We start from the raw sequence: 57671 nt of genomic DNA, 5'->3' as shown, positions 1-57671 counted from the left end.
GCTCCAGGCCGATCTCGCGCGCCTCGCCGGGCTCGCCGAGCAGCGCGAACCCGGGCGCCTTGCGCTTGGAGGAGGCCAGCGCCGCGTTGCCGAGACCACCGCGGCCGCCTTCGGCGACGACCAGCTCGGAGCCGGGGCCGACCAGGTCGGCGAGCACGCGGCCCTGCATGTCGGTCACCACGGTCCCGTCCGGCACCGCGAGGATCAGGTCCTCGCCGTGAGCGCCGTTGCGGTGACCGCCAGCGCCCTGGCCGCCATTCTCCGCCTTGCGCTTGGGACTGTGGTGGTAGTCGATCAGCGTGGTCACGTCGGGGTCGACGCGCAGGATGATCGACCCGCCGGGGCCGCCGTTGCCGCCGTCGGGACCGCCGAGCGGCTTGAACTTCTCGCGGTGGACGGACGCCACCCCGTGTCCGCCGCGGCCGGCCTCGACGTGGAGGGTGACGCGGTCGACGAAGGTGGGTACAGCCATGCGCTCACCTTAAGGCCGACCCCGCGGGTCTGCCGACTCGGCACTAGGTTGAGTCCATGCGAGTAGGAACAGTGATGTGGCCGATCGAGGACTGGCCGGCGATGGGCGAACGCTGGGTCCAGGCCGAGCAGCTCGGCTTCGAGACGGCGTGGGTCTACGACCACCTGGCCTGGCGCGGGCACAGTCCCTGGGACGAGGCGTTCACGTCGATGGCCGCCGCTGCGGCGCTCACCTCGAAGATCCGCCTCGGCACCCTGGTCACCACCCCCAACTTCCGTACGCCGATCCCGACCGCCGCGGCGATCCGCAGCCTCGACCGCATCTCCGGCGGACGCATCACCATCGGCGTCGGCGCCGGCGGCGACGACCACACCTCCGACGGCGACGTGCTCGGCCGCGAGTTCACCCCGCGCGAGCGCGCCGACCGGTTCGCGGAGTGGACCCGCACCGTCGACCGGCTGCTGCGCGAGTCTCCGGTCACCATCGACGGCGAGCACTGGCAGACCCGCGAGGTGAGCGTCTCCCCCGGCCAGGTGCAGCAGCCGCGAACGCCGCTGTGGCTGGCCGCCAACGGACCGCGCGGGATCAGGCTCACCGCCGAGGTCGGTGACGGCTGGATCGCCAACCCGCACGGCGAGGACCCGAAGGCGTACGTCGCCCAGCGGGTCGAGATGCTCCGGGAGGCCTGCGAGAAGACCGGGCGTGACTACGAGACGCTGCCGAAGCTGTTCATGTCCGGGTTCACCGACGAGCCGTGGACCGAGTCGCCCGACGCATTCGAGGACATGGCCGGCTCCTATGCCGAGATCGGCATCACCGACGTCGCGCTCCACTGGCCGCGAGAGGGCAGTCGCTGGGAGCTCTCGCAGGAGGTCTTCGAGGCGATCGCCGAGCGCGCCGCCCAGCTCTGACCGGCTCGGACACAGGCCGAAATAGCCGAAAGGGCGCTCCCCCTCGGGGGAGCGCCCTTTCGAGCAAGAGCTATCGAATCAGGCGTCGCCCGGAACAATGTTGATCACCCGGCGGCCGCGGCGCTTGGCGAACTCGACCGCGCCCGGCTGCAGGGCGAACAGGGTGTCGTCGCCACCACGGCCGACGTTGGTGCCGGGGTGGAAGTGGGTGCCACGCTGGCGGACGATGATCTCGCCGGCGCCGACGACCTGGCCGCCGAAGCGCTTCACTCCGAGGCGCTGGGCGTTGGAGTCGCGACCGTTCTTGGTGCTTGCCGCACCCTTCTTGTGTGCCATCTCTTCAGTCCTTTAGGAGTCTCGACGCCGATCAGGCGTTGATCGCGGTGACCTTGACCTGGGTGTACTTCTGACGGTGACCCTGGCGCTTCTTGTAGCCGGTCTTGTTCTTGTACTTCTGGATGATGATCTTCGGGCCCTTGGAGGCACCGACGATCTCGCCAGCGACCGAAGCCTTGTCGAGGCCGGTCGTGGTGACGTTCTCACCGTCGACGAGCATGACGACGGGCAGCGTGACCGCAGCACCGGCCTCGCCGTCGAGTCGGTCGATCTCGATGACGTCGCCGACAACGACCTTCTGCTGCTTGCTGCCAGCCTTCACGATCGCGTACACCGCGGTCTCCTTCATGCTCCGAACTCAAAGTCTTGTGTCTACCCGCGGCAGCTCGCACATAAGTGATCACTGGACCCCGAAGCGATAGGTGCCAGCGGTTGCCTGCAGGAACGGCGCACTGCGCACGCCGAGGGTCAATAGTACGTACGCGGCCAGGTAGCCGCAAAACGCCGCGACACCACTCGCCCGGACGCTGTCAGGACGCCGTCATGCCGCTTACCCCCGCCAGCATGCCCGAACCCACCCCCGACCACAATCGGGCGCCCGGTTCGGCCACCGGCGGTGCGAACCGGGCACGGTTCCGGGCATGATGGCGGTCATGACGACGACCGAACCGTCGCCCGCGAGCCCGGGAACAGCCGAGCGGAGCGCGGAGGCCAGGCAGGAGGAGATCCTCGCGCGCGCCCGCACGACGGGCCGGGTCATGGTCACCGAGCTCGCGCCCGAGCTCGGGGTGAGCGTCGAGACGGTCCGGCGCGACCTCAAGGTGCTCGCCGACCGCGGCGTCGTCGAGCGCGTCTACGGCGGCGCGGTCGCGCTGGAGAGCGGCAGCTTCGAGACCTCGCTGGAGTTCCGGGCCGGGCGCGACATCGACGAGAAGCACCGGATCGCCCGGGCGGCGCTGCAGCACCGCCACGGCGCCGAGACGATCTACATCGACGAGGGCACCATGCCGCAGTTCCTCGCCGAGGAGCTCCTCGGCCAGGGGCCTGCGACGATCATCACCCCCTCGCTCCCGGTGGCCACCCGCCTCTCCGGCGACCCCGACCTCACCGTGATCGTCCTCGGCGGCCGCGTACGCACCATCACCCGCGGTGTCGTCGACCAGTGGGCCACCCGGATGCTGAGCGACCTGGTGATCGACCTGGCCTACATCGGCGCCAACGGCATCTCCCGCGAGCAGGGCCTGACCACCCAGGACCCGTCGGTGGCCGCCGTCAAGCGCACCGCGATCGAGCGCTCCCGACGGCGGATCTTCTTCGGCGCCCACACCAAGTTCGGCGCCTCCAGCCTCTGCCGCTTCGCGGGCGTACGCGACTTCGAGGCCCTCATCACCGGCACCGAGCTGCCCTCGAGCGAGGCCCGCCGGTTCGCCGCGCTCGGGCCGCGCGTGATCCGCGCCTGACGGCCTCTCGGAAGGCTCCGAGACCGGGCAGAACCGGGCAGGAACCGGGCAGTGCCGCGGCCTTGACCGGGCTAGGGGGTCAGCCCGAAATTACGCCATCGTGGTTCGTGACCACAGTCACACTGCGAGGAGGCAGATCGATGCGGGTACGGAGACGGACCTCCGCAGCGCTGACGGCGCTCTCGATGGCCACGGTCCTGGTGACCGGGTGCGGGACGACCGGCGGGTTCGGGGCCGGCGGGACGAGCGCGGGCGAGCACAGCATCACGGTGCTGATGGTGAACAACCCGCAGATGCTCGAGCTCCAGGAGCTCACCAAGGAGCACTTCACCGAGAAGACCGGGATCGAGGTGAACTTCGTGGTCAAGGTGGAGCAGGACATGCGCGACACCGCGAGCACCGAGTTCGCCAACCAGTCCGGCATCTACGACGTGGCGACGCTGTCCAACTTCGAGATCCCCTACTACGCCGAAGCCGGCTGGATCTCGGACATGGAGAGCATCGCGAACGATCCCGAGTTCGACCAGGACGACATCCTGCCGCCCATGACGGAGGCGCTCTCGGCGAACGGCAAGGTCTACGGCCAGCCGTTCTACGGCGAGTCGTCGTTCCTGATGTACCGCAAGGACCTCTTCGAGAAGCACGGCCTCGAGATGCCGCCCAACCCGACCTGGGAGCAGGTCGCCGGGTACGCCGCGAAGATCAACGAGGCCGAGCCCGACATGCGCGGCATCTGCCTGCGCGGCCTGGCCGGCTGGGGCGACAACCTCGCCTCGATCACCACGGTGGTCAACACGATGGGCGGCACCTGGTTCGACGAGGACTGGAACGCCCAGGTCAACACGGGCGGCTTCAAGAAGGCCGCCAACTTCTACGTCGACCTCGTCCGCGAGCACGGCGAGGCCGGGGCCGCCACCTTCAGCTTCCCGCAGTGTCTCAACGCCATGCAGCAGGGCAAGGTCGCGATGTGGTACGACGCGACCTCCGGCGCCGGCCCCATGGAGGCAGCTGACTCGCCGGTCAAGGGCAAGGTCGGCTACGTCGCCGCCCCGCACGACCAGACCGAGAACGCGGGCTGGCTCTACACCTGGGCGTGGGCGATCCAGAAGGCCTCGCTCCACCAGGAGGACGCCAAGGAGTTCGTCGCCTGGGCCTCCAGCAAGGAGTACGAGGAGCTGGTGATGGCCGACACCGAGCACGACACCGGCGGCCCGGCCAACGTCCCCGCGGGCAAGCGCGCCTCGACGTACGAGAACCCCGAGTACCTCGAGGTCGCCGGTACCTTCGCGACCCCGACCATGAACGCGATCAAGAACGCCAGGGCGGACGACCCCGGGGTCCAGAAGCGGCCCTACAACGGCATCCAGTTCGTCGGCGTCCCCAGCTTCACCGACTTCGGCACCGAGTGCGCCAAGCAGCTCTCCAGCGCGATCTCGGGGTCGAAGACGACCGACGCGGCACTCGACCGATGCCAGGCTCTCGCCCAGGCGTACGGCGACATCCAGAAGGAGAAGCAGTGATGGCCTCCGTGACCGCACCAGCTCCGACGACCGTGGAACCGGTGGCGACCCGGCCGCCGGAGGAGTACAAGAAGTGGGGCCGGGAGTCGTGGAAGCTGCGCGCTCCGCTGATGCCGGCGCTGGTCTTCCTGATCGTGGTGACCCAGCTGCCGTTCGTGGCGACGCTCGTGATGTCGTTCATGGACTGGAGCGCCCAGCCTGACGCCGAGGGCCGCAGCTTCGCGGGCTTCGACAACTTCAAGACGGTCTTCACCACGCCCGCCTACCGCTCCGCGGTCCTGAACACGATCGAGATGACCGTGGTCATCGTCGGGGTGAGCGCGCTGCTCGCCCTCGGCATCGCGCTGCTGCTCAACCACGCCTTCATCGGCCGTGGTGTGGTGCGCACCATGATGATCGCGCCGTTCCTGATCGTGCCGATCGCGGCCGCGGTCTTCTGGGGCAACGGCATCCTGATGACCGGCTTCGGCCTCGTCGACGGCGTGCTCGGTCAGCTCGGGGTGCCGGGGGCGCAGGACATCGCGTTCCTCACCGACCATCCCAAGCTCGCCATCGAGATCGAGCTGATCTGGCAGTGGACGCCGTTCATGATGCTGATCCTGCTCGCCGGGCTGCAGTCGCAGGACCCCGAGGTCCTGGAGGCGGCCAGCATCGACGGCTGCAACTCGTGGCAGACGTTCGTGCACATGACGCTCCCCCACGTACGCCGTTATCTCGAGCTCTCCATCGTGCTCGGCACGATCTTCATCGTCCAGAACTTCGACACCGTCCTGGGCATGACCGGCGGGCTCAACTCCACCAACATCCCCTACGCCGTCTACGAGACGTTCTACTCGGCCAAGGACTACGGCGTCGCCTCCGCACTCGGCGTCGTCGTGGTGATCGGCTCGCTGATCGTCGCCACCTTCGCCCTGCGCGTGGTGTCTTCCCTGCTGACCGACGAGGAGGCAGCCCGATGAGCACGAACACCTGGAACCGGCAGCGGGTGGCGAAGATCGCCATCCCGATCGCAGCATGGCTGGTCGGCATCATCTTCGTGATCCCGATCCTCTACATGGTGCTGACCTCGCTGCACGCACCGCACGACGCCCAGACCTACCCGCCCAGCTGGGGCGCGCCGCTGACGCTCGACAACTACAGCGGCCTGTTCACCTCGGCCAACCCGATCACCCCGGCCCTGATCAACTCGGTGATCACCAGCGTGATCTCGACGCTGCTGGTCCTCGCGCTGGCCATCCCTGCTGCGTACGCCCTGGCGATCAGGCCGGTGAAGCGGTGGTCGGACGCGATGTTCTTCTTCCTGTCGACGAAGATGCTGCCGATGGTCGCGGGGATCCTGCCGATCTACCTGTTCACCACGCAGGTCATCAAGATGCCCGACAACGTGATCGTCCTGATCCTGCTCTACACCGCGATGAACCTGCCGATAGCGGTCTGGATGATGCGCTCGTTCCTGGCCGAGGTGCCGCCCGCGATCATCGAGGCGGCCTCGATCGACGGCGCCAGCACGATGCGCATCCTGACCCGGATCGTGGCGCCCATCTCGATGCCGGGGGTCGCGGCCACCTCGCTGATCTGCTTCATCTTCGCGTGGAACGAGCAGCTCTACGCCAAGGTGCTGACGTCGGTCGCCGCGCAGACCGGTCCGGTCTTCGTGAACACGCTGATCCAGACCGAGCACGCCTACCTCGCCGAGCTGGCGGCCGGGGCGACGCTGATCTCGCTGCCCGTGCTGATCGCCGGCTTCGCGGCTCAGGACAAGCTGGTCCAGGGTCTCTCGCTGGGGGCGGTCAAGTGACTGACGCCCGACGACTCACGACGGCCCGGCTCGGCGAGCTCTCCGCATCGGTGTCCGTCCCCGCCTACGACCGCTCCGCCGTCACCCCCGGGATCGTGCATCTCGGGGTGGGTGGCTTCCACCGCGCCCACCAGGCGCGCTACGTCGACGACCTGCTCGCCTCCGGCGTCACCGACTGGGGCATCGTGGGCGTGGGGCTGATGTCCCAGGACGTACGCATGCGGAACGCGCTCGCCGCCCAGGACCACCTCTACACGCTCGTCGAGCGGGCTCCGGACGGTGGCGTGCAGGGGCGGGTGATCGGCTCGATCATCGACTACCTGTTCGCGCCCGACTCCCCCGAGGACGTGCTGGCGCTGCTCACCGACCCGCAGATCCGCATCGTCTCGCTGACCATCACCGAGGGTGGCTACCACGTCAACCAGGCCACCGGCGGCTTCGACGCCTCCGACCCCGCCATCCAGGCGGACCTGCAGCCGGGTGCGGTCCCGTCGACCGCGTTCGGCTACGTGGTGGAGGCGCTGGCCCGGCGGCGTACAGCCGGGGTGGCTCCGTTCACCGTGATGTCGTGCGACAACATCGCCGGCAACGGCGAGGTCGCCCGGGGCATGATGTCGGCCTTCGCCTCGCTGCGCGACCCCGAGCTGGGCGAGTGGATCGGCTCCGAGGTGGCCTTCCCGAGCTCGATGGTCGACCGGATCACCCCCGCCACCACCGACGCCGACATCGACGAGGTCGGCTGGCGGTTCGGCATCGAGGACGCCTGGCCCGTGGTCAGCGAGCCGTTCACCCAGTGGGTGCTGGAGGACCGCTTCCCGCAGGGACGGCCGCCGTTCGAGCAGGCCGGGGTCGAGATGGTGCCCGACGTCGAGCCGTACGAGCTGATGAAGCTGCGGCTGCTCAACGCCAGCCACCAGGCGCTGTGCTACCTCGGCTACCTCTCCGGCTACCGCTACGCCCACGAGGTCTGCACCGACCCGCTCTTCGTCGACTTCCTGCTGGGCTACATGTCGCAGGAGGGCGAGCCGACCCTGCCGGAGGTGCCGGGAGTGGACCTGGCGGGATACCAGCGCGAGCTGATCTCCCGCTTCGCCAACCCCCACATCCGCGACACCCTGGCGCGGCTGTGCGCGGAGAGCTCCGACCGCATCCCGAAGTGGCTCGTGCCGGTGATCTCCGACCAGCTCGCCGCCGGCGGCTCGGTGCGGCGCTCGGCGCTCGTCGTCGCCTCCTGGGCGCGCTATGCCGAGGGCACCGACGAGCAGGGCGCCCCGATCGACATCGTCGACCGGCGCCGCGCCGAGGTGATGGCCCGCGCGAACGCGCAGCGCGAGGACCCCCTCGCCTTCCTCCGCGACCGCGACCTCTTCGGCGACCTGGCCGACCAGCCCGGTTTCACCGAGCCGTACGCCGAGGCGCTGGCCTCCCTGCACGAGGTGGGCGCCCGGAAGACGCTGGAGACGTGGGAGCAGTGACCGGCCCGTCCGTAGGTCGCAGCTCGGGTCCGGCCAGCTCCTCGCCCAGCGCCGTACGCCAGTAGAGCACCTCGCGTCCGGCGCGGCGTCGCATCACCGCGCCGGCGTCGAGGAGGACGCGCAGGTGGTTGCCGACGGCACCCACCGGCAGCCGGGTGAGTGCCGCGAGCTGGGTGGTGGACCGGGGCGCGTCGAGGAGAGCGAGCACCGTGGCGCGGTTGGGGCCGATGAGCCGGGCGAGCGCCCGGCCGGGGTCGACGCCGTCGCCGCCGGTCCTGGCGAGGGCTCCGGCGACCGGGTAGACGATCGCGTAGCGCTTCGGCAGGTCCCAGGCCAGCCACGAGCCGTCGCTGTGGACCGGCACGAAGGAGATCTCGTGGGCCTCGGAGAGGTCGCGAGAGGGGAGGTCGTGCCCTACAGCCCGGGTGCGCTCGCGGGCCGCCGAGAAGTCGAAAATCGACGCCGAGAGGTCGATTTCTGACGCTGAGTGGGTCCACTCGTTGTCAGAAATCGACCTCTCGGGCTCAGAAATCGACCTTTCGGGGGTCAGTCGCGGCTGGCGCCGCCGCGGGTGCGGGTGACGACCTTCGGCGGCGGGGTCGACGCGGTGCCGTTGCTCGGAGCGGGAGCCTCCGACTTGGCCGCGGTCATCACCGCGCCCTCGCCGGTGCTGACCACCTCGCGGCGGGCGCCGCGACGCTGGCGGGTGACCACCTTGGGCTTGGAGTCGACCGGCTCGGCCGCAGTCGCCTCGGCGGTCTCGGGCTCGGGCTTCGTCGGCTCCTGCTCGGGGGCCTTGGGCGCGGCCTCGGGCTCGGGCGTGGGCTCGGGCTTCGGCTCGGTCTTGGCGGCAGGCTTCTCTGCGGCAGCCTTCTCGGTGACCGGCTTCTCCGCAACCGGCTTCTCGGCGGTCTTGTCCTCGGCGGGCTTCTCCTGGTCGGAGGAGCTGCCGACGACAGCGGCGAGGACCGGGCGGCCGGTGTTGGCCGTGCGGCGGGTGCGGGTGCGCGTGGTGACCTTCGGGGCCTCCGGCTCGGCCGGGGTGTCGGTGCCGGTCTCGACCGAAGCCTCGCTCGCGGCCCCAGCAGCCTTGGGCTCGGCCTTGGGCTCGGCCTTCGTCTCCACCGCGGTCTCGGCGGGCTCGGCCTGGATCGCCTTGGACCGGCGCGAACGCTTGCGCGTGGTGGTCTTCGGCGCCTCGACCTCCGCAGAAGCGGTCTCGGCAGGCTGGGCAGCCTCGGCCGCCGGAGCTTCCTCCGCCTTCTGCGAGGCCGCGGCCTCGTTGGCCTCGCCCTGCTTGGCCATGGCGGCGAACTCGGCAGGCGTCGGCGTCTTGGCGGACTCCTCGGCAGCGGGCTCGTTGCGGTGCTCGGCGCCGGACTCGTCCTTGCCCTTGCCCTTGCCGCGGCCGCCACGACGGCGCGAGCGCGGCTCGTCGGGAGCGACGCCGGAGGACTTGCCGGGCTCGACCGGGTGGTCGTGGATGACGAGACCGCGACCGCTGCAGGCCTCGCAGTTCTCGGAGAAGGCCTCGAGCAGACCGGTGCCGATCCGCTTGCGGGTCATCTGCACCAGACCCAGCGAGGTGACCTCGGCGACCTGGTGGCGGGTGCGGTCACGGCCCAGGCACTCGACCAGGCGCCGCAGCACCAGGTCGCGGTTGGACTCGAGGACCATGTCGATGAAGTCGACGACGATGATGCCGCCGATGTCGCGCAGCCGGAGCTGGCGCACGATCTCCTCGGCCGCCTCGAGGTTGTTCTTGGTGACCGTCTCCTCCAGGTTGCCGCCCGAGCCGGTGAACTTGCCGGTGTTGACGTCGACGACGGTCATCGCCTCGGTGCGGTCGATGATCAGCGACCCGCCGGAGGGCAGCCAGACCTTGCGGTCGAGACCCTTGGCGATCTGCTCGTCGATGCGGTACGCGGCGAAGGCGTCGGCCTCGCCGTCGTACTTCTCCACGCGCTCCTCGAGGTCGGGGGCGACGGACTGGACGTAGTCCTTGACGGTCTCCCAGGACTTCTCACCCGAGATGACCAGCTTGGCGAAGTCCTCGGTGAACAGGTCGCGGACGACCTTCAGGGTCAGGTCGGGCTCACCGTAGAGCAGCTGCGGCGCGTTGCCGTTGGCCTTCTTCTCGATGTCCTCCCAGCGGGCCTTGAGACGCTCGACGTCGCGGGTCAGCTCCTCCTCGGCGGCGCCCTCCGCGGCGGTGCGTACGATCACGCCGGCCGTGTCGGGGACGATCTCCTTCAGGAGGGACTTGAGGCGGTTGCGTTCGGTGTCGGGCAGCTTGCGGGAGATGCCGGAGGTGGTGCCGTCGGGGACGTAGACCAGGAAGCGGCCGGCCAGCGAGATCTGCGAGGTCAGGCGGGCGCCCTTGTGGCCGATCGGGTCCTTCGTCACCTGGACGAGCACCTTCTGGCCGGAGGTCAGCACCGACTCGATCTTGCGCGGCTGACCCTCCTTCCAACCGAGCGAGGCCCAGTTGACCTCACCGGCGTAGAGGACCGCGTTGCGGCCCTTGCCGATGTCGATGAAGGCGGCCTCCATGCTGGGCAGCACGTTCTGGACGCGGCCCAGGTAGACGTTGCCGATCAGGCTGGTCTGCGACTCGCGGGCGACGTAGTGCTCCACGAGCACCTTGTCCTCGAGCACGGCGATCTGGGTGAGGTCCTCGCGCTCGCGGATGACCATGACCCGCTCGACCGACTCGCGGCGGGCCAGGAACTCGGCCTCGCTCACGATCGGGGCGCGACGGCGACCGGCCTCGCGGCCCTCGCGGCGGCGCTGCTTCTTGGCCTCGAGGCGGGTCGAGCCCGACAGCGCGGTGATCTGGTCCTCGCCGGTGCGGCTCTGGCGGACCTTGGTGACGGTGTTCTCCGGGTCGTCCCCGGCATCGCCCGAAGCCTCGCCCGCGCGGCGGCGGCGACGACGGCGGCGCGAGGAGCTGCCGCCCTCGCCCTGCTGGTCGGCGTCGGCGTCCTTGCCGGAGTCGTCGCTCTCGGCCTCTGCACCCTCCGAGCTGTCGTCGTTGTCGTTGGAGTCGGAGCCCTCGGCGTCGCCGTTGGAGCCCTTGCGCCGGCGGCGACCACCACGACGGCGGCGACGACGGCCGTTGCCGCCACCCTCACCGTCGTCGGAGGAGCTGTCGTCGGAGCCGTTCTCGCCGTTCTCGGTGGCGGTGTCGGAGCCCCGGTCGGCGGACTCGGTCTCGGTCGCCTCCTCGGCGGCCTTCTCCTCGGCGGGCTTCTCCTCGGCGGGCTTCTCCTCGGCGGGCTTCTCCTCGGCGGGGGCGGCGTTGCGTACGTTGCGCTTGCGGCTCCGGGTCGGAGCCTCCTCCGTCGGCGCCTCGGCGACGGGCTCAGGGGCGGCCTCGGCGGCGGGCTCGGTGGCCTGCGGCTCCTCGGCGGGCTTCTCGGGCTCCGCGGCAGGCTTGGGCTCGGCCGTCTTGCGCGTGCGGCGGCGGGTGGTGGTCTTCGGCGGCGCCTGGAAGAGCACCGCGGGAGCCGCGGGACCGGACTGCTCGGCCTCGGTCTGCTCGGTCTGCTCGGTCTCCGGGGCGGTCTCGGCCGGGACCTCCGCAGCGGGGGTCTCGACGGGCTCGGCGACCGGAGCGGCGGTCTTCTTGGCAGCCGCCTTCTTGGTGGTCCGCTTGGCGGCGGTCTTCTTCGCCGCGGTCTTCTTGGCGGGAGCCTCGACGGCCTCGGCCGGAGCCTCGGTCACGGCCTCCGCCGGAGTCTCAGCCGGAGTCTCGCTCGCTTCGGTGATCTCGACCTCGGCCGCCGCAGGAGCCGTCTTCTTGGTCGTACGCTTCCGGGTGGTCTTCTTCGCCGCGGTCTTCTTCGCGGGAGCCTCAGCAGTCTCCTCAGCAGGAGCCTCGGTGGTCTCCGCCGGGGCGGCAGCGGCCTTCTTCGTGGTGCGCTTGCGCGTGGTCTTCTTCGCGGTGGTCTTCTTCGCCGGGGTGGTCTCGGCGGTCGCTTCCGCGTCGGTGGTGGGGGTGTTCGGGGTGTCGGTCACCGGAGTCTGCGGCTGTTCAGCGCCGGGCTCGGTGTTCTCGACAGTGGTCTCGTCGGCCATGCCGTTCTCCTCATCCAGGACCTTCACAGGTGCCGGATAGTCAGGTGCCGGGAAACGGGCGCTGCGCAGTATCGAACTTTTTCCACGTAGCAGCCGCGTCCGCGGCGCAAAGCTTGTCAGGGCGGCGGCATCCTCCGCAGCGGTGCGTCACAAGCGGCGGTTCATCACCTGCCGCGGTCGCTCGGCCGTCCGGGACCTTCCCGGGCGAGTCGCTCTCACTGACCTGCTAGGCCTGCGTCGCGGTCTGGTGACGACCTACCTCCTGCGTGCCGGAGCGGGGCCCCGGAGGGTCCACGCCGGCGAGGCGTCGTCGGACTGCACCTTCCTCGGGTCGGGCCCGAATGTTTGAGCAGTCGTCTCGGAGTATCGCATACACCCTGTCAACAGACCGATATCCGGACGTCAACGATGCTCAGGGAAGCGGTGCTTCCTTCATCTGCCGCGACTTGTAGACGTTCACGATCTGGACACCGTCGAGCCACTCGGTGAGGCGCTCGGCCTCGGTGGCCAGCGCCTTCGTCCCGGCGTCGCCGATGTCGTGACGGACGATCGGGTGGACACGGCCGTCGTCGTCCTGTGCCCAGGCCCCGACGATCCGCCCGTCCCACCAGGCGGTGTTGCCGGCGTTGCCGTTGGAGTCGAAGAGGTACGCCACGTCCTCGGCGTCCAGGTAGAAGCCGCGTTCCCGCCAGCCCATGACGGTGGGGTCGAGCGTCGGCGCCAGCGCCGCCCACGGCTCGACGTCAGGCTCCGGCGTGTCGACGATCGGGTCGTCGGGGAGCACCCACCCGGCGGCCCCGCTCTCCAGCCCGACCTGCACGGCACCGACCGCGGCGAGGGCGGCTCGCACGGCCGTCTTGGTCGACCCGAGCCACCAGACCAGATCGGCCTCGGTGCCCGGCCCGAAGGTGCCCAGCCAGCGCCGGACGAGCTCCGCGTAGCCCTCGGCAGGCGTGAGCGGTGTCGGCGTCTCGCCGAGCCAGGTCTCGGCGAGCGTCCAGCTGGGCTTGTTGAGCCGCCAGTGGCCGAGGTTGGTCGCCCGCATCAGCCGCCCCTGGGCGGCGAGGGTACCGATCACCCAGCGCCCGATCACGAACTCCCCGCCCCACTTCTTCTCCGGCGTCCCCATCCGGAAGCGGGTGTCGAGCTGAGGCACCAGCTCGCGCAATTGGGTCGTGGTGCGCGGCTCGCCGTCGGCCAGTGCGGCCAGCGTCGCCGCGTACGCCTTCTCGATCCACGCGTCCTGGTCGTCCTCGACGCCGCCCGCGGTCAGCCACTTGTGGAGGTTCTTCTCCTCCCCTGCCGCGGCCCGCGCCGACGCGCTCCCGAGGGCGGCGGGCAGCAGGTCTCGCGGGAAGGCGAAGAGCGTGCGCCGCATCGCCACCTGCTTGACCAGCGACCGCTCCTCGTAGAGCGCCCGGTCGACGTCCTCGACGCTCAGGTCGTGGACGCGTGCGTGCAGCGCGAGGTGGACTGTCGCCGCCTCGGTCGCGTGCCACACGGTCATCGCCTCGGTCGCGGCCGCGACGTCGGCATGTCTGTGCTCGGGGGCCAGACCGTGCCGGCGAGCCAGCCGCGCCCGGCGCTCACGATCGGTGACCGTTCTCATCGGCAGTCTCGTCGGCAGTCTCGTCGGCAGTGCTTCACCGACCGCAGATTAGTGCAGCGGGTCGGCGATCGTGCCGGATTCCTCGTCGAAGGTGCCCTGAGTGAGCCGGGTCAGCAGCGGCAGACCACCGTGCTCGGGCCCGACCTTCAGCCCGCCGACGCGCTGCAGCCCGGTGACGACGTCGTCGGGACGTACGGACGGGGTGCCGTGCTTGAGGAGCAGCTCGATCCGCGAGCCGCCCTCCCGCGGCGCGGAGGCGAGACGTACGACCGCGCTCCTGGCGTCGAACTCGCGCAGCCCCTTCTTGGTCATCCGCTCGACGATGACCTCTTCCGCACCGAGGAAGGCCGCCACCGCGGCCTCCGTCTCCTCCGGGCTCCCGGGGAGGTCGATGATCCACTCGCTGCCGGTGAGCAGGTCGGCCAGCGCGCCCTTCGGCGAGGTGGCGGTGTCGACGACGTCGAGCAGGTCGAGGCCGTCGGGCATGACCTCGACGAGGGCCTCCTTGGTCGAGGCCGGGTCGACGACCTCGCGCAGGGCCAGCTCGACGTACTCCGCCTCGCTCGCCGCTCCGGTCGGAGCCGCACCCGCGTAGGAGATCCGCGGGTGGGGGTTGAAGCCGGAGGAGTAGGCGACCGGGATCCGGGCCCGCGCGACCGCGCGCTCGAAGGCGCGGCTGAAGTCGCGGTGGCTGGTGAAGCGGAGCCGGCCGCGCTTGGCATAGCGGATGCGGAGACGCTGGACCGGCGGGGCCTGCTGTTCGGGCTGTTGACGCACGGAGCCGATTATGGCGTTCCGAGTGCGTGATGACCCATCCGAGGATGCGTGACCGACGGAATGTAACGGTTTGCATACGAAAAATGGGAGACTCGCGCGGTGACCCACCACAGAAGCAGGAAGTTCTCGGTACGCATCAAGCAGCTGCTGCCGATCCTCGCGGTGGCTCTCACTGTCGGCGCCATCGCCGGCCTGACCCTCGTCGCGCCGCGGCTGAACGACTCCGAGCAGGCCTCCGCAGACGCCTCCACCACCCCCAGCGCGTCACCCTCCGAGAGCCCCTCGGCCGGGGCCTCTCGCCGAGCGGAGCCGCTGCCGAAGTTCGATCCGCTCGACGCTCCTCCGGTGATCGCCAAGGCCCCCAAGAAGCCGAAGAAACCGAAGATCGACCCGTGCAAGGTCCCGCGCAACCTGACCGTGATGACCTTCAACATCAAGGGCGGCAAGGTCTCCCCCGGTGAGCTCGGCGGCATCGCCGGCGTGATCCGTGCGGCCGGCGCCGACGTCGTACTCCTCCAGGAGGTCGACCAGAACCGTCGCCGCTCGGGCAACGTCGACCAGCCCGGGATCATCGCCTCGCACCTCGGGATGCAGTCGGTCTTCGGCGCCAACGACTACATCACCGACCGCGGCGGCTACGGCAACGCCATCCTGTCCCGCTTCCCCATCGACGGCTCCTCCAACACCCACCTGCCCAACCGCGGCGGAAAGGAGCAGCGTGGGGTGCTGCGGGCCAACATCATCGTCGAGGGCCAGCGTCTGGTCGTCTTCAACACCCACCTCGACCACACCTCCGACTCGCTGCGGCGCACGCAGATCGGAGCGGTCATGTCCAAGGTCAACGCCTACGACGGTGCCAAGATCCTCGGCGGCGATCTCAACGCCGGCTCCGGATCCGGCGTCCTCGGCACCGCGCTGTCGTCACTCTCCGACGCAGGCGCGTCTCTCGGCGCCAGCCACGACGGCGGCGGGCGCGTCGACTACCTTCTTCGCAACTCCTGGCTCTCCACCGGCAAGGGGCGCGTCTCCCCCACCCGTCTCTCCGACCACCACGCCGTCAGCATCGACTTCGCGATGCGCGGCGCCGGCCACTGCGGTCAGTAGCGCTCGACCGGCACGGCTCGCTCCGGCGGCTCGTACGCCTCCGGCCAGAAGTCCGTCACGCGGGTGATGCGGCCGTCGCTGACCTCGAGGAACGTCTGCGACTCCCCCGATTCCTCGCCCATGCTCCAGTCGAACCACACCACGACTCGCTCCTCGTCGGCGATCACGGTCTTCGCGGTCAGGTGCCACTCGCCCGGATAGGTCTGGTTGAACTCGAGGAACCGCTCGCGTCCCGTGATCAGCTCGCGGGTCTGCGGCATGTCGTAGACGACGTCCTCGTCGAGCAGGGCCGTCCAGGCGTCCCAGTCGCGGCCTTCGAGGAGCTGCAGATACGTACGTCCGAGGGTGGCGTTGTCGGTCATGGCGGGAATCTAGCGGTGGTGGGCGGGGTACGACGGGGAGTTCGACAGGGGTTACTGCTTGGTATCCCCTGCCGAACTCCCCGTCGTACCCCGCCGATCCCGTGAGAGACTCCCGCCGTGATCGAACTTCGGGCCGCCACTCCTCTCGACGTCCCCGCGCTCATGGAGCTGTGGGAGGTGGCTGCGGAGAACGACGCGCGGCCGACCGACTCCGGCGACAAGATCGAGACACTGATCGCCCGGGACCCCGACGCGTGTACGGTCGCGGTGACCGCCGACGGCCGGATCGTCGGCTCGCTGATCTCGGGCTGGGACGGCTGGCGCGCCCACCTCTACCGGTTGGCGGTCCACCCCGACGTACGCCGCCAGGGGCTCGCCCGGCGTCTCCTCGCCGACGCCGAGACCCGCCTCGTCGCGCTGGGTGCCGGCCGGATCGACGCGATGGTGCTCGAGGGCAACGAGCTCGGCCAGTCCCTGTGGAAGAGCTCGGGCTACCGGGCTCAGTCGGAGTGGCGACGCTGGGTGCGGCCGGTCGACTGAGGCCGGATCATCAGGTCGTACGCCGCCCGGAACCCGCCGCGCTCGTAGAACGGCACCGACCTGTCGCTGGGGCTGAGGACGACGCGTGCGAAGTCCTCGCGGTCGGCGTGCGCGGTCAACTCGGCCAGCATCGCGGCCCCGAGCCCGCCGTTGCGGTGCTCGCGGCGGACGTAGAAGTTGGCCAGGTAGCCCCATCGCGAGGAGCCACGGCCCGGCTTCGGCATCCGGGTGAAGACGAGCATGTTGACCATGCCCGCAGGTTCACCGTCGACGCACCCCAGCCAGGTCACCCGCTGCTCGTGCTCCCTGCGCATCCACTCGTCGAACCGCTCCTCGAACCCGGGATCGTCGACCTCCTGCCTCGCCATCTCCTCCACCCAGGCCCGGCGCAGGCCGGCCAGGACGGGCGCATCCTCCGGTCCGGCCCGACGTATCTCGAACGTGTCGCTCACGGGGGTCACCCTATGGCCGCCCGAACTATTCGTTCGCGCGTCGGCACGGTCGGGCCTATCGTCGGCGAGTGGATTTCGTGACCCCCGAGGACCTGCCCACCCCCGCCGGCTACAGCCATGCCGTGATCACCGACCCCGGCGCTCGCCTCGTGGTGACCTCCGGCCAGGTCGGCATCACCGCCGACGGCACCGTCGCCGAGGGCTGGGAGGCACAGACCCGCCAGACCTTCGTCAACCTCGGCATCGCCCTCACCGCCGCCGGTGCCACCTGGGCCGACGTGGTCAAGCTGACCTACTTCGTCACCGCCACCGACGAGCTCCCGCTGATCCGGTCGATGCGCGACGAGTTCGTCGACACCACCCGCCCACCGGCCAGCTCCCTGATCCAGGTCGCCGGCCTCTTCCGCCCCGACGTGCTCATCGAGATCGAGGCGACCGCAGCGATCGGCTGACGGCAGATCCGAGGTCCCGCTTCTCAGGCCGGCAGCATTCCTGTCGATACGCTCGGCGCATGGACAAGGATCAGGCTGAGACGGCGACTCGCACGGCCGTCCGCGTCCTCCTGCTGGACGAGCGGTCCCGGGTGCTGCTGTTCCAGGGACGAGATCCGTCCGGCCGAGCGGTATCACTGAGTGGTGGTTCACCGCGGGCGGCGGAGTCGACGGCGACGAGTCGCTCATCGAAACAGCACACCGCGAGGTGGAGGAGGAGACCGGTCTGCGCGTGCTGCACATCGTCGACGTGCATCATCGCCGCGAGGTCGACTTCTGGAGCCATGGTGTCGAGTTTCGCCAGGTCGAGCACTTCGTCGCCGCGCGCACGACCCGAACGGCTCTCGTCACCGACGGATGGACCGATCTCGAGCGGCGCACCGTGATCGCGTGGCGCTGGTGGTCCGTCGACGATCTCGAGACGACCAAGGCCGTCTATTTCCCGGAGAACCTTCCCGAACTGGTTCGCCGCGCGGCCACCCTCGTCTGAGTCGCTCGGCCCTCAGGCAGGCTCGGTGCGTCGCCAGAATCCCGCATCTGCAGGATTCTGGCGGGGCCGAGTCCGCATTCGGGTGTCACTTCCCCACACCTGTTCGAAAGTTGCGGTCACCGGGTGACGCACCGCGGCTCCCCGAGCAGAGGATCAGACGACCGAGAGCGGCAGCAGCTTCTGCCCCGTGGGGCCGATCTGGATCTCGGTGTTCATCTCCGGGCAGACGCCGCAGTCGTAGCACGGGGTCCAGCGGCAGTCCTCGACCTCGATGTCCTCACCGTTCGCGGCAGCGAGGGCGTCCTCCCAGTCGGCCCAGAGCCAGTCCTTGTCGAGGCCGGAGTCGAGGTGGTCCCAGGGGAGGATCTCGTCGTACTCACGCTCGCGGGTGGTGTACCAGTCGAGGTCGACGCTGGTGTCGGCGAGGGCGGTCTCGGCGGCGTTCATCCAGCGCTCGTAGGAGAAGTGCTCGCTCCAGCCGTCGAAGCGGCCGCCGTCGCGCCAGACCTGCTCGATGATCGCGCCGACGCGGCGGTCGCCACGGGAGAGCAGCCCCTCGACGATGCCGGGCTTGCCGTCGTGGTAGCGGAAGCCGATCGCGCGGCCGAACTTCTTGTCGGAGCGGACCTCGTCGCGCAGCTTCTGCAGGCGCGCGTCGGTGGTCTCGTGGTCGAGCTGGGAGGCCCACTGGAAGGGGGTGTGGGGCTTGGGTACGAAGCCGCCGATGGAGACGGTGCAGCGGATGTCGTTGCGACCCGAGACCTCGCGGCCCTTCGCGATGACCTTCTTCGCCAGGTCGGCGATCTGCAGGACGTCCTCGTCGGTCTCGGTCGGCAGGCCGCACATGAAGTAGAGCTTCACCTGACGCCAGCCGTGGCTGTAGGCGGCGCCGACCGTGCGGATCAGGTCCTCCTCGGTCACCATCTTGTTGATGACCTTGCGCATCCGCTCGGAGCCACCCTCGGGGGCGAAGGTCAGCCCGGAGCGGCGGCCGTTGCGGGAGAACTCGTTGGCGAGGGTGATGTTGAAGGCGTCGACGCGGGTCGAGGGCAGCGAGAGCGAGACGTTGGAGCCCTCGTAACGGTCGGCGAGACCGGTCGCGACGTCACCGATCTCGGTGTGGTCGGCGGAGGACAGGGACAAGAGCCCGACCTCTTCGAAGCCGGACTTCCGGATGCCGTTCTCGACCATGTCGCCGATGGTGGTGATCGACCGCTCGCGGACGGGGCGGGTGATCATGCCGGCCTGGCAGAAGCGGCAGCCGCGGGTGCAGCCGCGGAAGATCTCCACCGAGAAGCGCTCGTGGACGGTCTCGGCCAGCGGCACCAGCGGGTTGCGCGGGTAGGGCCAGGCGTCGAGGTCCATCAGGGTGTGCTTGCGCACCCGCCACGGGATGTCGGGGCGGTTGGGCACCACGGCCTCGATCTGGCCGTCGGCGGCGTAGTTGACGTCGTAGAACTTGGGGACGTAGACGGCGCCGGAGACCGCCAGGCGGCGCAGCAGCTCGTCGCGGCCGCCGGGACTGCCCTCCTGCTTGAACTCGCGCACGACCTCGGAGATCTTGAGGACGACCTCCTCGCCGTCACCGAGCACGGCGGCGTCGAGGAAGTCGGCGATCGGCTCGGGGTTGAACGCGGCGTGACCACCGGCGAGCACGATCGGGTCGTCGTCGCCACGGTCGACCGCGTGCAGCGGGATCTGGGCGAGGTCGAGCGCGTTGAGCATGTTGGTGTAGCCGAGCTCGGTCGAGAACGACAGACCGAAGACGTCGAAGGCCCGCACCGGTCGGTGGGCGTCGACGGTGAACTGCGGGATCGGCCCCTGCTCGTCGCCCTCCCGCATGATCTTCTCCAGGTCGGGCCAGACCGCGTAGGTGCGCTCCGCCGCGATCCAGTCGCGCTCGTTGAGCACCTCGTAGAGGATCTGCACGCCCTGGTTGGGCAGGCCGACCTCGTAGGCGTCCGGGTACATCAGCGCCCAGCGCACCTCGACGTCGTTCCACTCCTTGACGGTCGAGTTGAGCTCCCCGCCGACGTACTGGATCGGCTTGGAGACCAGCGCGAGGCGCGGCTCCAGCCGAGGGAAGACGGACTCAGGAACAAGGTCGCTCTGGGCGACGGTCACGATGGGCACCTCAAAGCTCGGGAACGATCATCCCCAAGCGTACGCCGCTCCCCGACCCTGCTACCAAACCTGGCGCCGCGGGGACACAATGCCGGGCATGGCACTACGCACGTGGGCGGAGAAGTTCGCCGGAGGGACCGTGGCGCGGACGATGACCGAGCTCAACGCCCGGCACCCATGGAGCCACAACGACCACTTCCACAGCTGGATCCTGGCCAACCTGCCGGAGCGGCGAGGATCGGCCCTGGACGTCGGTTGCGGCCGAGGCGAGCTCGTGGCGACGCTCTCGCCGAGGTTCGGCACGGTGACCGGGAACGATGTGGACCCGGACATGCGTCAGCGGGCCGCTGACCGGTGCGCCGGCCTCCCGAACGTCACCATCGACGGCGGACCTTGGGCCTCGGCGACCGGCCCGTTCGACCTGGTCACCATGGTCGCCGTCCTCCACCACCTCGACGTGGCCGAGGCCCTCACGACGGTCCGCCGGCTCCTCGCTCCGGGCGGCCGCTTCCTGGCCGTCGGCCTCGCCCCTCCGGCCAGCCCGACCGACCACCTCTGGGACCTCGCCTCCGCCGTCACGAACCCGGTGATCGGCTACGTCAAGCACCCCTGGCCCAGCACCGACGGCGCCCAGCCCCCGGCGTTCCCGGTCACGGATCCGACGATGCCCCTCGACGAGCTGCGCAAGGTCGTCGGAGACGTCATGCCCGGTGCCTCGATCCGCCGACGGCTGGGGTTCCGGCACACCATCGCCTGGACCAAGCCGGCGTAGCGGACCGGCCCCGCTGGTCGAGCCGCCCGAACACGGCCCGGCTGATCGAGCCGCCGGAGCCGCCAGGCGGAGGCGTGTCGAGACCAACACAGTCCCCTACGCTCTCGATGGGACCGTGTTGGTCTCGACACGCTCGGCCGCAGGCGGCCTCCCGGCTCGACCAGCGGTGGACCCGATCTCTCAGCGGACCCGGCCTCCCGGCTCGACCAGCGGTCGACCCGAACAACACACATAGCCGTTGGGGCCGCCCCTCCCGGACGGCCCCAACGGCGTTCAGGTCAGAGCGTCGGCTCAGAACAGGTTGGTGAGCAGCAGGTTCGGGGAACCGGTGCCCGGGTTGGTGACCACGTCGGGGGTGGCGGCGCCGGTCAGGCCTTCGGCGACGTCGGCCGGGGTGGCCGAGGGGTTCGCCTCGAGGTAGAGCGCGGCGGCACCGGCGACGTGGGGGGTCGCCATCGACGTACCGGAGATGGTGTTGGTCGAGCCGTCGTTCCAGGCCGAGGTGATGTCGACGCCGGGGGCGAAGATGTCGAGGCACTCACCGGTGTTGGAGAAGCTCGCGGCGGCGTCGGTGTCGTCGGTGGCACCGACGGTGATCGCCTCCGGGACGGCTGCCGGCGAGGAGCCGCAGGCGTCGGAGCTCTCGTTGCCGGCGGCGACGGCGTAGGTCACGCCGTCGGCGATCGAGGCCTGGACGGCCGCGTCGAGGGCGGCGTCGTTGCCGCCACCGAGCGACATGTTGGCGACGGCCGGGCCGTCGGTGTGGTTCTCGGTGACCCACTCGATGCCGGCGACGACACCCTCGGTGGTGCCGGAGCCGTTGTCGTCGAGGACGCGGACCGGGACGATCGTGGCCTCCTTGGCCAGACCGTAGGTGGTGCCCGCGACGGTGCCGGCGACGTGGGTGCCGTGGCCGTTGCCGTCGGTCGGGTCGGAGTCGTTGTCGACGGCGTCGAAGCCCTCGCCGATGCGGCCCTCGAACTCCGAGTGGTCGGTCGCGACACCGGTGTCGATGATGTAGGCGGTCACGCCGGCACCGGTCTGGTCGTAGTGGTAGTTGCTGTCGAGCGGGAGCTCGGCCTGGTCGACACGGTCGAGACCCCACGTCGGGTCGGCCTGGTCGCCCTGGGTGGTGTAGCGGTGGTTGGCCTGCACGTAGGCGACGTCCGGGTTGGACCGGACCTCGGCGAGCGCGTCCTTGTCGAGCTCGGCGGAGAAGCCGTTGAACGCGGTGTTGAAGACCTGGCGTACGTCGCCGCCGGCGGCGCGCGCCTCACCACGGACCGACTTGGCCTCGGACTTCGCCACGTCGCTGCCGCCCTGCTTCTTCATGACGACGATGTACTCACCCTCGATTGCGGTCGAGGCGTCCGTACCGCGCAGCGGCGCCGGACTGTCCGCGGCACCGGCCGGGACGGTGAAGGCGATCGCCGAGGCTGCTGCTCCGACAGCGACGGCCGAGATGACTGCCGGTGCCTTGAAGGCCCGGTTCTTGATGGTTCGGTTCACGAACTGACTCCCGTCATCGTGCGGCCCTCGTGGGGCCACAACCATTCTTTTCACCGGACTTGGGAACCGCCTGTGGGGGATTCCACGCGCAGACATCACACGTGCCGGCCGAACGCCCTGCGCCCTCCCTACGGCCGCAACCCGAAGCGTTCGGTCAACCACGTAATCACGTTACGTAGAACCCGTAACGACCCAACTCTTCGCACTGCAGCAACGTGCAGATACCAAGGTGAACACCTGGGAACATCCTGGGAACATTCCCAGAACAACACACCGGGCCGCCCGCGATGAGCGGGCGACCCGGCGCGAGAGAGAGCGGATCAGGCGATGGAGGTGTCGTCGATCAGGAAGCTGGTCCCGAGCGAGGAGTCCTCGGTGCCGGTGAACGTCAGCGTGACGGTGCTACCGGCGTAGGCGGCCAGCGAGAAGGACTTCAACGAGTACGAGGAGCCCTTGTTCAGGTTGGAGTAGGTCGCCAGGGTGGTCGAGCCGATCTTGACGGTCAGCTTGTCGTACGCCGTCGTCGTGGTCGTCTCGTTGGAGGCCACCCGCAGGTAGAACGACAGCGTCTTGCTCGTCGACGGCAGGGTCACCGTCTGCGAGAGGGTGTCGGTGTGGGTGGAGCCGTAGCCGTTCAGCCACGCCTTGTAGGAGCCCGAGCGCGCGGGCGCGCTCGACGAGCTGTCGATCACGCCCGGCGAGGAGCTCCAGCCGGTCGCGCCCGACTCGAAGCCCGGGTTGACCAGCAGGTTTCCCGTGGTCGGCGGGTCCGTCGGGTCGGGGTCGGTGCCACCGCTCCACAGGGAGTAGAGGAGACGGTTGGGGGAACCGGAGCCCGGCGAGCCGACCACGCCGGTGGTGGCGTTGGAGACGATCGCCGAGGAGACCGACGACGGCGAGGCCGTCGGGTGCGCCTGCAGGTAGAGCGCGGCCACACCGGCGACGTGCGGGGTCGCCATCGACGTACCCGAGATCGTGTTGGTCGCGGTGTTGGAGGTGTGCCACGCCGAGGTGATCGAGGAACCCGGCGCGAACAGGTCGACGCAGGAGCCGATGTTGGAGAAGTCCGACCGGGCGTCGGAACTGGTTGTCGACCCGACGGTCAGCGCGCCCGAGACCCGCGACGGCGAGCCGTTGCACGCGTTCGCGCCGTAGTCGTTGCCCGCGGCGACGGCGTACGTGACGCCGTCGGCGATCGAGCTCGAGACCGCGGAGTCGAGGGTCGACGAGACCCCGCCACCGAGGGACATGTTGGCCACCGCGGGACCGGAGGTGTGGTTGGAGGTCACCCAGTTCACGCCCGCGATCACACCGGCGGTCGTACCGGAGCCGGAGGCGTCGAGCACCCGGACCGGCACGAGCGTGACGCTCTTGGCGACGCCGTACGTCGAGCCACCGACGGTGCCGGCGACGTGGGTGCCGTGGCCGTTCTCGTCCTCGGTGCTGGACCCGATGGCGGTGTAGCCCGAGGTCACCCGGCCACCGAACTCCGAGTGGGCGGAGCGGATGCCGGTGTCGATGATGTAGGCCTTCACCCCCGAGCCGGTGTAGTCGTAGTGGTAGTTCGAGTTCAGCGGCAGGTTGCGCTGGTCGATGCGGTTCAGACCCCACGTGGGGTTGGCCTGGTCGCCACTGGCCTTGACGACCTGGTTGGCCTCGACGTACGCGACGTCGGGGTCCTTGCGGAGCGCGTCGAGCGCCTCGGCGTCGAGCGTTGCGGAGAAGCCGGTGACCGCCTTGTCGTAGGCGTACTTCACCGAGCCTCCCTTCTTCTTCGCGAGCGCGCGGGCGTCGGCCGCGTTGGCCTTGGCCGCGGCGCCGTTGCCCTTCATCACGACGATGTAGGAGTTGTCGATGGCAGTCGACTTCTCGGCGCCGATCAGCGGTGCCGGGCCGTCGGCCGCGCCGGCGGGACCGGACATGGCCAGGATGGTGGTGGCGGCGCCGACGGCCGTCACCGTCGCTGCAGCGAGGGCGCCGAGGCGCTGGTTTCTGTGGGGTCGGTTCACGATTACTGCTCCCGTCGTCAAGCAGCCTCGGGTTGAGGGCTGCAAGGGGTAACAGATGCCCTGTGGGGCAACCGGAACGGAACGTAATCGAGTTTAATTTCGATGAAACGCGACATCTTTTCGCACTGCAGCAACCTGCAGGCGATCACGCGAGCGGAGGTCCTGAAGTGGTCCGGACCGGTCCAGACCGGTGCGCCTCGAACGGGCCGAGATGCCGAGCAGCAGACCCACTGCCAGCAGCGCCGCGATCATCGAGGAACCGCCGTAGGAGAGCAACGGTAGCGGCACCCCGGTGACCGGCATGATGCCGAGGCACATGCCGATGTTCTGGAAGCTCTGGATGCCCAGCCAGCACACGATCCCGGCGGCGGCGACGCGCCCGAAGAGGTCGTCGGTGCGGGCCGCGATCCGCAGGCCGCGCCAGAGCACGACACCGATCAGCCCGATCACGAGCAGCGATCCGACCAGGCCCAGCTCCTCCCCCACGACCGTGAAGATGAAGTCGGTGTGCTGCTCGGGGACGAAGCCCGCGCGGGCCTGCGACCCCTCGAACAGGCCCTGGCCGAAGATGCCACCGTCGCCGATCGCGATCCGCGCCTGCTGCACGTTGTAACCGGCCCCGCGCGGGTCGAGCGACGGATCGGTGAAGGCCATGAAGCGGTTGATCTGATATTGCTTCAGCAACCCCGAGGCCACCACCGTGGTGGCGCCCGCGAGGCCGGCCAGCGCCAGCAGCGCCAGCCATCGCCGTGGCGTGCCGGCAGCGGCCAGCACGCAGAAGACGGTCACGCCGAGCACCAGCGTCGTCCCGAGGTCGGGCTGCATCACGACCAGCGCGATCGGCACCGCCGCGACCAAGATCATCGCGACCACGTCGCCCAGCGACACCCGTGCCTGCCAGCGGCCCTCGCTGCGCTCGGCGAGCACCAGCGCCATCGCGATGACCACGGCCAGCTTGGCCAGCTCCGAGGGCTGGAACTGGACCGGACCGAGCGCGACCCAGGACTTCGACCCGTTGACCGTCGAGCCCATCACGAGCACCAGCACCAGCCCGACCACCGCGCCCAGATAGACCACGGGCGTCAGCAGCCGGACCCAGCGGTGGTTGGTGGCGACCACGCCCACCATCAGCACCAGCCCCGCGGCGACGTTGATGGTCTGCTTGCGCAGGTAGGCTGTGGTGTCGCCGCCGGTGATCGCGTCGCGGTGGATGGTCGCGGACCAGACGAAGAGCACCGACAGCGTCACCAGGACCAGCACCGCGCCCAGCAGGATCAGGTCGATGCGGCGTACGAAGGCCATCACGTCGTTCTTCATGCGCTGTTCCTCCGCCCCTCAGTCCTTCGGTGCGGTGATCGAGCCGTCGGCGCCGAACGCGGGCAGGTTCTTCGGCGGGTCGATGCCCTTGATCGCGGCCTTGTTGGGCCGGACCTCGGCGCCGCCCTCCTCGATCCCGTAGAGCGTCTCCCACAGCTTGCGCACGGCGTCGCCGACCGAGCCGGAGCCGGTGCCGCCCTGGGAGATGGTCATGATCACGACGTACTTCTTGTTGTACGTCGCGACCCAGCCGCTCGTCTGCTTGCCGGTGACCTCGGCAGTGCCGGTCTTGCCGCGGATCTTCACCTCGTCGAGCGGGAAGCCGCCGAACTTCCAGGACAGGGTGCCGGTGCGCGGGGTGCCGAGGAGCGCCTTGTTGACGTAGTCGATGCTCTTGTCCGAGACCTTCACCTTGCCGGCGACCGAGGGCTCGATCCGCTCGACCACGGTGCCGTCGCCGCTCACGACCGCCTTGCCGATCCGCGGCTCGTAGAGGGTGCCACCGTTGGCCAGCGAGGCATAGGCCCGCGCCAGCTGGATCGGGGTGACCATCGTGTCGCCCTGACCGATGGAGAAGTTCACCGCGTCGCCGGTGCGGTAGTAGTTGCCCTCGATGCAGAACTCGTGGGCGAAGAGCTTCAGGAACGAGGTCGGCGCATTGCCCTTCTCGTCCATCTTGCAGTAGTAGCCCTTCATGGCCTCGTAGTACTCGGCTTTCCACTTCCGGTCCGCGATCCGGCCTGCAGACTCCCCCGGCAGGTCGATACCGGTGCGCTTGCCGAAGCCGAACTTCTTGGCGGTCTCCACCAGCGGGTCGCGAGCCTTGACGTCGGCCGGGTTCGAGCCGTACTTCTGCCAGTAGTGGACGGCGACCCGGTAGAAGAAGGTGTTGCAGGAGACCTCGAGCGCTCTGGCGAAGTCGATGGAGCCGTAAGGGGCCGACTCGTAGTTCTTGAACCAGCGGTTGCCGACCTGGAGACCGCTGGAGCACTCCAGCCGGGAGTCGGGGGTGTAACCGTTGTTGAGCGCGCCCACGGTCATGAACGGCTTCCACGTCGAGCCGGGCGCGAACTGGCCCTGGGTGGCACGGGGCAGCAGCGGGTAGCCGGCCTTCTTGGAGTAGAGCCGGTCGAGCTGTTTTTGGCTGATGCCGCCGACCCACTCCTCCGGGTCGTACGTCGGCTGGCTGGCCATCGCGACCAGCCGGCCGGTCTGCGCCTCCATCACCACGACGGAGCCGGAATCAGCCTCGTAGTTGCGGCCGGTGATCTTGTCGAAGGTGTTGCGGGCGGTCTCGATCGACTCGGCGAGCAGCTTCTCGGCGCGACCCTGCACCTTGGCGTCGATGCTGGTGACCAGGGTGTCACCGGGCTGGGAGGCGACCGAGTCGCCACGGCCGATCTCCCGGCCGAGCGAGTCGACCGTGACGGTGTCGTAGCCGGGCATCCCGCGCAGCCACTGGTCGTACTGCTTCTCGACGCCCGAACGCCCCACCATAGAGGTGTTGTTGAGGGACTCGTCGCCGCGCTCCTTGGCGTTCTCGTGCTCGTCCTCGGTGATCGGCGAGAGGTAGCCGAGGACTCCGGCGGCGTTGATGCCGAAGGGACTCGGGTACGAACGCAGCGTCTGCTTCTCGGCGACCACGCCAGGGAAGTCCTCGGGCTGTTCGAGGATGCGCAGCGCGGTGGACTCGGAGACGTCGGTGGCGATCGGCACCGGCTGGTAGCGGGTGCCGGACCAGTTGGCGATCGCCTGGTTCTGCTTCTTCGGGGAGACGTCGACCGCCTTGGCGACGCGCTGCATCAGCGTCTTGCGGTCCTCCTCCTCCAGCCCGTCGAGCACGCCCTGGTCGAGGCTGACCACCCACGCCGACCGGTTGGTCACCATCGGCCGGCCCTGCGCGTCGACGATGATGCCGCGCACCGGCTGACGCACGACCTCGCGCTTGGACTGCGAGGCGGCGGCCGCCTGGTAGGCGTCGCCGTGGCGCACCTGCAGGTAGAAGAGCCGGACGCCGAGCGTGGCCAGCAGGGAGAAGACGAGCGCCTGGATCACGATCAGCCGCAGCCGGCTGACTTGCACGGTCGGCAGTCTGCTGCGGGCCATCACAGATCACCCCTGCCCAGCAGCCACAGCAGCATCGGGATCAGCAGCGGCGCCAGCAGCAGGTCGTAGCCGACGCTGATCGCCACCGTCGGCAGCAGCGTCAGCGGCGCCTCACCGAGGATCAGCCCGCTGACCGCGAAGATGCTGACCCCGATGAACGCGCAGCACGCCACCGTGGCCATCACCGTCATCGCGCTCGGGCGGCCCTGGCTGCTGTGGTTGATGCTGCCCTCGCGCACTCGGCCGGCGACGTAGCCGACGATCAGCAGGGCCAGCGCCCAGCGGCCGGCGGTGTGGTCGGCGGGCGGCGCCAGATCGAGGAGAACGCCGGCGGCGAACCCGGTCACCAGACCGGCCTGGCCGCCGCGGGTGAGGGCGACCGCAAGGACGACCAGGAGGGCCAGGTCAGGCGTGACGCCACGGACGGCGAAGGCCGGCGCCACGCTCAGCTGGAGGACGATCGCGATCACGATCATCAGGCCGACCAGGACGTTGCGCAGCACCGGCGCGGCGCCCGAGGCCCGGGCTTCCATCTCGCTCATCGCAGCTCCCCTTCCGGTGTGACCACGGCGCGGTCGCTCAAGGTGTCACCCGGCACCACGACACCGACGACGTCGAGCGAGCCGAAGTCGACGTACGGCTTGATCCGCACGGTCCGCGAGGAGTCCCGCACGCTCGCGAAGGTGTCGGTCACCTCGCCGATCGGCAGGCCCGAGACGTACGGAGCGGCCCGGCCGTCACCCCAGGTGACGACCGTCTCGCCCTTGAGCGGGGCGGCGGTCTGGTCGACGAGGTCGAGGGAGAGCAGACCGGAATCGGCCTGACCGGCGACCACACCGGATCCACGGACCATGCCGACCTGGCCGGAGTGCTTGTCGCCGCGGTCGGCACCGCCGACGCGACCGCCGACGACCGAGGCGGCGTCGACGATCAGCAGGACGGTGGCGGAGGTCTTGGTCACCCGCAGCACCCGGCCGACCAGCCCGTCGCCGGTGACGACCGACATGTCGGACTTGATCCCGGCGGCGCTGCCGGCGTCGATGGTGACGGTGCGGTTGAAGGTCTGGGCGGGACCGTGGGCGGTGACGCGCGCGGGCACGAGGGCGTAGCCGAGATCCTCCGCGGCGCGGGTGATCGACTCGTACTCGGCGAGCTTGGCGCGGCCGTAGTCGGTGACCTCGACCTGGCGGCGCAGCCGGGAGTTCTCGGCCTCGAGGTGGGCGAGCCGGTCACGCAGGTCGTCGCGGGTGTCGAACCACTCCGGCACGCCGGTGAGCGGGCGGGCGATCATCGCCGCGCCGGTCTCCAGCGGCGAGAGCGCCTCGCCGACCGCGGTGCGGGCCGGCTCCAGGACCGGGGTCTGGTCGAGCGTCGCCAGCGTCGCGCAGCACAGGATCAGCGCGATCAGCCAGGAGCGCTTCGGGCCGCTGACCGCCTTCGTCTCGAGGCTGCCGCGCCGGTTGAGCCGCTCCCGTGGCGTACGGCTCGGGGGTTTGGGGCCCTTGCGCTGGTCCAGCCCTTTGCGCAGGCGTTCGCTGGGACGCGGGCTCAGCAACGACACGTCACCATCTCCTGTTCTCGTTCACCAGGACGGGGCGGAGCACGTCGTAGTCCTCGACGCAGCGGCCGGCGCCCATCGCGACCGAGGTCAGCGGGGACTCGGCGATGTGGACCGGCATGCCGGTCTCGTGGCGCAGGCGCTCGTCGAGGCCGCGGAGGAGCGCGCCGCCGCCGGTGAGGACGATGCCGCGGTCCATGATGTCGCCGGCCAGCTCGGGCGGCGTCTGGTCGAGGGTGGAGCGGACCGCGTCGAAGATGTCGTGGAGCGGCTCCTCGATCGCCTTGCGCACCTCGGCGCTGGAGACGCTCACGGTGCGCGGCAGCCCGCTGACCATGTCGCGGCCGCGGATCTCCGCCTCGGGCTCGTTGGGCAGCGGCCAGACCGAGCCGAGGGTCATCTTGACCTCCTCGGCGGTGCGCTCGCCCAGGAGGAGCGCGTGCTCCTTCTTCAGCCAGGTCATGATCGCGTTGTCGAGCTGGTGGCCGGCGGTGCGGATCGACTGGCTGGTCACGATACCGCCGAGGCTGATCACCGCGACCTCGGTGGTGCCGCCGCCGATGTCGACGACCATGTTGCCGGTCGGGAGGTGCACCGGCAGACCGGCGCCGATCGCGGCCGCCATCGGCTCCTCGATGATGTTCACCATCCGGGCGCCGGACTGGTAGCCGGCCTCCTTCACCGCGCGGATCTCGACCGCGGTGATCCCGGACGGGACGCAGATGACCATCCGCGGCTTGGCGAAGTAGCGCCGCCGGTGGACCTGCTGGATGAAGTAGCGCAGCATCTGCTCGGTCGCCTCGAAGTCGGCGATGACGCCGTCCTTCAGCGGTCGCAGCGCGGCGATGTCGTCGGGCGTACGCCCCAGCATCTTCTTGGCCTCATGGCCGACGGCGACCATCTCGCCGCTGAACTTGTTGAGCGCGACCACACTGGGCTCGTCGACGAGAACGCCCTTGCCGCGGACGTAGACGAGTGTGTTTGCGGTGCCGAGGTCCACCGCCATGTCGCGTCCAATGATGCTCGCCATACGTCCTCGCGTTCCCGGGGTGCCGCGTCGGGGATCTGTGGTGCAGGATACGGCCCTGCCGACGAGGCTACGAAGGTCTGAGCCCCAAACCGGAGAGGCTCGCCGAAACCGCAACGATACGCGGTCGCCCCGCGGCGTGGTCCAGCGGGAGGGCGGGTGTTTTGGGCGTCTTCGACGAGGGTCGTCGACGCCTGTTCCGCAGGTCGGAAAACCGGCCGAGAAGGCCGCTGAAATGACGAGATCGCGCCGGTGGAAACCGGCGCGATCTCGTCAGAGGAACAGTCGGCTCAGGCGCCGAACCAGAGCTTGATCTCGCGGTCGGCCGACTCGGGCGAGTCGGAGCCGTGGACGAGGTTCTCGCGGTTGGAGAGCGAGAGGTCACCGCGGATGGTGCCGGGAGCGGCCTTGCGACCGTCGGTGGCGCCGTTGAGCGCGCGGACGACCTCGATCGCCTCGTCGCCCTCGAGCACGGCGGCGACGAGCGGGCCGGAGGTGACGAAGTCGCGCAGCGGCGGGTACCACGGCTGCTCGACGTGCTCGGCGTAGTGCTCGTCGGCCAGGCCCGCGTCGATGGTGCGGTGCTCCAGCTTCACGATCGAGAGGCCCTTGGCCTCGTAGCGGGACAGGATCTCCCCCACCAGACCCCGGCGGACGGCGTCGGGCTTGAGGATCACGAACGTGCGCTGCGTCATGGGCTGAGCGTATCGGTGCCGGCCACGCCGAGCACGTTCGGCCCCGTCGCGGCCGAGCCGTGTTGAGAAGGTGTCGGTGGGATGCGGCAGGATGGCGCCCCGTGACGACAACCCCATCAGCTCCGACGCTCGCAGACTCGATGGCCGGCATCCCGGCCCGCATCGCCGAAGATCTCGGGGTGCGCCCGGCGCAGGTGACCGCGGCGGTCGCCCTGCTCGACGAGGGCTCGACGGTGCCGTTCATCGCGCGCTACCGCAAGGAGGTCACCGGTGGCCTCGACGACGCCCAGCTGCGTACGCTGGAGGAGCGGCTCGGCTACCTGCGCGACCTCGAGGAGCGGCGCGCGGCGGTGCTCGCCGAGATCGCCAAGCAGGACAAGCTGACCCCTGAGCTGCAGGCCTCGATCCTCGCCGCCGACACCAAGGCGCGGCTGGAGGACATCTACCTGCCGTTCAAGCCCAAGCGGCGCACCAAGGCGATGATCGCCCGCGAGAACGGGCTCGAGCCGCTGGCCGACGGGCTGCTGGCCGACCCGACGCTGGACCCGGTCGTCGAGGCGGAGAAGTACCTCGGCGAGCAGGTCGCCGACGCCAAGGCCGCCCTCGACGGCGCTCGGGCGATCCTGGTCGAGCGGTTCGGCGAGGACGCCGACCTGATCGGCACGCTCCGCGAGCGGATGTGGACGCAGGGCCGCCTGGTGACCCGGGTGCGCGAAGGTCGTGAGAACGATCCGGCGGCGGCGAAGTTCTCCGACTACTTCGACTTCTCCGAGGCGTACGCCTCCCTCCCCTCCCACCGCACCCTGGCCGTGCTCCGCGCGGAGAAGGAGGAGGTCCTCGACGTCACCCTCTCGCCCTATGCCGAGGAGCCGGTGCCGGGCGAGGTGACCGACTACGAGCGCTCGATCGCGGCCCGCTTCGGCATCGTCGACTCCGGCCGCCCGGCCGACAAGTGGCTGGCCGAGACGGTGCGCTGGGCATGGCGCACCCGGATCCTGTTCCGGCTCGAGCTCGACATGCGCAGCCGGATCCGCACCGCCGCCGAGGAGGCCGCGATCGCGGTCTTCGCCGACAACCTGCGCGACCTGCTGCTGGCCGCGCCGGCCGGCACCCGCACCACCATGGGCCTCGACCCCGGCATCCGCACCGGCGTGAAGGTGGCCGTGGTCGACGCGACCGGGAAGGTCGTCGACACCGCGACCGTCTACCCGCACGAGCCGCGCCGCGACTGGGACGGCGCCCTGGCCACGCTGGCGACGCTGGCCAAGAAGCACTCGGTCGACCTGATCGCGATCGGCAACGGCACCGCCTCGCGCGAGACCGACAAGCTCGCCGCCGACCTGCTCAAGCTCCTGCCCGACCAGAAGATGACCAAGGTGATGGTCTCCGAGGCCGGTGCCTCGGTCTACTCCGCCTCGGCCTACGCCTCCTCCGAGCTGCCCGACCTCGACGTCTCGCTGCGCGGCGCGGTCTCGATCGCCCGCCGCCTGCAGGACCCGCTGGCCGAGCTGGTGAAGATCGAGCCGAAGTCGATCGGTGTCGGGCAGTACCAGCACGACCTGCCGGAGTACGGCCTCTCCAAGTCGCTCGACGCGGTCGTCGAGGACTGTGTGAACGGTGTCGGGGTCGATCTCAACACCGCCTCGGCGCCGCTGCTGCGCCGGGTCTCCGGGATCACCGAGTCGCTCGCCTCCGCGATCGTCGCGCACCGCGACGCCAACGGCCCCTTCCGCACCCGTCGTGAGCTCACCAAGGTGGCGCGGCTCGGCCCGAAGGCGTTCGAGCAGGCGGCCGGTTTCCTCCGGATCCGTGGCGGCGACGACCCGCTCGACCTCTCCGGGGTCCACCCGGAGTCCTACCCGGTCGTGCAGCGGATCCTCGACAAGGCCTCGGCCGACATCGGGTCGGTCATCGGCAACAGCCGGGTGCTCAAGTCGCTGAAGCCCGCCGAGTTCGTCGACGAGAAGTTCGGGCTCCCGACGGTCACCGACATCCTCGCCGAGCTGGAGAAGCCCGGGCGTGACCCGCGCCCTGAGTTCAAGACGGCGACCTTCGACGACTCGGTCCACGCCCTCTCCGACCTGCGCCCGGGCATGGTCCTGGAGGGCACGGTCACCAACGTGGCCGCCTTCGGCGCCTTCGTCGACGTCGGCGTCCACCAGGACGGCCTGGTCCACATCTCGGCGATGTCGGACAAGTTCGTCGAGGACCCGCGCGACGTGGTCCGCTCCGGCGACGTCGTCCGCGTCAAGGTGCTCGAGGTCGACGAGGCCCGCAAGCGCATCTCGCTGACCCTGCGGCTCCAGGACGACGCCCCCGCCGGCGTGGCCAAGGACGAGGCCGGTCGCTCGGGGCGCACCGGTGGCGGCCGACCCGGCCAGCGAGGTCAGGGCGGCGGACAGGGCGGACAAGGCGGACAGCGGGGCCAGGGCAAGGGCGGACCGAAGGGCGGCAAGGGCGGCGGCCGACCCGGCGGCAACCGCGGCTCCTCCGCCCCCGCCAACAGCGCCATGGCCGACGCGCTGCGGCGGGCCGGGCTCAGCTGATTCGGCGTATGTTCACCGAGGTGACTCGTCGAAGTGCCGCCTCCTTCGTGGAACTCCACGAAGGAGGCGGCCACTGACCGAGTTACCTCGGTGAACGTTCCGCGAGCCCCGCGGCCCGACGCACGACATCCTCCGGAACCGGCGCGGTCGAGTCCTCGGCGGTGACCGGGGCGCCGGCGACACGGTGGATCGGGATCACCCCGGCCCAGCCCGGACCGCCGACATCGGCCGGGTCGTCGACCGGCCCCTCGTCTCGCGCCTTCATCGACGCCTCCGCGAGCGGAAGGGCGAGCACGGCGGTCGCGGCGAGCTCCTTGCGGGTGGCCGGACGCAGCGTGTCCCAGCGGCCGGGGATCATCTGATCGACCACCAGCGCCAGGGCGCGCTCGCGCTCGTCCGGGTCCTCCACCAGCCGCGCGCGGCCCATGACCACCGCCGAGCGGTAGTTCATCGAGTGGTGGAACCCGCTGCGGGCGGCAACCAGTCCGTCGAGCTCGGTGATCGTCACGCACACGTCGCGCTCCAGCGCCCGGCCGAGCCAGCCGGCCGCGACCGATCCGTGCAGATAGAGCGAGCCGCCCTCGTCGGGGCCGTCCAGATCGAAGCCGTACGCGGTGGGCAGGACGACGGGGTGTGCGTCCTCCCCTGCTCCGACCGTCACCCCCAGGTGCGCGAGGAGCGCTGATCCGAGGAAGGTGTGCAGCTGCTCGCGGTCGGTGACGGCGCGATTCCTGCCGCGGCTGATCCGGGTGCGTGGGGTCGGTGACAACGTCGTGCTCATGGCGCCATCCTGACGGCGGAGCAGTCCGGTGGCACGGGCCAATTCCGGACGACCTCGACGGGCCATTCGCGTCCGACGGACGCTAGCGACCGGGCGCGTCGTCCTCGATCAGGTCGAAGAGGCTCTCCAGGCTGTCCGGATCGTCCTCGCCACCGCCGACGGACCACCCGGAGCTCGTCCGTCGCAGCTGCTGGCCCATCAGCCGGCACGACTGTCCGGCCTTGTGCGCGTAGTGAGCCGTACGCGTCCGAGGTCGGCGCAGCACCAGCGCGTTGCCGCACGCCGGGCACAGCGCCCAGTCGGCAGGCTTCTCGTCCGTCGCCATCTGCAGCTCGTCGCGCTCCTCCACGGCGACCAACCTACCGGGCCTCGGATTCCTCCTCGGGCACCTCGGCGGTGTCCGCAGCGGTGCCCTCGGTTGCGTCCTCCTCGGCGACGATCCGGTCGTACGCCTCGAAGGCAGCGGCCCGCTCGCTCTCGATCTTGCGCCCGAGGATGTCGGCCATCCCCCACAGGATCGCGAAGATCACGCCGACCACGAACATGATCGAGATCAAGAAGCCCATCGCGATCGCCGCGACCTGCAGCGCCCAGCCGAGCCAGTAGGCCCACGGGCGGCGCAGCATCCCGGCCACCACGATGCAGGCCACGAAGAAGCCGAGCCCCAGCGGCAGCGCCAGACCGGCGGAGACCCCGCCGATCGAGATCATCACCGGCGTCGCCAAGGCGACCGCGAGCCCCTCCATCGAGACGATCGCGGCGCACATCCCGCGCCGCGGCGACTTCTCCCGCTCACTCGCCATCGGCGTCCGCCTCCAGGTAGGCCTCGAGCTCCGGGTCGGCGGTCGGCACGACCTTGGCGGTCGCGGCCGACGCCGTGGCCGGGCCGCGGCCGCCCAGCAGCGTACGAGCCTCGCCGGCGGTCACCACGGAGCCGGTCACGAGCACGGCACCCTCGGAGATCGAGCCGGAGTCGGCGGACTCGGAGAGGGCGAGCGCGGCGTCGATGGCGTCGGCGAGCCGCGGCACGACCGAGACCCGCTCCTCGCCGTAGAGGTCGACGGCGATCTTGGCGAGCTCGATCGCGGGGAGGGCGCGCTCGGTGGAGTTCTGGGTGACGACGAGGTGCTCGAGATGGGGCTCGAACGCGGCGAGCAGGCCGTCGACGTCCTTGTCGGCCATCACGCCGACGACCCCGACCACGCCGGAGAAGGAGAAGGAGTCCTCGAGCGCTGCGACCGTCGCCTCGGCTCCGGCGGGGTTGTGGGCGGCGTCGAGCAGGATCGTCGGAGAGGCCCGCACGATCTCCAGCCGCGCCGGGGAGTCGACCTTCGCGAAGGCATCGCGCACCAGCTCGTCGGCGAGCACCGTGTCCCCGAGGAACGCCTCGACCGCAGCCAGGGCCGCGGCGGCGTTCTGCGCCTGGTGGGCACCGTAGAGCGGCAGGAACAGGTCCTCGTACGTCCCACGCAGCCCGCGCAGCGTGACGATCTGTCCGCCCACCGCAGGGGTGCGGGACACGACCGCGAAGTCGGTGCCCTCCCACAGCAGCCGCGCGCCCACCTCGGCGGCGTGCTGGTCGAGCACGGCCGCGACCTCGACGGTCTGCTCGGCGATCACCGCGACCGCACCGGGCTTGATGATCCCGGCCTTCTCGCGGGCGATGGCGGCCGGGTTGTCGCCCAGGTATTTGGCGTGGTCGACCGCGATCGGGGTCACCACCGCGACGTCGGCGTCCGCCACGTTGGTGGCGTCCCAGCCTCCGCCGAGACCGACCTCGACCACGGCCACATCGACCGGGGCCTCGGCGAACTTGGCGTAGGCCATCCCGACCATCGTCTCGAAGAACGACAGCGGGTGCGGCTGGTCCTCGTCGACCATGCCGAGGTAGTGGGCGACGTCGTTGAACGCGGCCACGAAGTCGTCGTCGGAGAGCGGCTCACCGTCGATCGAGATCCGCTCGTTGATCCGCTCGACGTGCGGCGAGGTGAACCGTCCCACGCGCAGGTCCAGCGACCGCAGCAGCGTGTCGATCATCCGGGAGGTGGAGGTCTTGCCGTTGGTGCCGGTCAGCTGGACGATCCGGAACGCCGCCTGCGGGTCACCGAGGATCTCGAGCAGCGCACGGATCCTGTCCAGCGACGGCTCCAGACGGGTCTCGGGCCAACGCGACTGCAGCGCTTCCCAGACCTCTTCGATCGTGGCCGCCAGGCGCGGCGAGGGAGTCTCACTCATCGTGCCGAGTCTATGCGCCCGCCGCTTCCCAGCGAATCCGCGGACCGATACCCTCCCAGTGATCTCGGACTGAACCCCTCTCCCCCACAAGGGTCCACCCATCATGCGTACGCTCCGGGCCGCGCTCGCGGTCTCGCTCCTGGCCGTTGCCTACGTCGTGGCTGCCTTCGCACTGGTCGGTCAGCAGATCGCCCCGCGGCGCCGCACCCGGACGTCGAGCGATCCCGGCGGCCTACCGCTCAGCGAGGAGGACCAGCCCGGCCTGTGGGCCGAGGTGCGCCAGCTGGCAGCGAGCGCCGGGACCCGCGCGCCCGACGAGATCCGCCTCGTCCCCGACGTCAACGCGGCGGTCAGCGAGGAGACCAGCCTCCTCGGCCTGCGGACCGGCACGCGACGGATGTTCCTCGGCGTACCCCTCCTCCAGGGCCTCTCCCGCAACCAGCTCCACGCGGTGCTCGCCCACGAGCTCGGCCATCTCAGCACCACCCGATCGCGCCTCGGCGCGCTCGTCCACCGCAGCCGGCTGGCGATCGCCGAGGTCGCGGCAGGACTCACCAACCCGCTGGTGAAGCGGCCCATCCGGACGTACGCCCGGCTCTTCTTCGCTCTCACCCGGCCGCTCGCGCACGCTCACGAGATCGACGCCGACCGACTGAGCGCGAAGGTCGCCGGGGCGCAGACCGCGGCGACCACGCTGCGTACGCTGCCCGCGCTCGACGCCGCCTGGCGCATCTACGTGGAGCAGTACGTCGAGGCCGGCACCCACTACGGCCTGCGGCCCACACGCTTCTTCGACAACTTCACCCACCTGATGAGCGACCCTGCGCGGCTCGAGGAGCTCGCCCGGATCAGCGCGGACCCACCGGAGACGAAGACGTCTGCCTACGACTCGCACCCGCCGCTGCTGGAGCGGATCGAGCGGCTGGAGGCGATGGCGTCCGGGGACGACGCCGGCGACGGCTCCGGGGAGGATCGCTCCGGCAACGCCACCAGCATCCTGCGCTATCCACAGCAGTTCTTCCTCGCCCTCGAGGACAAGATCTTCGCCGGCTCCGGCCTGACCCCGGCCCCGATGGCCGAGATCGTGACCATCGCCGGCGCGCGGGCCGCCGCGCTCAGCTCCGAGACCCTCCTGGACGCGATGCGGGAGAACGCGATCGAGCCTGCGACCGTACGCGGCGCCCTCGACCTCATCGCCACCGGCAACCTGGACGCCCTGCTGGAGCTCGTCGAGACCGAGTCGGACGACCCGGCACAGGAGGCCGAGACGCGACGGAAGGTGATCGCGCGCCTCCTCGGCGCGGCGATCGCCCACGAGCTCGTCGGCGAGGAGAAGGCGCGCTACGAGCTCAGCTGGGCCGGCCCCTGGCGGCTCGTCGACATCGCCGGCCAGGAGGTCGACCCCGAGGAGCTCGCCTACCAGGCGCTCGGCTCCCCCGGCTACGCCGCCGCCCTCCGCGCCTGGGTCCACCAGCTCGACGCGAGGACCGAGCCGCAGTCGCAGACGGCTGCCCCCGACGAGCAGCCCGCCCCGGACGGCCCCGACGGCTTCATCGGCGCTCTGGCCCCCGTCTCCGGCGACGGCTTCCGTACGCTGCTGGTGACCCACGCCGGCCTGATGCTGCTCAAGCCCTCCGGCACCGACCGCCTCGCCACCGGCCTGGCCTCGGTGACCGCCGGCTCGCCCGGCAGGAAGCTGATCCAGCGCGCCCTGGACCGCCCCGCCGCCGAGCTCGCCTCCTCCGCCAACACGACCTTCGTCCCCTGGGACCAGATTCGCTCCCTCCACCTCCAGCAGCGCAGCAGCGGCCGCCGATCCGCCGACATCACCACCGCCACCGGCCACGGCTGGTCCCTCCGCTGGACCGACGCCGCAGAGACCGAAGGCCGCCTCTGGCCCGCCGTCGACCACTACCTCGCCCGCCGCTTCACCGTCGACTGAACCCTTCTTCCGCCGAGTCGGCGCATCTGCCCCAGAAATCTGCGCCGAGTCGGCGCAACTGCCCCGAGTGGTGAGGCAGACGCGCCGACTCGGCGTCACAGAACGGGGCAGACGCGCCGCCTCGGCGTCACAGAACGGGGCAGACGCGCCGCCTCGGCGTCACAGAACGGGGCAGACGCGCCGCCTCGGCGTCACAGAACGGGGCAGACGCGCCGACTCGGCGTCACAGAACGGGGCAGACGCGCCGACTCGACGTCATAGAACGGGGCAGATGCGCCGACTCGGCGGAGTGGGGGTCAGGGGACGAGGGTGTGGTTGGCCATGTCCACGAGCGGGCGGAAGCCGAGCTTGGCGTAGACGTGGTTGGAGACGGCGTTGTCGAGGTCGGTGTAGAGGCAGACGCGGGCGCCGCGCTCGAGCAGCAGCCGGGATGCCTCGGCGACGGCCGCGCTCGCATAGCCCCGGCCACGCCGGTCCGCGGGCGTGTAGACCGGTCCGACACGAGCCACGCCGAAGGCCGGCTCGTTGAAGGCGGTCAGGTGCACGACCTCGCCGCCGTCCTCCCAGAGCAGGATCCGACCCTCGTCGATCCGCTGGCGTACGTCGGCCTCGTCATGGTGCTCGTCGCCCTGGGCGCCGTCCGCGTTGCCGGCCTGCTCGCGGGCGGCGCGGCCGAAGTCGTTGATCCACTCCAGGCACACCTCGACGTCGGCGTACGTCGCCGCTCGCCCCCTCCCCGGCACCCCTTCCGGCACGGCCAGGTTGGCGAGCTCCCACAGCCGCGTCGACTGCGCCGTCCGGACCGAGCCGCCCCAGAGGCGGGCCGACTCCTCCGCGACGATGCGGGCGGCCGGAAGTGATCCGTTCACGCCGCCGGGGTGCTCGCCTCGCTCGTAGAGCGCCCGGGCAAGCCCGCGGGCGGCGTCCTCGCTGAGCGAGGAGACGAAGAGCGGGTGCGGCTCGAACGGCGCGGTGCGCATGGCCACCCCGACGACGTCGCCACCCTCGCCGCCCTCCCGCACTGTGGCCCACCACGCGTACGGCACGCCGTCCAGCCCATGCTCGGCCGCCCGGCTGGCGACGGTCGCGACGACGCTGACGGTGACCGCGTCGGCGCTCAGGTAGCCCTCCGCGGACTCCAGGAACACCGCCGGATCGTCGAAGAAGTCGAAGGACGCCTCAGCGTGGCTCATGACCGAAGCATGGCGAGTACGCAACGCCCGGCTCAACCGGTTTCGCGCCAGCAAGCGTGCGCCCATAGGATTTGCCTCATGACTGAGACCACGCCCACGCAGACCGCACCGGAGACGACTACGCCCGCTGAGCAGCGCGTAGTCGCCGTACCGGACAAGCCGGTCCTCGAGGGCCTGGAGTCCAAGTGGGCCGAGAAGTGGAAGAACGACAAGACCTACGCCTTCGACCGCACCCGGCCGCGGGAGAACGTCTATTCGATCGACACCCCGCCGCCGACCGTCTCCGGCAGCCTCCACGTCGGCCACGTCTTCTCCTACACCCACCCCGACCTGATCGCCCGCTTCCAGCGGATGAACGGCAAGTCGGTCTTCTACCCGATCGGCTGGGACGACAACGGTCTTCCCACCGAGCGACGGGTCCAGAACTACTTCGGTGTCCGCTGCGACCCGAGCCTGCCGTACGACCCCGACTTCACGCCGCCCGAGAAGCCCGACCCGAAGCGCCAGATCTCCATCAGCCGGCCCAACTTCGTCGAGCTGTGCAACCAGCTGGTCGTCGAGGACGAGAAGGTCTTCGAGGACCTGTGGCGCACGCTGGGCCTCTCCTTCGACTGGGACCAGCAGTACACGACCATCGGCAAGGTCTCCCAGACCGCCTCGCAGAAGGCGTTCCTGCGCAACCTGGCTCGCGGCGAGGCCTACCTGCAGGAGGCGCCGACCCTGTGGGACGTCACCTTCCAGACCGCTGTCGCCCAGGCCGAGCTCGAAGCCAAGGACTACCCCGGCTTCTTCCACCGCGTCGCCTTCCACCGGGTCTCGACAGGCTCGACCACCGCGGGCGACCCGGTCCACATCGAGACCACCCGCCCTGAGCTGATCCCGAGCGTCGTCGCGCTGATCGCGCACCCCGACGACGACCGCTACAAGGAGCTGTTCGGCAAGACCGTCACCAGCCCGATCTTCGGTGTCGAGATCCCCGTCCTGGCCCACGAGGCCGCGGAGATGGACAAGGGCGCCGGCATCGCGATGTGCTGCACCTGGGGCGACCTCACCGACGTCCAGTGGTGGCGCGAGCTCAACCTCCCCGCCCGCGCCCTGATCGGCCGCGACGGCCGCTTCTCCCGCGAGACGCCGGAGTGGATCACCTCCGAGGCGGGCGTCGCCGCCTACGAGGAGCTCAAGGGCAAGACCGTCCATTCGGCCCGTGAGGCCGTCGTCGCGATGATCCGCGAGTCCGGTGACCTCGACGGCGAGCCGAAGAAGACCCAGCGGATGGCCAACTTCTACGAGCGGGGCGACAAGCCGCTCGAGATCGTCGCCAGCCGGCAGTGGTACATCACCAACGGTGGCCGCAACCCCGAGCTGCGCGAGCAGTTGCTGGCCCGCGGCGGCCAGCTGACCTGGCTGCCCGAGCACATGCGCCACCGCTACGACAACTGGGTCGGCGGCCTCAACGGCGACTGGCTGATCTCGCGCCAGCGCTTCTTCGGCATCCCGTTCCCGGTCTGGTACGCGCTCGACGCCGAGGGCAACCCCGACTACGACAAGCCGCTGCTGCCGAGCGAGGACCAGCTCCCGATCGACCCGTCGACCGACGTCCCCGCCGGCTACGACGAGTCGCAGCGCGGCAAGCCCGGCGGCTTCCAGGGCGACCCCGACGTGATGGACACCTGGGCGACCTCCTCGCTGACCCCGCAGATCGCCGGCGGCTGGGAGTCCGACCCCGACCTGTTCAGCCGGGTCTACCCGATGGACCTGTGCACGCAGAGCCACGAGATCATCCGCACCTGGCTCTTCGGCCGCATCGTCCGCGCCCACCTCGAGGACGGCACCGTCCCGTGGAGCCACGCGATGATCGCCGGCTGGATCCTCGACCCCGACCGCAAGAAGATGTCGAAGTCGAAGGGCAACGTGGTCGTCCCGACCGAGATCCTCGACAAGTTCGGCGCCGACGCGGTCCGCTGGCGCGCCGCGCTGACCCGGCCAGGCATGGACTCGCCGTTCGACGAGACCCAGATGAAGGTCGGTCGCCGCCTGGCGATGAAGATCCTCAACGCCTCCAAGTTCGTCCTCGCCAACGTCGGCGCGAGCACCCTGAACCCGGTCGCGATCACCGAGCCGGTCGACTGCGCGCTGATGGCTCGCCTCAAGGAGACGATCACCAAGGCGACCGACGCTTTCACCGCGTACGACTACTCCACCGCGCTGGAGACCTCGGAGAAGTTCTTCTGGGAGTTCTGCGACGACTACCTGGAGCTGGTCAAGGAGCGCGCCTACGACGAGGACGGCGGCCTCGCCACCGAGTCGGCCCGTGCCACCCTGGCCACCGCCCTCCACGTCCAGCTGCGCCTGCTCGCGCCGTTCCTGCCGTACGTCACCGAGGAGGTCTGGTCGTGGTGGCAGACCGGTTCGATCCACACGTCCTCGTGGCCGCGTGAGCTCGAGCTCGGCACCGCTGCCGCCGCCGACCCGGCGGCGCTCGACGCCGTCGCGGCAACCCTGACCGGGATCCGCGGTGCGAAGTCGACGGCGAAGGTGAAGATGCGTCACCCGCTGGCCAAGGCCGAGGTCACCGGCCCGGCCAAGCTGGTCAAGGACGCCGAGTCGGCCGCCGCCGACCTCAAGCGCGTCGGCAACATCACCGGCGACCTGTTCTTCACCGTGGACGAGAACGCCACCGAGATCGCGGTGACCGCCGAGCTGGCCGAGGTGTCCGCCGAGGGCTGACCGACAGCGCCGGAACGACAGTCTGAACGGCAGTCTGAACGACGGAGCAGGCCCCGGACCGCGAGGCGGTCCGGGGCCTGCTTCGTCCCTCACTCTCCGGCCCAACGCCCGGGGGTGGGAATCGCTCGGCCGGTCACTCCGGCGTGGTGCGGGTCGCCTTCTGAGTGATCTCTACTGCACCGACTTCTCGGCGCACGTCTTCTCGTCCTTGCTGCCGTCCTTCGGCTCCTGCTCCGGCTTCGGCGCCTCCGCGGACGCGTCATCGGAGGGCGCAGCAGGATCGGTGGAGACCTCGGGGTCGGCTGCGGGCGACGACCCTACCGGGGTCTTGGGCTCAGCGCACGCCTGAGCGCATTCCGGCGTGGCCTCTGGCTTGCGCTTGCCACCCACGGCCCCCTCCTCGGCCCCGGCCCCGTCCTCGGCCCCAGGGAGCGTCTGCACGCCCTCGGCGATGGCGGCGGTGAGCTGGCAGGCGTCCTCGAGGATCTTCTCGGCCTCGGTCTCCCGCGCCGGGACGTCCTTCTCAGGCTGCTCGGGCTCTTCGGTGCGCTGGTCGGTCTCCCGCTCGGTCTTGGGCGGCACCTCGAGCGGAAGGGCATCGACTGGGACACCGGCGTCGGCCGCGATCAGCTGTCTCAGGAACATCGGCACGGCCTCGTCGACGGGGCGGGCGTCCTCCTCGGCCACGAACGGCCACAGCAGCGGCCCCATGATGCCGGGGATCGGCCCCACGGGCGGCACCAGCGCTGGCGGGGTCACCTCGTCCTCCCCCTCGCCGGGGTCGACAGGCGGCTCCTCCGGCTGCTGCGAGGGCGGCGCGTCCGGCTGCTCCCCCGCCGGCGCCGACGGCTTCGGGTCGGGCTTCTCGCCCTTCTTCCGCTCCGGCTCGGCGGGCTCGTCGCGGTCGCGCTCCACCTCAGTGGAGGGCGAGGTGCTGGGGATCGTGGAGACCCCGGAGACGTCCGGGTCGGGCGCCGGCGGGATCACCGTGAAGTCGGCCTGGCCCGCGAGCGTACGCGGCACTCGGTGCAGCGCGGAGGTGTCAGGACTGAGGGTCTGGATGATCACGAGCAGGCCGATGAGCACTACGGCGGCGTAGGCCATGACGGGGCCCCTCTGGAACCTCACGTGCCCACTTCCCTACCGAGTGACGGAGCTGGAAAGGTACAGATGATCATCAGTGCGTATTGTGTCCGACCGCCCGACCCGCCATGCGCCGGGTCGGGGAAAATAGCCCAAACGGACTAGGCCGACTTCTTCTTGGCTTCCTTCTCGCGCGTGACGAGGGTCGGCATCTCGCCGTCCTCGACCACCTCGCGGGTGACGATCACCTTGCCGACGTCACCGCGGGAGGGGACGTCGTACATCACGTAGAGGAGCACCTCTTCGATGATGGCTCGCAGACCTCGGGCGCCGGTGCCCCGCTCGAGCGCCTTGTCGGCGATCGCGGTGACGGCGTCCTCGGTGAACTCGAGGACGACACCGTCGAGGTCGAAGAGCTTCTGGTATTGCTTCACCAGAGCGTTGCGCGGCTCGGTCAGGATCTTCACCAGGGCCGTCTGGTCGAGCTTCTCGACGCTCGCGATCAGCGGCAGACGACCGATGAACTCCGGGATCAGGCCGAACTTGGTGAGGTCCTCGGGGCGGACCAGCTTGAGCAGGTCCTCGGCCTCCTTCTCGGCCTTGCCGCGGACCTCGGCGGTGAAGCCGAGGGTCTTCTTGCCGACCCGCTGCTCGATGATGTGCTCCAGACCGGCGAAGGCGCCACCCACCACGAAGAGGATGTTGGTGGTGTCGATCTGGATGAACTCCTGGTGCGGGTGCTTGCGGCCGCCCTGCGGCGGCACCGAGGCGGTGGTGCCCTCGATGATCTTCAGCAGCGCCTGCTGCACGCCCTCACCGGAGACGTCGCGAGTGATCGAGGGGTTCTCCGCCTTGCGGGCCACCTTGTCGATCTCGTCGATGTAGATGATGCCGGTCTCGGCCTTCTTGACGTCGTAGTCAGCGGCCTGGATCAGCTTGAGGAGGATGTTCTCGACGTCCTCACCGACGTAGCCGGCCTCCGTCAGCGCGGTGGCGTCGGCGATCGCGAACGGGACGTTGAGCATCCGAGCCAGGGTCTGCGCGAGATAGGTCTTGCCGCAGCCGGTGGGGCCGATCACCAAGATGTTGGACTTGGCGACCTCGACCTGCTCCTCCTTGGCGTGCTTGCCGGGGCCCTGCGGGCCGCCGGGCTGCAGACCGGCCTGGACGCGCTTGTAGTGGTTGTAGACCGCCACGGCGAGCGACTTCTTCGCCTGCTCCTGGCCGATCACGTAGGAGTTGAGGAAGTCGAAGATCTCCTTCGGCTTGGGGAGATCGGCGATCTCCACCTCGGAGCCCTCGTTGAGCTCCTCCTCGATGATCTCGTTGCAGAGGTCGATGCACTCGTCACAGATGTAGACGCCGGGACCCGCGATGAGCTTCTTGACCTGCTTCTGGCTCTTCCCGCAGAAGGAGCACTTCAGCAGGTCACCTCCGTCGCCGATGCGTGCCACGCGTGGCCTTCCTTCCCCGACTAGGTGCTGCTAGGTCCGAATAGTTACTGACGGTACCCCGCGCCGCGCCTCCAGTGTGGGAGCGGCGCGGGGCCCGAAGGTCAAACGAGCTGCGGCGTCTTGAGCGACTCGAGGACGGAGTCGATCAGGCCGTACTCCACCGCCTGCTCGGCGGTGAGGATCTTGTCGCGCTCGATGTCCTTGCTGACCTCGTCCATCGACTTGCCGCTGTGGTCGGCGATCATCTTCTCGAGCAGCTCGCGCATCCGCAGGATCTCGTTGGCCTGGATCTCGATGTCCGAGGTCTGGCCGAAGGTGCCCTCGGTGTAGGGCTGGTGGATCAGGATGCGGCTGTTGGGCAGCGCCATCCGCTTCCCGTGGGCACCCGCGCCGAGCAGGATCGCGGCGGCCGAGGCGGCCTGACCGATGCACACGGTCTGCACGTCCGGCTTGATGAACTGCATCGTGTCGTAGATCGCGGTGCAGGCCGTGAACGAGCCGCCGGGGCTGTTGATGTAGATCGAGATGTCCTGGTCCGGGTTCATCGACTGCAGGCAGAGCAGCTGGGCGATGACCGCGTTCGCGACGTCGTCGCTGATCGGGGTGCCCAGGTAGATGATCCGGTCCTCGAAGAGCTTGGCGTAGGGGTCGATGCGGCGGACGCCGTACGACGTACGCTCCTCCCACTGCGGGATGTAGTAGTTCATGTCCTCAGTCCTTCTTGTGGGCGGGGCGGCCCTCGTCGGAGGCTTCCTTCGCGCTCTTGATGACCTGGTCGACCAGGCCGTAGTCGAGCGCTTCGGCCGCGGTGAACCAGCGGTCACGGTCGGCGTCGGCAGTCACCTGATCGACGCTCTGGCCGGTGTGTTCGCTGATCAGGTCGAGCAGCACCTTCTTGATGTGCAGGGACTGCTGGGCCTGGATCTTGATGTCGGAGGCCGAACCGCCCATGCCCGAGGAGGGCTGATGCATCATGATCCGCGCGTGCGGGAGCGCGTAGCGCTTGCCCTTCGCGCCGGCGCAGAGCAGGAACTGGCCCATCGAGGCTGCCAGGCCCATGCCGACGGTGGCGACGTCGTTGGGGATGTAGTTCATCGTGTCGTAGATGGCCATGCCGGCATCCACGGAGCCACCGGGGCTGTTGATGTGAAGGAAGATGTCAGCCTCGGGGTCCTCCGCGGAGAGCAGCAGGAGCTGCGCGCAGATCGCGTTCGCGTTCTGGTCGCGGACCTCGGAGCCGAGGAAGACGATGCGCTCCCGCAGCAGTCGGTTGTAGATGTTGTCGTCGAGAAGGCTCAGACCACCGCCGTTGCCGCCCAGGCTCGGGGAGAGCCCTGGGGCACCGGCGTGAGCGTCAGCCGCGCTGGAGTCGATGTTCACAGGATCGACACTAGCCGCCACATCCAGTCGATCCACGGCAGGTGTGCCATTGTTCGCCGACGGCGTATTCCACGGCGCCCGCTCAGGCGCCCGCGGTCCGCTCGCAGTCCACCCTGGGGTCAGGCGAGCCAGCGCAGCAGGGCGTCGTGCACGGCCGGGTGGTTCGACAGCGGTGCCTCGGCGGTCGACAGGGTGAAGCGCTCCGCGGTCGGGAAGAGATCGCGGACCCGTCGCGAGCGCAGCGGCGTCTTGTGCCGCCACCACAGCATCTCCCCGAAGAGACGCCCGACCCGGTTGGGCCGGGAGGTCGACTTGTCGGTGACCAGCAGGTAGTCCACGTCCGGACGCGGCGGCAGCATCGCCTCGTCGGCGCCGACCACGGCGATGCCCGCGAGATGCTCGTCGAGCTGCTTGCCGACGCCGCTCGAGACCGGTGCGGAGGTGACCGCGTAGGGGGTCGTGCCGAGGGCGATCAGCTCGGAGACGTACGCCGTCCAGGGCCGTGCGCCCGAGGTGGCCACCCCGAGCGCGTTGCGCGCGACAAGGCCACCACCGGCGTACCCGACCAGGACGATGCGCGGCGATCCCGGCAGGGCGTCCACGCACTCCTGGATGCGGCTGCTGAGCGCCACCGCGGCGGGCACCGACCTGCTGCCCGGCGAGACGTGCACGTGCAACGGCATCCAGCCGAGCAGCTCGGCCAGGCGGGCGGCGTAGGTGGCGCCGGTCGTCCGGGTGCCCTCCTCCCAGACCTTCTCGTCCTTGCCGGCCGGCGGGATCAGGACGAGCACCCGGGGGCTCGTCCCGGCGGGCTGGGCGCCGGCCCACTCCTCAGCGCTGACCGCGCGGCCCTCGTGACGGATGGCGACGTCGGGGTCGGACTCCGTCGAGACGACGCCGCGGACGATCGGGGTCGCGAGCGCGAACGGCACCGCGAGCGGGCGCCTCGCGAAGGCGGTGATCCGCCAGGCGAGCTTGGCCAGGCCGACGAGACCGGCCACCCTGCCTGGCCCACGGTCGAGCTCGTCACGGCTCTCGGGGTCGACCGGGTCGTCCTCGACGTTGAGGACCACGGCACGGACGGTCTCGGGGCTGGAGCTCACGCTGGAAGCGTAGAGCCTGCACCCCGGTGGCACACCGAACTGTGCCGACGAGCCGTCGGACACGTGTCTCACTTCACAGGTCGGCCCGAAGATTCCGTACGTTTGCGTTCACTCGCAGGTATGGTGTGGGTGATGCTGTTGTTACTGGTGGTGCGTGACGATCGCGACCTTCGCAGTGATCGCCGGACGGGGAGGGGGTGGCGGCGCGGTGAGCGACGAGAAGGATCAGGGCTGCCCGTCGTGTGGCGATCCGGTGCTGCCGGGTGCCGTCTACTGCATCGGCTGCGGTGCCCCGCTGCTGGCTCCGCCGGAGCAGCACCGACCGCTCTTCGTCGACGAGATCGGCGAGGAGCAGCTCGTGCACCGCACCCGGACGTTCTTCTTCGACGACGCACCCCCGCCACCGCCTGCGCGTAGGAGTCGCACCGGTCCGATCCTGGTGATGATCGCGCTGCTCGTCATCGTCGCCGGCGTGCTCGGCTTCGTCTTCGGCAAGGACGGGCTCAGGCTGGGGCTCGAGCAGTCCGAGGCGGGCCCGACGCCGAGCCCCGCTCCCAGCGCACCGGTCAGCGAAGCCTCCATCGACCCGGACGCGCCGCCGGAGAACCAGCTCCTGCGCATCTCCCGCCTCGACACCGAGGCCGCCAGCAGGCTGATCGGCACCTGGATCCCGCAGCTCGCCGCGGTCGGGGCCGGCGACGGCGGCGACGCCGACTGGCACCAGGCGCTCTCGCGCTACCAGAGGATCAAGGCCGACCATCCCGACGTGCTGCTGCTCGACACCGGCGAGTGGCCCAGCTCGTACGTGAAGTCCGGGATGTACGCCGTCGTCGTCCCCCGCCCCAGCGACACCTCGGCGCCGGCGCTGGAGTGGTGCGTCGAGCAGGGGCTGGCGAAGACCGACTGCGCGGCCAAGCACCTGGAGGTCTCCGGCGACCCGACGGACAACTACGACGCGCAGTGACACCGCACGCCTCGGAGAAGGCGGCAGAGAAGACGACAGCGCCCCTGCCGTGCGGCAGGGGCGCTGTGACGTACGTCTGACAGATCAGGCGTCGGCCTTCTCGTCGGCGGCCTCGGCGTCGGCGGCTTCGGCGTCAGCCTCGGGCTCGTCCTCACCGATGGTGCCGTCGGGGCGCAGGTTCTTCAGCTCGACGTGGTTGCCGGACTCGTCGGTGACCTTGGCGGCCTCGACCAGCTGGGCGAGCGCCTTGCCGCGCAGGATCTCCTGGACCAGCTCGGGCACGTGGTTGTGCTCGAGCATGTGGTTGACGAACTCCTGCGGGTCCTGACCGGACTGCTGCGCACGGCGCATCATGTGCTCGGTCAGCTCCTGCTGCTCGACCCCGATCTCCTTCTCCTTGGCGATCTGGTCGAGGATCAGCTGAGCGGCGACGGCGTCACGAACGCGGCGCTCGAGGTCGGCCTCGAACTCCTCGATCGTCTGGCCCTCGTCCTCGAGGTACTTGTCGAAGGTGAGGCCGGCCATGCCGAGCTGCTGCTCGATGCCCTGGCGACGCGCGTTGAGCTCGTCGGCGACGATCGTCTCCGGCAGCGGGATCTCGACCTTCTCGAGGAGGGCCTCGAGGACGGCGTCACGGGCGGCAGCGGCCTGCTCGAGGCGCTTGCCGTTGCCGAGGCGGGCGCGAACGTCCTCCTCGAGCTCCTTGACCGTGTCGAACTCGCTGGCGAGCTGCGCGAAGTCGTCGTCGTACTCCGGGAGCTCCTGCTCCTGAACCTGGTTGACGGCGACGTTGACGTCGACCTCCTGGCCGACCAGCTCACCGCCGACGAGGGTGCTCTTGAAGTCGGTGGCCTCGCCGGCCGACAGGCCGGTGATGGCCTCGTCGAGACCGTCGAGCATGCCGCCCTTGCCGACCTGGTAGCTCATGCCGACGGCCTCAGCGCCCTCGACGTCCTCGCCGTCCTTGGTGGCCTTCAGGTCGATGACCACGAAGTCACCGTCGGCGGCGGCGCGCTCGACGTCCTTGAGGGTGCCGAAGCGCTCACGCATCGCCTGGATCTGCTCCTCGACGTCCGCGTCGGTGAGCTCGATGTCGTCGACCTTGGCCTCGATGCCCTCGTAGTCGGGCAGCGTGATCTCGGGCTTCACGTCGACCTCGGCGGTGAACTCCAGCGCCTCGTTGTCCTCCAGCTTGGTGACCTCGATCTCGGGCTGCGCGAGCGGCTCGAGCGAGTTCTCCTGGAGGGCCTCGAAGTACTTCTCCGGGAGGACGTTGTTGACCGCCTCGGAGAGCACCGCACCGCGGCCGACCTGCTTGTCGATCACCTGGGGCGGGACCTTGCCACGGCGGAAGCCGGGGACGTTGATCTGCTGGGCGATCTGCTTGTACGCCGCGTCGAGGCTCGGCTTGAGCTCCTCGAAGGGCACCTCGACGGTCAGCTTGGCCCGGGTCGGGCTCAACGTCTCGACGGCGCTCTTCACAGGGTGTCTCCTGTCGTTTGTTTCTGAGAATGGTGTCGCGTGCAGGGCTGTAAAAATTCGAGGGAGATGTCGGGGCGACAGGACTCGAACCTGCGGTCTCCTGCTCCCAAAGCAGGCGCGCTAGCCACTACGCTACGCCCCGTCAAGGGCCCCTCCCCAATCAGCGGGAATGGCACTTGGAGCGGATGACGGGAATCGAACCCGCGTAATCAGTTTGGAAGACTGAGGCTCTACCATTGAGCTACATCCGCGCACGCGAGAGCCAGCGCCCTCGTGCGACCCGCGAAATCCTGCCATAGATCTGGCTCACACCTGTAACCGGCTCCCCTACTGGCCGGTTCTCGCCGTGGTTTTCGGGGTTCGGCGACTCAGCGGCGTCCGACCGCGACCAGCGCACGGTCGTCGGAGCTGGGGCTCAGCCCCTCGAGCAGGCGCAGCGCTCCCCCACCTCGTCCGGTGAGGGCGAGGTGGTCGGCGGTGGCGACGAGGTTGCCGATGCCGTGCTCCAGGTCGACCCCGCGGGCCTCGACCACACCGTCGGTGTAGAGCATCACCATGTCGCCGACCCCGAGCACGCCTGCGCAGACCTCGAACTCGACGTCGTCGATGAGACCGAGCACCGGCCCGTCGCTCTGGGTCTCCTCCCAGCGGCCGGTGGCGGCGCGGCGTACGAGTGCGGGCGGGTGGCCGGCCGTGCGGATCTCGTACGCCCCGCTGTCGAGGTCGAGGGAGAGGTAGACCGCCGTGGCGAAGCCCTCCTGCCAGTCCTGACGGAGCAGGTACTTGTTGGCCGCCGGCAGGAACTCGGCCGGCGGGAGTGCACCGAGGAGTCCGCCGAACGCGGCCGAGAGCTGCAGGGCCCGGGTCCCGGCACGTACGCCCTTGCCGGAGACGTCGATGACCACGACCTCGAGGCGGTCGTCCACCTTCACGGCGATGACCAGGTCACCGGCGAACTTGGTGCCGCCGGCCGGCAGGACCGCCGAGTCGGCGAGCCAGCCGGGGGGCAGCTTGGGGATCACGCCCTGGTCGAGCCGCGTGGTCAGGTCGAAGAACATCCGGTCGTGGCTCAGCCCGCCGACGCCGAGCTCGCTGCGCCGCATCGCCATCAAGAGCACGATCAGGCCGAGCACGAAGTGCACCACGATGGCGGCGGCGTCGCGGTCGGAGAGGGTGATCCGGCTCGCGGCGACCACGATCATCACCATCACGAAGACGACGAACCAGCTGAGCGTACGCGGCCCGAGCAGGATCGCGCCGAGCAGCAGCGGCACGGTGAGCACCGCCACCGGGACCACCTGCAGCCAGCCCGTCTGGGCGGCCGCCAGGACGGTCAGGACGATCGTGAAGAGCCCGAGCCAGAGCACCGCCCGCAGCTCCGGATCACGGAATCTGCGGCGGATGGCACTGCTCCGCAGGCGGTCTGCGAAGGCATGGCTCGACATGGCCTCACTCTAGGTCTCGAGGTGGGAGCTGCGTGGTCGTTCTAGCAGGCCGGAGAGTAGTGCCGGCTACTTATCTACGCTTGTCCGGGGCCGGTAGGTGCGCTGGCACTTCGGGCACCAGAAGAGGTTGCGCTGCTGCAGCTCGGTGGTGCGTACGCTCGTGCCGCACACCAGGCACGGCTGGCCGTGCCGGCGGTAGACGTAGACCTCGCCGCCGTGGTCGTCCTTGCGCGGCGGACGTCCCATCGCCTCGGGCGTGTGCTCGAAGCGGACGGTGTCGATACGGTTCTTCTCGACGCCGTCCTTCATCAGCTCGACCAGGTCGGCCCAGATGGCATCCCACTGCTTGCGGCGCAGGGTGTTGCCCGGCCGCATCGGGTCGATCCGGTGCCGGAAGAGCACCTCGGCCCGGTAGACGTTGCCCACGCCGGCCAGCACGGACTGGTCCATCAGCAGCGCACCGATGGAGGTGCGGCTGCGGCTGATCCGCAGCCACGCCCGGTTGGGTTCGGCGTCGTCGCGCAGCGGGTCCGGCCCGAGCTTCGCGACCACCACGTCCCGCTGGGCCGCGGTGACCAGGTTGCAGGTCGTGGCGCCGCGCAGGTCCGCGTACGTCTCGCTGCCGACCAAGCGCAGGCGGACCTGGCCGACCGGGAGCGGTGGCTCGGCGGCGTAGGGCTTGAGGTCGAGCTTGCCGTAGAGCCCGAGGTGGATGTGGACGTACTGCTCGCCGGGGAACTCGACGAACAGCTGCTTGCCCCACGCCTCGGCGCCGGTGACGACCTGGCCGTCGAGCAGCGCCGCCGAGTCGGCGAACCGCCCCTGCGGACTGCTGACCCGGACCTGTTCCCCGGCGAACGCATCGCTCAGGTCTAGCGCGAGACGGTGAAGAGTGTGCCCCTCGGGCATCGGCGGGTCAGTCCTGGTCCTCGGCCGGCCCCAGGCCCTTGGCCGAGTCAGGAAGCGGGGGACGTACGCCGTCGGCGTCGTAGGCGTGGAGCTGCTCGATGCGGCGCGCGTGCCGCTCCTCCTCGCTGAACGGCTCGGCCAGGAAGATCTCGACGAACCTCGTCATGTCCTCGAGACTGTGCATCCGACCACCGACCGCGACCACCTGCGCGTTGTTGTGGTCGCGCGCGAGCTTCGCCGTCTCCTCGCTCCAGGCGAGCGCACAGCGGATGCCGGTCACCTTGTTGGCAGCCATCTGCTCACCATTGCCCGATCCACCGATCACGACCCCGAGGCTGTCCAGCCCCTGCTCCCGGTCGCGCCGAACACCCTCGGCCGCCCGGATGCAGAAGACCGGGTAGTCGTCGAGTGCGTCATAGACGAACGGGCCATGGTCGACAGGCTCATAGCCGAGCTCCGTCAGACGGTTGATCAGATGAGACTTGAGTTCGAGACCGGCGTGGTCACAACCGATGTGGACGCGCATACCCCCATCTTCTCCTACCTCGCGCTCATCCTCGGATTCGGCGCCCCGGTGGTCGATCCTGTTGAGACCTGACCCCCGGTGGCCGAGCCTGTCGAGACCACGCGCGTGCGGACATCGCCAAGCGGCTGTGTTTCGTTCCCAGGTTCGCCGCCGACCCGATCTCCCAGTGTCTCTCGATCACGCGCCGCGTCAAGGACGCCCTTCGGACGCCGCTTGCGCGGTGGCCTCCGGCCATCCTTGACCCGGCACCCGATCGAGAAAGATCTCCGCCAATATCGGGGCGGCGGCGAGGGGTGTGGCGCGGGCTCATGAAGCTTCGAAAGCGACGACGTCGAGTCTTGGCAGGGACCACTCGCCTCCGCTGGTGAAGCCGCCGGAGCCCCTAGGCAGAGGAGTGTCGAAACCCCAGTACCGGAGGTCGAGCTTGTCGAGACCACCCTCTGCGAAAGATCAGCCCGGTGGTGCGCAACAGAGCGGGGCCGGGTTGCTCGAAGAGGGATCTCGACAAGCTCGACCACCGAGGTGGGGTGCAAGCGCCTGCCAGTTTCCTGGTCGGTCGTCCCTCCGTCACCAGCAAATGGGCTCTTCCCAGATGAGGGTGTAGGTCGGTCGGGCGCGTCGGTCCGCAGATAGAAGTCTCCCGACGATGGAGGTTCCTACGCCATCCATCCGAAAGACCTCGACGTGACCGACACTACCCCGCCGGCCGGCTTCGGCCGCCCTGACCTGACTGCCTTCGCGGCTCATCCCAATCGACCCTGATCGGGTCTGCTGACCCCCTCGACGAGAACGCAGCGACATCACAGCCACCCAACCCCGACCGTCCGGGAAGCTGGGGCACGTCACACGGCCTGTGCTGCGGGCGTGTCGAGTGGGTCGTCCAGGGGCGACGCAGGAGCGTCGACGCGACGTGCTGAGAGATGGTTCCAGTCGAGCGCTAGGACACCGGCTACAGGCATGGCGATAGGTCAGGAACGGCGTCGCTCCCTGCGCAGGAGGGAGCGCAGAGTCTCGGCGTTCGCGTAACCGACCCGTAGCGCGATCTCGGCGGAGGTGAGGTCCGTGGTTGCTGAGAGGTGCCGAGCTCGTTCGATGCGAAGCCGTTGGACGAAGCCGAGCGGAGTGAGGTTGAGCGCCGCACGGACTCGTCGTTCGAGGGTGCGCCGGCTGGTGCCGAGCGACTGCGCGACGAAGGCGACGTTGAACGGTTCGTCCAGGCGGGCGCGCACGAAGCGTTCGAACTCGACGACGATCGGGTCCTCGTGCCGGAGATGTTCGTAGGCGACGAAGGCCGCCTGCGACGGGCGCTCGTCGATGATGAGGAGCTTGGCGACATGTTGGGCCAGGTCGGGGCTGATCGATCGCACGAGTGAGAGCGCGAGGTCGATGTGGGCGAAGGCGGCGCCGGCGGTGACGAGGTTCCCGTCGACCACGACCATGGTGTCGAGATCGAGGGCGACGGTCGGATAGCGCTTCAGGAACTCCGGCCCCAGGAACCAGCTGGTCGTCGCCCGCCGATGATGCATCCGTCCGGTCTCGGCGACAGCGAACACGCCGGTGCACGCCGCGGCGATCCGGGTGGTCGCGTCGTCGAGGCGCCCGAGCGAGGCGATGACCGAACGAGCATCTCGGCTCTGGAGGGCGTCGTTGGTAGCGGCGGCCGTGAGGGTTCCAAGCGCAGGGACGACGACAACGTCGAACTCTGCGGACTCCGACAGCGGGTGGTCCACCGACAGGGTCATCGATGTTGTCGTGGTCACTCGCCGTTTCGGTCCGAGGATGGCGAGTTCGATCGGGTCGATCCGCGGGTCGACATCGCCGCGGGCTCCTTCGGCCACCCGCACGATGTCGATGATCGACGCGACAGCCGAACCGAAGCAGCCGTCGATCGCGATCAGTCCGATACGCATGGCGTGAACAATAGCAATACTGTCGTATGCGGCACTTCTCACATGCCCTTGCTCGTCATACGCTGAACTCGCTTCACCAAGAAACCTCGACACCTAGGAGAACCCCTCATGTCCACACCCGCATCACTTCCGTATGCCTTCGTCGCCAAGATCGTCGCGGCCGATGGACAGCACGACGCGGTCGCCGATCTGCTCGCCGGCGCTGTCGCGCTCGCCAACGAAGAGGTAGGAACGATTGTCTGGTTCGCGGTCAGGACCCACGCCGACACCTTCTGGATCTTCGATGCATTCCCCGACGAGGCCGCTCGCGACGCCCACGCCAACGGCGCCATCGTCGCAGCCCTGACGGCCAACCAGCACCTCCTCGGCGCGGCACCCGAGATCCTGGCGGCCGACGTCCTCGCGTCCAAGCTCCCGTAGTCCGCCAACGCACGAGACGATCTCGCCCCGCCGAGCCGCCGCCAGGTCGCGACGCAACGCCACGCTGCGTTGCCGAGCGGTGCGAGGCCTATCGGCACACGGACAGGATGCCGGCCGCGAGCGCTCAGCCGGCAAGGGGTCCGTCGCAGAGGAGAGCGACGTCGGTGTCGGGCAGAGCCGTGAGGCCAGCGCATCGCGCGACCACCAGAACCGAACCGCCCCTGCCCTGCGTTTGCGCAGGTCAGGGGCTGTTCGCCGGAGCCGCCTGTCGGAATCGAACCGACGACCTAATCACGTCGGCTTTGCGTCTATCGCTTGATGCGCCCATTGGGCGAACGAGCCGCTGACCTGCGCGAACGCCGAGCGTGGGGGACGCCGCCATCCGGTGGTGACCGACGACGACCGACCAGTACCGACCGTTTCACCGGAGCTTGCGGCGGCGTCGAAGCCGAGCAAGCTCCATTCCTTTAGCTCACCGCGCCCTCCTCCTCGCCGGTCCCGTCGTCGTCGAAGACGTTTCAGGGGTCTTCTCAGATGACGGTGTAGGTCGGCCGGGCGCGTCGGTCCGCAGATAGACGTCGAGGTCTCCCGACGACGGAGGTTCCTACGCCATCCATCCGAAGGACCTCGACGTGTCCGACGCTACCCCGCCGGCCGGCTTCGGCCGCCCTGACCTGACCGCCTTCGCTCGACTCGACGGCCTCGGTCTGAGCGTGACCGGACAACGACTTGAACCGGATCGTGCGGTCCTCGCGTGCCGCGTGGTGGAACCAGATCAGTGGTGCCGACGGTGCGGCAGCGAAGGCGCTGCTCGTGACACCGTGATCCGGCGGTTGGCCCACGAGCCGCTGGGCTGGCGACCGACCGTGCTGGAAGTTGTAGTGCGCCGCTACCGCTGTGCCGACTGCGGACACGTGTGGCGCCAAGACACCAGCGCCGCGGCGGAGCCACGCGCGAAGCTCTCGCGCACCGGGCTGCGGTGGGCGCTGGAAGGGATCGTGGTCGCACACCTCACCGTCGCCCGTGTCGCCGAGGGACTCGGGGTCGCGTGGGACACCGCCAACAACGCGGTCCTGGCTGAAGGCAAGCGGCTGCTGATCAACGACCCCACGCGGTTCGAGGGCGTGAAGGTCATCGGCGTCGATGAGCACCTCTGGCGCCACACCAAGCGTGGCGACAAGTACGTCACCGTGATCATCGACCTCACCCCGGTCCGCGATGGCGCCGGCCCAGCAAGGCTGCTGGACATGGTCGAGGGCGGGTCGAAGGCGGCGTTCAAGACCTGGCTCGCCGACCGCGACGACGCCTTCCGTGACGCGGTCGAGGTGGTCGCGATGGACGGCTTCACCGGGTTCAAGACCGCCGCTGCGGAGGAGATCCCGGACGCGGTCACGGTGATGGATCCCTTCCACGTCGTGCGCCTGGCCGGTGACGCCCTCGACAGGTGCCGGCGCCGGGTCCAACTCGCGATCCACGGGCACCGTGGGTTCAGGAACGACCCGCTCTACAAGTCGCGGCGCACGCTGCACACCGGCGCGGACCTGCTCACCGACAAGCAGAGCGACAGGCTACGCGCGCTGTTCGTTGATGACGCTCACGTCGAGGTCGAGGCGACCTGGGGTGTCTACCAGCGCATGATCGCCGCCTATCGCCACGAGAACCGGCAACGTGGCCGCGAGCTCATGGAGAAGCTGATCACCGACCTCAGCGCCGGCGTCCCCAAGGTGCTCACCGAGCTCACCACCCTGGGCCGGACCCTGAAGAAGCGAGCCGCTGACGTGCTCGCCTACTTCGAACGACCCGGCACCAGCAACAGGCCGACCGAGGCGCTCAACGGACGGCTCGAACACCTGCGCGGCTCCGCACTCGGGTTCCGCAACCTGACCAACTACATCGCCCGAAGCCTGCTCGAGACCGGCGGCTTCAGACCCCAACTCCTACACCCCCGATTGGGATGAGCCACCAAATGGAGGCATGTCGAGACCAACACAGCCGGCTTCCCAGCCGATCTCGTCGAGACCACCCTCCGCAGAAGATCAGGCCGATGGGTGCGCGACAAGCCGGGGCGCCGGCGTCGCTTGAAGAGGGGTCTCGACAGGCTCGACCACCGGAGTGAGGTGCGAGCCCCGTCCGCGTTCCTCGCCGTCAAGCCGCCGGATCTGTGGGCGAAGGCGTGCCGAGCCCAGCACAATCCGCTTCCCGGTCGGTCGCGTCGGAACCCAGGCCCTGGAGGCCCCCGGTGGTCGGCACCGGTGGTCGAGCTTGTCGAGACGACCCTCTGCGAAAGATCTGCTCGGTGGCCCACGACAGACCGGGGGCTCGGCGTTCCTCAAGGAGAGGTCTCGACAAGCTCGACCACCGGAGGGTCGGGTCTCGCCGCACTCCACCACCGAGAGGTGGGTCAGAGGGTGCGCCGGGTGAATCGGATCTGCCCGTTGGGCAGCCGTTCGTGGTCGTAGTGTGGATCGTGGATCCGCCGGTGGTCGCTCGGACACAACAAGACCATGTCGGCGAGATTAGTCTTGCCGCCTTCGGACCAGGGTTTCAGATGGTGGGCTTCGGTCCAGGCTGCTGGTG

The 57671-nt window shown here is 69.7% G+C and carries 51 protein-coding genes and 2 tRNA genes (1 of these 53 running past the window's edge); 17 read left to right on the top strand and 36 right to left on the bottom strand.

The genetic code is table 11. The features are described 5' to 3' along the window. Nucleotides 1–472 carry the 5' portion of a GTPase ObgE gene (gene obgE / locus IEY81_RS21410; RefSeq protein ID WP_189120516.1) on the bottom strand. Its footprint begins 1067 nt before the window's first position, so only the first 472 of its 1539 coding nucleotides appear in the window; the start codon lies at nt 470–472; its stop codon lies beyond the left edge, outside the window. Between the two features lie 56 nt (nt 473–528). Between obgE and IEY81_RS21405 the strand changes: the two genes are divergently transcribed. After that, nucleotides 529–1383: an LLM class flavin-dependent oxidoreductase gene (locus IEY81_RS21405; protein WP_189120515.1), complete on the top strand. Its 855-nt coding sequence runs from the start codon at nt 529–531 to the stop codon at nt 1381–1383. 78 nt (nt 1384–1461) lie between these two features. Here the strand turns inward: IEY81_RS21405 and rpmA are convergent, their stop codons facing one another. Both rpmA and rplU read right to left on the bottom strand, forming a co-directional pair. Next, nucleotides 1462–1719, bottom strand: coding sequence for a 50S ribosomal protein L27 (gene rpmA / locus IEY81_RS21400; protein WP_189120514.1), 258 nt, complete (start codon nt 1717–1719; stop codon nt 1462–1464). A 31-nt stretch (nt 1720–1750) separates the two neighbouring features. Continuing rightward, nucleotides 1751–2053: a 50S ribosomal protein L21 gene (gene rplU, locus IEY81_RS21395; RefSeq protein ID WP_189120529.1), complete on the bottom strand. Its 303-nt coding sequence runs from the start codon at nt 2051–2053 to the stop codon at nt 1751–1753. A 319-nt stretch (nt 2054–2372) separates the two neighbouring features. On the opposite strand from rplU, the gene IEY81_RS21390 reads away from it, so the two are divergent. The 5 genes from IEY81_RS21390 (at nt 2373) to IEY81_RS21370 (ending at nt 7972) form a co-directional block, all read left to right on the top strand. Next, nucleotides 2373–3179, top strand: coding sequence for a DeoR/GlpR family DNA-binding transcription regulator (locus tag IEY81_RS21390; RefSeq protein WP_189120513.1), 807 nt, complete (start codon nt 2373–2375; stop codon nt 3177–3179). 140 nt (nt 3180–3319) lie between these two features. Further along, nucleotides 3320–4699 carry an ABC transporter substrate-binding protein gene (locus IEY81_RS21385; RefSeq protein WP_189120512.1) on the top strand — a complete coding sequence of 460 codons (1380 nt, stop codon included), beginning with the start codon at nt 3320–3322 and terminating at the stop codon, nt 4697–4699. Continuing rightward, nucleotides 4699–5658: a carbohydrate ABC transporter permease gene (locus tag IEY81_RS21380; RefSeq protein ID WP_189120511.1), complete on the top strand. Its 960-nt coding sequence runs from the start codon at nt 4699–4701 to the stop codon at nt 5656–5658. The genes IEY81_RS21385 and IEY81_RS21380 overlap by 1 nt, the downstream gene beginning before the upstream one ends. Beyond that, the gene (locus IEY81_RS21375; RefSeq protein WP_189120510.1) at nt 5655–6497 is read left to right on the top strand and encodes a carbohydrate ABC transporter permease; all 843 of its coding nucleotides are present in this window, start codon (nt 5655–5657) and stop codon (nt 6495–6497) included. The genes IEY81_RS21380 and IEY81_RS21375 overlap by 4 nt, the downstream gene beginning before the upstream one ends. Next, nucleotides 6494–7972, top strand: a complete 1479-nt coding sequence (locus IEY81_RS21370; protein WP_189120509.1) for a mannitol dehydrogenase family protein — start codon at nt 6494–6496, stop codon at nt 7970–7972. Before IEY81_RS21375 ends, IEY81_RS21370 begins: the two co-directional genes overlap by 4 nt. Here the strand turns inward: IEY81_RS21370 and IEY81_RS21365 are convergent. From IEY81_RS21365 to IEY81_RS21350, 4 genes are all read right to left on the bottom strand, one after another. Then, nucleotides 7893–8336 carry an ArsR/SmtB family transcription factor gene (locus IEY81_RS21365; protein ID WP_229788063.1) on the bottom strand — a complete coding sequence of 148 codons (444 nt, stop codon included), beginning with the start codon at nt 8334–8336 and terminating at the stop codon, nt 7893–7895. The genes IEY81_RS21370 and IEY81_RS21365 overlap by 80 nt on opposite strands. Before the next feature lie 182 nt (nt 8337–8518). Beyond that, nucleotides 8519–12052 carry an Rne/Rng family ribonuclease gene (locus IEY81_RS21360; RefSeq protein WP_189120527.1) on the bottom strand — a complete coding sequence of 1178 codons (3534 nt, stop codon included), beginning with the start codon at nt 12050–12052 and terminating at the stop codon, nt 8519–8521. A gap of 412 nt (nt 12053–12464) precedes the next feature. Further along, nucleotides 12465–13661: a winged helix DNA-binding domain-containing protein gene (locus IEY81_RS21355; RefSeq protein WP_189120508.1), complete on the bottom strand. Its 1197-nt coding sequence runs from the start codon at nt 13659–13661 to the stop codon at nt 12465–12467. Nucleotides 13662–13709: 48 nt separating this feature from the next. Then, on the bottom strand, nt 13710–14438 hold the full coding sequence (locus IEY81_RS21350) for a TIGR03936 family radical SAM-associated protein (RefSeq protein ID WP_189120507.1): 729 nt from the start codon (nt 14436–14438) through the stop codon (nt 13710–13712). Nucleotides 14439–14537: 99 nt separating this feature from the next. Here IEY81_RS21350 and IEY81_RS21345 point away from each other — a divergent pair, with 99 nt between their 5' ends. Then, entirely contained in the window at nt 14538–15542 is a 1005-nt protein-coding gene (locus IEY81_RS21345) for an endonuclease/exonuclease/phosphatase family protein (protein WP_189120506.1), read from the top strand. Here IEY81_RS21345 and IEY81_RS21340 read toward each other — a convergent pair. Then, nucleotides 15536–15904 carry a nuclear transport factor 2 family protein gene (locus IEY81_RS21340; RefSeq protein WP_189120505.1) on the bottom strand — a complete coding sequence of 123 codons (369 nt, stop codon included), beginning with the start codon at nt 15902–15904 and terminating at the stop codon, nt 15536–15538. The genes IEY81_RS21345 and IEY81_RS21340 overlap by 7 nt on opposite strands. A 117-nt stretch (nt 15905–16021) precedes the next feature. On the opposite strand from IEY81_RS21340, the gene IEY81_RS21335 reads away from it, so the two are divergent. Then, on the top strand, nt 16022–16444 hold the full coding sequence (locus IEY81_RS21335) for a GNAT family N-acetyltransferase (protein ID WP_189120504.1): 423 nt from the start codon (nt 16022–16024) through the stop codon (nt 16442–16444). On the opposite strand, the gene IEY81_RS21330 is transcribed toward IEY81_RS21335, so the two are convergent. Beyond that, on the bottom strand, nt 16405–16896 hold the full coding sequence (locus IEY81_RS21330) for a GNAT family N-acetyltransferase (RefSeq protein ID WP_189120503.1): 492 nt from the start codon (nt 16894–16896) through the stop codon (nt 16405–16407). The genes IEY81_RS21335 and IEY81_RS21330 overlap by 40 nt on opposite strands. 68 nt (nt 16897–16964) lie before the next feature. Between IEY81_RS21330 and IEY81_RS21325 the strand changes: the two genes are divergently transcribed. Then, nucleotides 16965–17348 carry a RidA family protein gene (locus tag IEY81_RS21325; RefSeq protein WP_189120502.1) on the top strand — a complete coding sequence of 128 codons (384 nt, stop codon included), beginning with the start codon at nt 16965–16967 and terminating at the stop codon, nt 17346–17348. Between the two features lie 172 nt (nt 17349–17520). Then, on the top strand, nt 17521–17877 hold the full coding sequence (locus IEY81_RS21320) for an NUDIX domain-containing protein (protein WP_189120526.1): 357 nt from the start codon (nt 17521–17523) through the stop codon (nt 17875–17877). Between the two features lie 153 nt (nt 17878–18030). Here IEY81_RS21320 and IEY81_RS21315 read toward each other — a convergent pair whose 3' ends face one another. Then, the gene (locus IEY81_RS21315; protein WP_189120501.1) at nt 18031–20001 is read right to left on the bottom strand and encodes a TIGR03960 family B12-binding radical SAM protein; all 1971 of its coding nucleotides are present in this window, start codon (nt 19999–20001) and stop codon (nt 18031–18033) included. 97 nt (nt 20002–20098) lie between these two features. Between IEY81_RS21315 and IEY81_RS21310 the strand changes: the two genes are divergently transcribed. Further along, complete coding sequence (locus IEY81_RS21310; protein ID WP_229788061.1) at nt 20099–20773, top strand: class I SAM-dependent methyltransferase; 675 nt, start codon at nt 20099–20101, stop codon at nt 20771–20773. Nucleotides 20774–21064: 291 nt separating this feature from the next. On the opposite strand, the gene IEY81_RS21305 is transcribed toward IEY81_RS21310, so the two are convergent. From IEY81_RS21305 to ndk, 8 genes are all read right to left on the bottom strand, one after another. Further along, nucleotides 21065–22282: a S8 family peptidase gene (locus IEY81_RS21305; RefSeq protein WP_229788060.1), complete on the bottom strand. Its 1218-nt coding sequence runs from the start codon at nt 22280–22282 to the stop codon at nt 21065–21067. A 320-nt stretch (nt 22283–22602) separates the two neighbouring features. Next, a complete protein-coding gene (locus tag IEY81_RS21300; protein WP_229788059.1) occupies nt 22603–24291 on the bottom strand; it encodes a S8 family peptidase in 1689 nt (562 codons plus the stop codon). A 93-nt stretch (nt 24292–24384) separates the two neighbouring features. Further along, complete coding sequence (gene rodA, locus IEY81_RS21295; protein ID WP_189120499.1) at nt 24385–25608, bottom strand: rod shape-determining protein RodA; 1224 nt, start codon at nt 25606–25608, stop codon at nt 24385–24387. An 18-nt stretch (nt 25609–25626) separates the two neighbouring features. After that, nucleotides 25627–27690 (bottom strand): penicillin-binding protein 2, encoded by a 2064-nt coding sequence (gene mrdA, locus IEY81_RS21290; protein WP_229788058.1) that lies wholly within the window; start codon nt 27688–27690, stop codon nt 25627–25629. 23 nt (nt 27691–27713) lie between these two features. Next, nucleotides 27714–28256, bottom strand: coding sequence for a rod shape-determining protein MreD (mreD, locus tag IEY81_RS21285; RefSeq protein WP_189120497.1), 543 nt, complete (start codon nt 28254–28256; stop codon nt 27714–27716). Then, the gene (gene mreC / locus IEY81_RS21280) at nt 28253–29275 is read right to left on the bottom strand and encodes a rod shape-determining protein MreC (protein ID WP_189120496.1); all 1023 of its coding nucleotides are present in this window, start codon (nt 29273–29275) and stop codon (nt 28253–28255) included. The genes mreD and mreC overlap by 4 nt, the downstream gene beginning before the upstream one ends. 1 nt (nt 29276) lies before the next feature. After that, complete coding sequence (locus tag IEY81_RS21275) at nt 29277–30302, bottom strand: rod shape-determining protein (RefSeq protein WP_189120495.1); 1026 nt, start codon at nt 30300–30302, stop codon at nt 29277–29279. 287 nt (nt 30303–30589) lie between these two features. Further along, on the bottom strand, nt 30590–30994 hold the full coding sequence (gene ndk, locus IEY81_RS21270) for a nucleoside-diphosphate kinase (RefSeq protein WP_189120494.1): 405 nt from the start codon (nt 30992–30994) through the stop codon (nt 30590–30592). Nucleotides 30995–31095: 101 nt separating this feature from the next. Between ndk and IEY81_RS21265 the strand changes: the two genes are divergently transcribed. Continuing rightward, entirely contained in the window at nt 31096–33540 is a 2445-nt protein-coding gene (locus IEY81_RS21265; RefSeq protein ID WP_271188429.1) for a Tex family protein, read from the top strand. An 82-nt stretch (nt 33541–33622) separates the two neighbouring features. Here the strand turns inward: IEY81_RS21265 and IEY81_RS21260 are convergent, their stop codons facing one another. From IEY81_RS21260 to IEY81_RS21245, 4 genes are all read right to left on the bottom strand, one after another. Further along, a complete protein-coding gene (locus tag IEY81_RS21260; RefSeq protein WP_189120493.1) occupies nt 33623–34321 on the bottom strand; it encodes a pyridoxamine 5'-phosphate oxidase family protein in 699 nt (232 codons plus the stop codon). 82 nt (nt 34322–34403) lie between these two features. Then, entirely contained in the window at nt 34404–34670 is a 267-nt protein-coding gene (locus IEY81_RS21255; protein WP_189120492.1) for a competence protein CoiA family protein, read from the bottom strand. Nucleotides 34671–34680: 10 nt separating this feature from the next. Beyond that, the gene (locus IEY81_RS21250) at nt 34681–35124 is read right to left on the bottom strand and encodes a DUF4233 domain-containing protein (protein ID WP_229788057.1); all 444 of its coding nucleotides are present in this window, start codon (nt 35122–35124) and stop codon (nt 34681–34683) included. Further along, the gene (locus IEY81_RS21245; protein WP_189120491.1) at nt 35114–36556 is read right to left on the bottom strand and encodes a bifunctional folylpolyglutamate synthase/dihydrofolate synthase; all 1443 of its coding nucleotides are present in this window, start codon (nt 36554–36556) and stop codon (nt 35114–35116) included. The genes IEY81_RS21250 and IEY81_RS21245 overlap by 11 nt, the downstream gene beginning before the upstream one ends. 103 nt (nt 36557–36659) lie before the next feature. On the opposite strand from IEY81_RS21245, the gene IEY81_RS24500 reads away from it, so the two are divergent. Continuing rightward, nucleotides 36660–38498, top strand: coding sequence for a M48 family metallopeptidase (locus IEY81_RS24500; RefSeq protein WP_189120490.1), 1839 nt, complete (start codon nt 36660–36662; stop codon nt 38496–38498). 296 nt (nt 38499–38794) lie between these two features. Here the strand turns inward: IEY81_RS24500 and IEY81_RS21235 are convergent, their stop codons facing one another. Then, nucleotides 38795–39691: a GNAT family N-acetyltransferase gene (locus IEY81_RS21235; RefSeq protein WP_189120489.1), complete on the bottom strand. Its 897-nt coding sequence runs from the start codon at nt 39689–39691 to the stop codon at nt 38795–38797. Nucleotides 39692–39769: 78 nt separating this feature from the next. Between IEY81_RS21235 and valS the strand changes: the two genes are divergently transcribed. Further along, nucleotides 39770–42418, top strand: a complete 2649-nt coding sequence (valS, locus tag IEY81_RS21230; RefSeq protein ID WP_189120488.1) for a valine--tRNA ligase — start codon at nt 39770–39772, stop codon at nt 42416–42418. Nucleotides 42419–42589: 171 nt separating this feature from the next. Here valS and IEY81_RS21225 read toward each other — a convergent pair whose 3' ends face one another. The 5 genes from IEY81_RS21225 to IEY81_RS21205 all read right to left on the bottom strand — a co-directional run bounded on the left by IEY81_RS21225 (nt 42590) and on the right by IEY81_RS21205 (nt 47438). Beyond that, a complete protein-coding gene (locus IEY81_RS21225; RefSeq protein ID WP_189120487.1) occupies nt 42590–43522 on the bottom strand; it encodes a hypothetical protein in 933 nt (310 codons plus the stop codon). 140 nt (nt 43523–43662) lie between these two features. Then, entirely contained in the window at nt 43663–44955 is a 1293-nt protein-coding gene (gene clpX / locus IEY81_RS21220) for an ATP-dependent Clp protease ATP-binding subunit ClpX (RefSeq protein ID WP_189120486.1), read from the bottom strand. Nucleotides 44956–45056: 101 nt separating this feature from the next. After that, entirely contained in the window at nt 45057–45662 is a 606-nt protein-coding gene (locus IEY81_RS21215; protein ID WP_189120485.1) for an ATP-dependent Clp protease proteolytic subunit, read from the bottom strand. Between the two features lie 4 nt (nt 45663–45666). Next, the gene (locus IEY81_RS21210; RefSeq protein ID WP_189120521.1) at nt 45667–46275 is read right to left on the bottom strand and encodes an ATP-dependent Clp protease proteolytic subunit; all 609 of its coding nucleotides are present in this window, start codon (nt 46273–46275) and stop codon (nt 45667–45669) included. A gap of 179 nt (nt 46276–46454) precedes the next feature. Next, nucleotides 46455–47438, bottom strand: coding sequence for a lipase family protein (locus tag IEY81_RS21205; RefSeq protein ID WP_189120484.1), 984 nt, complete (start codon nt 47436–47438; stop codon nt 46455–46457). Between the two features lie 154 nt (nt 47439–47592). Between IEY81_RS21205 and IEY81_RS21200 the strand changes: the two genes are divergently transcribed. After that, on the top strand, nt 47593–48402 hold the full coding sequence (locus tag IEY81_RS21200; protein ID WP_189120483.1) for a zinc ribbon domain-containing protein: 810 nt from the start codon (nt 47593–47595) through the stop codon (nt 48400–48402). An 84-nt stretch (nt 48403–48486) separates the two neighbouring features. On the opposite strand, the gene tig is transcribed toward IEY81_RS21200, so the two are convergent. From tig to IEY81_RS21165, 7 genes are all read right to left on the bottom strand, one after another. After that, entirely contained in the window at nt 48487–49884 is a 1398-nt protein-coding gene (tig, locus tag IEY81_RS21195; protein WP_189120482.1) for a trigger factor, read from the bottom strand. A gap of 69 nt (nt 49885–49953) precedes the next feature. Continuing rightward, nucleotides 49954–50026: transfer RNA gene (locus tag IEY81_RS21190), tRNA-Pro, on the bottom strand. 35 nt (nt 50027–50061) lie between these two features. Next, nucleotides 50062–50135: transfer RNA gene (locus tag IEY81_RS21185), tRNA-Gly, on the bottom strand. Nucleotides 50136–50252: 117 nt separating this feature from the next. Next, the gene (locus IEY81_RS21180; protein ID WP_189120481.1) at nt 50253–51329 is read right to left on the bottom strand and encodes a PP2C family protein-serine/threonine phosphatase; all 1077 of its coding nucleotides are present in this window, start codon (nt 51327–51329) and stop codon (nt 50253–50255) included. Nucleotides 51330–51395: 66 nt separating this feature from the next. Beyond that, on the bottom strand, nt 51396–52238 hold the full coding sequence (locus IEY81_RS21175) for an Fpg/Nei family DNA glycosylase (RefSeq protein WP_189120480.1): 843 nt from the start codon (nt 52236–52238) through the stop codon (nt 51396–51398). 7 nt (nt 52239–52245) lie between these two features. Continuing rightward, complete coding sequence (locus IEY81_RS21170) at nt 52246–52764, bottom strand: ribose-5-phosphate isomerase (RefSeq protein ID WP_189120479.1); 519 nt, start codon at nt 52762–52764, stop codon at nt 52246–52248. A 968-nt stretch (nt 52765–53732) separates the two neighbouring features. Beyond that, nucleotides 53733–54674: a GlxA family transcriptional regulator gene (locus tag IEY81_RS21165; protein ID WP_189120520.1), complete on the bottom strand. Its 942-nt coding sequence runs from the start codon at nt 54672–54674 to the stop codon at nt 53733–53735. A 108-nt stretch (nt 54675–54782) separates the two neighbouring features. Between IEY81_RS21165 and IEY81_RS21160 the strand changes: the two genes are divergently transcribed. Together IEY81_RS21160 and IEY81_RS21155 are read left to right on the top strand one after the other, a co-directional pair. Then, nucleotides 54783–55094 (top strand): putative quinol monooxygenase, encoded by a 312-nt coding sequence (locus tag IEY81_RS21160; RefSeq protein ID WP_158493150.1) that lies wholly within the window; start codon nt 54783–54785, stop codon nt 55092–55094. 632 nt (nt 55095–55726) lie between these two features. Beyond that, nucleotides 55727–57052 carry an ISL3-like element ISPfr2 family transposase gene (locus tag IEY81_RS21155; protein WP_189120478.1) on the top strand — a complete coding sequence of 442 codons (1326 nt, stop codon included), beginning with the start codon at nt 55727–55729 and terminating at the stop codon, nt 57050–57052. Nucleotides 57053–57495: 443 nt separating this feature from the next. Here the strand turns inward: IEY81_RS21155 and IEY81_RS21150 are convergent, their stop codons facing one another. Further along, the gene (locus IEY81_RS21150) at nt 57496–57642 is read right to left on the bottom strand and encodes an HNH endonuclease (RefSeq protein WP_229788064.1); all 147 of its coding nucleotides are present in this window, start codon (nt 57640–57642) and stop codon (nt 57496–57498) included. Nucleotides 57643–57671: the final 29 nt, after the last annotated feature.

It is taken from the genome of Nocardioides luteus, assembly GCF_014648595.1.
GTDB lineage: Bacteria > Actinomycetota > Actinomycetes > Propionibacteriales > Nocardioidaceae > Nocardioides > Nocardioides luteus.
The sequence above is the reverse complement of the archived record's forward strand: the minus strand, read 5'-3'. Positions and strand labels throughout refer to the sequence as shown.

What these genes read in the sequence shown, in the direction of transcription:
- IEY81_RS21405 (WP_189120515.1), top strand. Translation starts at nt 529, where the DNA reads ATGCGAGTAGGAACAGTGATGTGGCCGATCGAGGACTGGCCGGCGATG.
- rpmA (WP_189120514.1), bottom strand. Translation starts at nt 1,719, where the DNA reads ATGGCACACAAGAAGGGTGCGGCAAGCACCAAGAACGGTCGCGACTCC.
- IEY81_RS21390 (WP_189120513.1), top strand. Translation starts at nt 2,373, where the DNA reads ATGACGACGACCGAACCGTCGCCCGCGAGCCCGGGAACAGCCGAGCGG.
- IEY81_RS21385 (WP_189120512.1), top strand. Translation starts at nt 3,320, where the DNA reads ATGCGGGTACGGAGACGGACCTCCGCAGCGCTGACGGCGCTCTCGATG.
- IEY81_RS21380 (WP_189120511.1), top strand. Translation starts at nt 4,699, where the DNA reads ATGGCCTCCGTGACCGCACCAGCTCCGACGACCGTGGAACCGGTGGCG.
- IEY81_RS21375 (WP_189120510.1), top strand. Translation starts at nt 5,655, where the DNA reads ATGAGCACGAACACCTGGAACCGGCAGCGGGTGGCGAAGATCGCCATC.
- IEY81_RS21360 (WP_189120527.1), bottom strand. Translation starts at nt 12,052, where the DNA reads ATGGCCGACGAGACCACTGTCGAGAACACCGAGCCCGGCGCTGAACAG.
- IEY81_RS21355 (WP_189120508.1), bottom strand. Translation starts at nt 13,661, where the DNA reads ATGAGAACGGTCACCGATCGTGAGCGCCGGGCGCGGCTGGCTCGCCGG.
- IEY81_RS21340 (WP_189120505.1), bottom strand. Translation starts at nt 15,904, where the DNA reads ATGACCGACAACGCCACCCTCGGACGTACGTATCTGCAGCTCCTCGAA.
- IEY81_RS21310 (WP_229788061.1), top strand. Translation starts at nt 20,099, where the DNA reads ATGGCACTACGCACGTGGGCGGAGAAGTTCGCCGGAGGGACCGTGGCG.
- rodA (WP_189120499.1), bottom strand. Translation starts at nt 25,608, where the DNA reads ATGAAGAACGACGTGATGGCCTTCGTACGCCGCATCGACCTGATCCTG.
- mreD (WP_189120497.1), bottom strand. Translation starts at nt 28,256, where the DNA reads ATGAGCGAGATGGAAGCCCGGGCCTCGGGCGCCGCGCCGGTGCTGCGC.
- IEY81_RS21275 (WP_189120495.1), bottom strand. Translation starts at nt 30,302, where the DNA reads ATGGCGAGCATCATTGGACGCGACATGGCGGTGGACCTCGGCACCGCA.
- ndk (WP_189120494.1), bottom strand. Translation starts at nt 30,994, where the DNA reads ATGACGCAGCGCACGTTCGTGATCCTCAAGCCCGACGCCGTCCGCCGG.
- IEY81_RS21260 (WP_189120493.1), bottom strand. Translation starts at nt 34,321, where the DNA reads ATGAGCACGACGTTGTCACCGACCCCACGCACCCGGATCAGCCGCGGC.
- IEY81_RS21250 (WP_229788057.1), bottom strand. Translation starts at nt 35,124, where the DNA reads ATGGCGAGTGAGCGGGAGAAGTCGCCGCGGCGCGGGATGTGCGCCGCG.
- IEY81_RS21245 (WP_189120491.1), bottom strand. Translation starts at nt 36,556, where the DNA reads ATGAGTGAGACTCCCTCGCCGCGCCTGGCGGCCACGATCGAAGAGGTC.
- IEY81_RS24500 (WP_189120490.1), top strand. Translation starts at nt 36,660, where the DNA reads ATGCGTACGCTCCGGGCCGCGCTCGCGGTCTCGCTCCTGGCCGTTGCC.
- IEY81_RS21235 (WP_189120489.1), bottom strand. Translation starts at nt 39,691, where the DNA reads ATGAGCCACGCTGAGGCGTCCTTCGACTTCTTCGACGATCCGGCGGTG.
- valS (WP_189120488.1), top strand. Translation starts at nt 39,770, where the DNA reads ATGACTGAGACCACGCCCACGCAGACCGCACCGGAGACGACTACGCCC.
- IEY81_RS21225 (WP_189120487.1), bottom strand. Translation starts at nt 43,522, where the DNA reads ATGGCCTACGCCGCCGTAGTGCTCATCGGCCTGCTCGTGATCATCCAG.
- IEY81_RS21215 (WP_189120485.1), bottom strand. Translation starts at nt 45,662, where the DNA reads ATGAACTACTACATCCCGCAGTGGGAGGAGCGTACGTCGTACGGCGTC.
- IEY81_RS21180 (WP_189120481.1), bottom strand. Translation starts at nt 51,329, where the DNA reads ATGTCGAGCCATGCCTTCGCAGACCGCCTGCGGAGCAGTGCCATCCGC.
- IEY81_RS21175 (WP_189120480.1), bottom strand. Translation starts at nt 52,238, where the DNA reads ATGCCCGAGGGGCACACTCTTCACCGTCTCGCGCTAGACCTGAGCGAT.
- IEY81_RS21170 (WP_189120479.1), bottom strand. Translation starts at nt 52,764, where the DNA reads ATGCGCGTCCACATCGGTTGTGACCACGCCGGTCTCGAACTCAAGTCT.
- IEY81_RS21165 (WP_189120520.1), bottom strand. Translation starts at nt 54,674, where the DNA reads ATGCGTATCGGACTGATCGCGATCGACGGCTGCTTCGGTTCGGCTGTC.
- IEY81_RS21160 (WP_158493150.1), top strand. Translation starts at nt 54,783, where the DNA reads ATGTCCACACCCGCATCACTTCCGTATGCCTTCGTCGCCAAGATCGTC.